The organism is Catellatospora paridis, assembly GCF_009720365.1.
In the GTDB taxonomy this organism is placed as follows: domain Bacteria; phylum Actinomycetota; class Actinomycetes; order Mycobacteriales; family Micromonosporaceae; genus Catellatospora; species Catellatospora paridis.
Genome location: NZ_ML769313.1, coordinates 877,653 through 932,667, shown reverse-complemented (window position 1 = coordinate 932,667; position 55,015 = coordinate 877,653). Strand labels below are relative to the sequence as shown.

Annotated in this window: 47 protein-coding genes and 2 pseudogenes (1 of these 49 running past the window's edge); 21 read left to right on the top strand and 28 right to left on the bottom strand. The window is 69.6% G+C overall.

Annotation, left to right across the window (positions count from 1 at the left end; genetic code table 11):
• Positions 1-2,625: FtsX-like permease family protein (locus F9C41_RS09105; protein WP_155386178.1), on the bottom strand; the 2,625-nt coding region annotated here is incomplete at its 3' end.
• Positions 2,625-5,849 (bottom strand): ABC transporter permease, encoded by a 3,225-nt coding sequence (locus F9C41_RS09100; RefSeq protein WP_155386177.1) that lies wholly within the window; start codon positions 5,847-5,849, stop codon positions 2,625-2,627. The genes F9C41_RS09100 and F9C41_RS09105, both read right to left, overlap by 1 nt.
• Before the next feature lie 399 nt (positions 5,850-6,248).
• Between F9C41_RS09100 and F9C41_RS09095 the strand changes: the two genes are divergently transcribed.
• On the top strand, positions 6,249-7,172 hold the full coding sequence (locus F9C41_RS09095; protein WP_155386176.1) for a 2-hydroxyacid dehydrogenase: 924 nt from the start codon (positions 6,249-6,251) through the stop codon (positions 7,170-7,172).
• Between the two features lie 33 nt (positions 7,173-7,205).
• Here F9C41_RS09095 and F9C41_RS09090 read toward each other — a convergent pair whose 3' ends face one another.
• Together F9C41_RS09090 and F9C41_RS09085 are read right to left on the bottom strand one after the other, a co-directional pair.
• Positions 7,206-7,634, bottom strand: a complete 429-nt coding sequence (locus F9C41_RS09090; RefSeq protein WP_155386175.1) for a cupin domain-containing protein — start codon at positions 7,632-7,634, stop codon at positions 7,206-7,208.
• A gap of 132 nt (positions 7,635-7,766) precedes the next feature.
• On the bottom strand, positions 7,767-8,504 hold the full coding sequence (locus F9C41_RS09085; RefSeq protein WP_155386174.1) for an SDR family oxidoreductase: 738 nt from the start codon (positions 8,502-8,504) through the stop codon (positions 7,767-7,769).
• Positions 8,505-8,527: 23 nt separating this feature from the next.
• Between F9C41_RS09085 and F9C41_RS09080 the strand changes: the two genes are divergently transcribed.
• Entirely contained in the window at positions 8,528-8,710 is a 183-nt protein-coding gene (locus tag F9C41_RS09080) for a hypothetical protein (RefSeq protein ID WP_155386173.1), read from the top strand.
• Between the two features lie 8 nt (positions 8,711-8,718).
• Positions 8,719-9,219, top strand: coding sequence for a hypothetical protein (locus F9C41_RS09075; protein ID WP_155386172.1), 501 nt, complete (start codon positions 8,719-8,721; stop codon positions 9,217-9,219).
• 78 nt (positions 9,220-9,297) lie between these two features.
• Here the strand turns inward: F9C41_RS09075 and F9C41_RS09070 are convergent, their stop codons facing one another.
• Positions 9,298-9,690 carry a RidA family protein gene (locus tag F9C41_RS09070; protein WP_230689446.1) on the bottom strand — a complete coding sequence of 131 codons (393 nt, stop codon included), beginning with the start codon at positions 9,688-9,690 and terminating at the stop codon, positions 9,298-9,300.
• A gap of 298 nt (positions 9,691-9,988) precedes the next feature.
• Between F9C41_RS09070 and F9C41_RS09065 the strand changes: the two genes are divergently transcribed.
• A complete protein-coding gene (locus F9C41_RS09065; protein WP_155386170.1) occupies positions 9,989-10,447 on the top strand; it encodes a cupin domain-containing protein in 459 nt (152 codons plus the stop codon).
• Between the two features lie 108 nt (positions 10,448-10,555).
• Positions 10,556-10,705, top strand: a pseudogene (locus F9C41_RS42155) (DUF6767 domain-containing protein); the annotation flags it as partial.
• Positions 10,706-10,775: 70 nt separating this feature from the next.
• Here F9C41_RS42155 and F9C41_RS09060 read toward each other — a convergent pair.
• On the bottom strand, positions 10,776-11,300 hold the full coding sequence (locus tag F9C41_RS09060; protein ID WP_155386169.1) for a hypothetical protein: 525 nt from the start codon (positions 11,298-11,300) through the stop codon (positions 10,776-10,778).
• A gap of 541 nt (positions 11,301-11,841) precedes the next feature.
• On the opposite strand from F9C41_RS09060, the gene F9C41_RS09055 reads away from it, so the two are divergent.
• Both F9C41_RS09055 and F9C41_RS09050 read left to right on the top strand, forming a co-directional pair.
• The gene (locus F9C41_RS09055) at positions 11,842-12,198 is read left to right on the top strand and encodes a hypothetical protein (protein ID WP_155386168.1); all 357 of its coding nucleotides are present in this window, start codon (positions 11,842-11,844) and stop codon (positions 12,196-12,198) included.
• Positions 12,199-12,298: 100 nt separating this feature from the next.
• Positions 12,299-13,093 (top strand): DUF6585 family protein, encoded by a 795-nt coding sequence (locus F9C41_RS09050; protein ID WP_155386167.1) that lies wholly within the window; start codon positions 12,299-12,301, stop codon positions 13,091-13,093.
• 379 nt (positions 13,094-13,472) lie between these two features.
• Here the strand turns inward: F9C41_RS09050 and F9C41_RS09045 are convergent, their stop codons facing one another.
• From F9C41_RS09045 to F9C41_RS09020, 6 genes and pseudogenes are all read right to left on the bottom strand, one after another.
• Positions 13,473-13,880, bottom strand: coding sequence for a tautomerase family protein (locus F9C41_RS09045; RefSeq protein WP_155386166.1), 408 nt, complete (start codon positions 13,878-13,880; stop codon positions 13,473-13,475).
• Positions 13,881-14,275: 395 nt separating this feature from the next.
• Positions 14,276-14,965: an HAD family hydrolase gene (locus tag F9C41_RS09040; protein ID WP_155386278.1), complete on the bottom strand. Its 690-nt coding sequence runs from the start codon at positions 14,963-14,965 to the stop codon at positions 14,276-14,278.
• A gap of 23 nt (positions 14,966-14,988) precedes the next feature.
• Positions 14,989-15,280, bottom strand: a pseudogene (locus tag F9C41_RS09035) (transposase); the annotation flags it as partial.
• A gap of 81 nt (positions 15,281-15,361) precedes the next feature.
• The gene (locus F9C41_RS09030; RefSeq protein WP_230689443.1) at positions 15,362-16,531 is read right to left on the bottom strand and encodes a low temperature requirement protein A; all 1,170 of its coding nucleotides are present in this window, start codon (positions 16,529-16,531) and stop codon (positions 15,362-15,364) included.
• A gap of 160 nt (positions 16,532-16,691) precedes the next feature.
• On the bottom strand, positions 16,692-16,898 hold the full coding sequence (locus tag F9C41_RS40620; protein WP_196279686.1) for an alpha/beta hydrolase: 207 nt from the start codon (positions 16,896-16,898) through the stop codon (positions 16,692-16,694).
• A 620-nt stretch (positions 16,899-17,518) separates the two neighbouring features.
• Entirely contained in the window at positions 17,519-18,424 is a 906-nt protein-coding gene (locus F9C41_RS09020) for an alpha/beta hydrolase (protein ID WP_155386164.1), read from the bottom strand.
• Between the two features lie 166 nt (positions 18,425-18,590).
• Here F9C41_RS09020 and F9C41_RS09015 point away from each other — a divergent pair, with 166 nt between their 5' ends.
• Together F9C41_RS09015 and F9C41_RS09010 are read left to right on the top strand one after the other, a co-directional pair.
• Positions 18,591-19,454: a helix-turn-helix domain-containing protein gene (locus tag F9C41_RS09015; protein ID WP_155386163.1), complete on the top strand. Its 864-nt coding sequence runs from the start codon at positions 18,591-18,593 to the stop codon at positions 19,452-19,454.
• Positions 19,455-20,046: 592 nt separating this feature from the next.
• Entirely contained in the window at positions 20,047-21,135 is a 1,089-nt protein-coding gene (locus F9C41_RS09010) for a hypothetical protein (RefSeq protein WP_155386162.1), read from the top strand.
• Between the two features lie 273 nt (positions 21,136-21,408).
• Here F9C41_RS09010 and F9C41_RS09005 read toward each other — a convergent pair whose 3' ends face one another.
• Positions 21,409-22,230 (bottom strand): class I SAM-dependent methyltransferase, encoded by an 822-nt coding sequence (locus tag F9C41_RS09005; RefSeq protein ID WP_155386161.1) that lies wholly within the window; start codon positions 22,228-22,230, stop codon positions 21,409-21,411.
• 171 nt (positions 22,231-22,401) lie between these two features.
• On the opposite strand from F9C41_RS09005, the gene F9C41_RS09000 reads away from it, so the two are divergent.
• Positions 22,402-22,899 (top strand): hypothetical protein, encoded by a 498-nt coding sequence (locus F9C41_RS09000; RefSeq protein ID WP_155386160.1) that lies wholly within the window; start codon positions 22,402-22,404, stop codon positions 22,897-22,899.
• A 173-nt stretch (positions 22,900-23,072) separates the two neighbouring features.
• Here F9C41_RS09000 and F9C41_RS08995 read toward each other — a convergent pair whose 3' ends face one another.
• The 5 genes from F9C41_RS08995 to F9C41_RS41755 all read right to left on the bottom strand — a co-directional run bounded on the left by F9C41_RS08995 (position 23,073) and on the right by F9C41_RS41755 (position 27,735).
• Positions 23,073-25,301: a xanthine dehydrogenase family protein molybdopterin-binding subunit gene (locus tag F9C41_RS08995; RefSeq protein ID WP_155386159.1), complete on the bottom strand. Its 2,229-nt coding sequence runs from the start codon at positions 25,299-25,301 to the stop codon at positions 23,073-23,075.
• 8 nt (positions 25,302-25,309) lie between these two features.
• Positions 25,310-26,293, bottom strand: a complete 984-nt coding sequence (locus F9C41_RS08990; protein ID WP_155386158.1) for an FAD binding domain-containing protein — start codon at positions 26,291-26,293, stop codon at positions 25,310-25,312.
• A complete protein-coding gene (locus F9C41_RS08985; RefSeq protein ID WP_407924679.1) occupies positions 26,290-26,796 on the bottom strand; it encodes a 2Fe-2S iron-sulfur cluster-binding protein in 507 nt (168 codons plus the stop codon). The genes F9C41_RS08990 and F9C41_RS08985 overlap by 4 nt, the downstream gene beginning before the upstream one ends.
• Positions 26,797-27,320: 524 nt before the next feature.
• A complete protein-coding gene (locus F9C41_RS08980) occupies positions 27,321-27,569 on the bottom strand; it encodes a hypothetical protein (protein ID WP_155386156.1) in 249 nt (82 codons plus the stop codon).
• Positions 27,570-27,600: 31 nt separating this feature from the next.
• Entirely contained in the window at positions 27,601-27,735 is a 135-nt protein-coding gene (locus F9C41_RS41755; RefSeq protein ID WP_269058904.1) for a hypothetical protein, read from the bottom strand.
• A 50-nt stretch (positions 27,736-27,785) separates the two neighbouring features.
• Here F9C41_RS41755 and F9C41_RS08975 point away from each other — a divergent pair, with 50 nt between their 5' ends.
• The 9 genes from F9C41_RS08975 to F9C41_RS08935 all read left to right on the top strand — a co-directional run bounded on the left by F9C41_RS08975 (position 27,786) and on the right by F9C41_RS08935 (position 39,341).
• Positions 27,786-28,196 carry an Hsp20/alpha crystallin family protein gene (locus tag F9C41_RS08975; protein ID WP_155386155.1) on the top strand — a complete coding sequence of 137 codons (411 nt, stop codon included), beginning with the start codon at positions 27,786-27,788 and terminating at the stop codon, positions 28,194-28,196.
• A 389-nt stretch (positions 28,197-28,585) separates the two neighbouring features.
• Positions 28,586-30,502, top strand: coding sequence for a molecular chaperone DnaK (gene dnaK, locus F9C41_RS08970; protein WP_155386154.1), 1,917 nt, complete (start codon positions 28,586-28,588; stop codon positions 30,500-30,502).
• 8 nt (positions 30,503-30,510) lie between these two features.
• Complete coding sequence (locus tag F9C41_RS08965) at positions 30,511-31,038, top strand: nucleotide exchange factor GrpE (protein ID WP_155386153.1); 528 nt, start codon at positions 30,511-30,513, stop codon at positions 31,036-31,038.
• A gap of 9 nt (positions 31,039-31,047) precedes the next feature.
• Entirely contained in the window at positions 31,048-32,067 is a 1,020-nt protein-coding gene (locus F9C41_RS08960; protein WP_155386152.1) for a DnaJ C-terminal domain-containing protein, read from the top strand.
• 36 nt (positions 32,068-32,103) lie between these two features.
• A complete protein-coding gene (locus F9C41_RS08955) occupies positions 32,104-32,367 on the top strand; it encodes a chaperone modulator CbpM (RefSeq protein ID WP_155386151.1) in 264 nt (87 codons plus the stop codon).
• On the top strand, positions 32,358-35,018 hold the full coding sequence (gene clpB / locus F9C41_RS08950; RefSeq protein ID WP_155386150.1) for an ATP-dependent chaperone ClpB: 2,661 nt from the start codon (positions 32,358-32,360) through the stop codon (positions 35,016-35,018). The genes F9C41_RS08955 and clpB overlap by 10 nt, the downstream gene beginning before the upstream one ends.
• A complete protein-coding gene (gene trxA / locus F9C41_RS08945; RefSeq protein ID WP_155386149.1) occupies positions 35,018-35,479 on the top strand; it encodes a thioredoxin in 462 nt (153 codons plus the stop codon). Before clpB ends, trxA begins: the two co-directional genes overlap by 1 nt.
• A gap of 49 nt (positions 35,480-35,528) precedes the next feature.
• Positions 35,529-37,202: an FAD-dependent oxidoreductase gene (locus F9C41_RS08940; protein WP_155386148.1), complete on the top strand. Its 1,674-nt coding sequence runs from the start codon at positions 35,529-35,531 to the stop codon at positions 37,200-37,202.
• A gap of 321 nt (positions 37,203-37,523) precedes the next feature.
• Complete coding sequence (locus tag F9C41_RS08935) at positions 37,524-39,341, top strand: sensor domain-containing diguanylate cyclase (protein WP_196279685.1); 1,818 nt, start codon at positions 37,524-37,526, stop codon at positions 39,339-39,341.
• A gap of 623 nt (positions 39,342-39,964) precedes the next feature.
• On the opposite strand, the gene F9C41_RS08925 is transcribed toward F9C41_RS08935, so the two are convergent.
• The gene (locus F9C41_RS08925) at positions 39,965-41,011 is read right to left on the bottom strand and encodes a zinc-binding dehydrogenase (RefSeq protein ID WP_155386146.1); all 1,047 of its coding nucleotides are present in this window, start codon (positions 41,009-41,011) and stop codon (positions 39,965-39,967) included.
• A gap of 76 nt (positions 41,012-41,087) precedes the next feature.
• Positions 41,088-44,309, bottom strand: a complete 3,222-nt coding sequence (locus F9C41_RS08920) for a bifunctional cytochrome P450/NADPH--P450 reductase (RefSeq protein WP_155386145.1) — start codon at positions 44,307-44,309, stop codon at positions 41,088-41,090.
• Between the two features lie 296 nt (positions 44,310-44,605).
• Between F9C41_RS08920 and F9C41_RS08915 the strand changes: the two genes are divergently transcribed.
• The gene (locus F9C41_RS08915; protein ID WP_155386144.1) at positions 44,606-45,274 is read left to right on the top strand and encodes a TetR/AcrR family transcriptional regulator; all 669 of its coding nucleotides are present in this window, start codon (positions 44,606-44,608) and stop codon (positions 45,272-45,274) included.
• 139 nt (positions 45,275-45,413) lie between these two features.
• Here F9C41_RS08915 and F9C41_RS08910 read toward each other — a convergent pair whose 3' ends face one another.
• The 8 genes from F9C41_RS08910 to F9C41_RS08875 form a co-directional block, all read right to left on the bottom strand.
• Positions 45,414-46,868 (bottom strand): sensor domain-containing diguanylate cyclase, encoded by a 1,455-nt coding sequence (locus F9C41_RS08910; RefSeq protein ID WP_196279684.1) that lies wholly within the window; start codon positions 46,866-46,868, stop codon positions 45,414-45,416.
• 1 nt (position 46,869) lies between these two features.
• Positions 46,870-47,583 carry an HD-GYP domain-containing protein gene (locus F9C41_RS08905; RefSeq protein WP_196279683.1) on the bottom strand — a complete coding sequence of 238 codons (714 nt, stop codon included), beginning with the start codon at positions 47,581-47,583 and terminating at the stop codon, positions 46,870-46,872.
• A 598-nt stretch (positions 47,584-48,181) separates the two neighbouring features.
• Positions 48,182-49,444, bottom strand: coding sequence for a cytochrome P450 (locus F9C41_RS08900; protein ID WP_230689441.1), 1,263 nt, complete (start codon positions 49,442-49,444; stop codon positions 48,182-48,184).
• Positions 49,445-49,462: 18 nt separating this feature from the next.
• Positions 49,463-50,866, bottom strand: coding sequence for an NAD(P)/FAD-dependent oxidoreductase (locus F9C41_RS08895; RefSeq protein WP_155386141.1), 1,404 nt, complete (start codon positions 50,864-50,866; stop codon positions 49,463-49,465).
• Positions 50,863-51,084 carry a ferredoxin gene (locus F9C41_RS08890; RefSeq protein ID WP_155386140.1) on the bottom strand — a complete coding sequence of 74 codons (222 nt, stop codon included), beginning with the start codon at positions 51,082-51,084 and terminating at the stop codon, positions 50,863-50,865. Before F9C41_RS08890 ends, F9C41_RS08895 begins: the two co-directional genes overlap by 4 nt.
• A gap of 260 nt (positions 51,085-51,344) precedes the next feature.
• Positions 51,345-52,823: a zinc ribbon domain-containing protein gene (locus tag F9C41_RS08885; RefSeq protein WP_155386139.1), complete on the bottom strand. Its 1,479-nt coding sequence runs from the start codon at positions 52,821-52,823 to the stop codon at positions 51,345-51,347.
• A 173-nt stretch (positions 52,824-52,996) separates the two neighbouring features.
• On the bottom strand, positions 52,997-53,320 hold the full coding sequence (locus F9C41_RS08880) for a hypothetical protein (protein WP_155386138.1): 324 nt from the start codon (positions 53,318-53,320) through the stop codon (positions 52,997-52,999).
• Positions 53,321-53,632: 312 nt separating this feature from the next.
• Positions 53,633-54,277: a TetR/AcrR family transcriptional regulator gene (locus F9C41_RS08875; RefSeq protein WP_155386137.1), complete on the bottom strand. Its 645-nt coding sequence runs from the start codon at positions 54,275-54,277 to the stop codon at positions 53,633-53,635.
• Positions 54,278-54,411: 134 nt separating this feature from the next.
• On the opposite strand from F9C41_RS08875, the gene F9C41_RS08870 reads away from it, so the two are divergent.
• Positions 54,412-55,015 carry the 5' portion of a VOC family protein gene (locus tag F9C41_RS08870; RefSeq protein ID WP_230689440.1) on the top strand. It continues 521 nt past the right edge of the window, so 604 of the gene's 1,125 nt are visible here — the first part of the coding sequence; it begins with the start codon at positions 54,412-54,414; the stop codon falls past the right edge of the window.

Sequence of the window (55,015 nt, the reverse complement as noted above, 5' to 3'; positions counted from 1 at the left end):
CTCACCGAGGCGCAACCGGCGGTTGAACAGGGTCTCCACCGCAAGCGCGGTCAACATACCCACCAGCACCAGCACCAGCGAGGCACCGATGACCAGCGGGTCGAACGTGACACCCACCGCCAGGCCGTCGGTGAACGTCGACAGCCCCAGCGCCGGGGCGATCAAATGAGGCACGGCCATCCCGACCACCGCACCGGTCAGCACCGCCACCGCCACCACCGGCATCAACTCCACCAGCAGCAGGCGGCGGCCCTGACCACGGGACAGGCCCATCGTCCGCAGCCGCGACAGCACCGTGCCCCGACCCCGAGCCCCGGCCACCACCGCGAAGGCGATCGCCAGCAGCGCCAGCAGCACACCGGCGCCGCCGCCGATGGCGTATGCGAAGGTGACCACGGCGTTCAGGCTGGACTCGTCCAGTTCCTTACGGGCCTGCTCCCAGGTCGTCACCGCGGTCACGGGTCGGTCGTAGGCTTCGGCTCGCACACCCGTTTCGATCCAGCGGCGTTGGCCGGCGTCGCCGACCTCCCACACCCGCTGCGGGTCGGGAGTTCCCGCGATCAGGAACCCGGTCGGGTCCAGTGCCTCCCGGTCTGCGGCAGCAGCCGCTTGCCAGGGCAGCACGACGAAGTTCGTCGCCCCGGCGATCGACGCGAAGGCGTCCACGGTCTGTGCGACCGCGAAGTCGAACCGGCGGCCGCGCACCGTCACCGTGCCGTGGTCGGCACCCAGCCGTTCCGCCAGGCCAGGCGAGACGACGGCCGGGAGCCTGCCGCCGGCCGGCGCGGCGGTGATCGCCTCGGGCGCGGTCGACTCGATCCCGGAGGCCGTGACGACCCGCTCGTACGCCGACCCGTCCAGCATCAGCGTGTAGACCCCGCCGAGCCGCTTGCCGTCGACGCTCAGGTCCGCGGACGACTCCACCGCGTATGGCGCGACCGCGACGACGCCGGGAACCGCGGCCAGTTCAGCCGTGGTCGCACGGTCGAAGGCGAGGCCGTCCACCTTCACGTCGGCGGCCATCCGCAGATCGGTCGCGCGGTCGCGGCCGGTGTCGATGGTGCCCGCGACGGCCGCGCTGAACACCGCCGTGCTCACGGCGACGACCAGCACCGCCACCGGGCCGACCACGGTGCCCGCGGTCCGGCCCGCCCGGGCCAGGCCCAGGAAGCCGACTGCGCCCCGGCCGCGCACGGACAGGCGGGCCAGGCCTGTCACGATCGGCGGCACCAGCCGCACCGTGGCCACGGCCGCCCCGGCGGCCAGCAGGGAAGGCACCGCGGCGAGGTAGAAGTCCACGCCGTCGGATCCGTTGAGGCCGCGCTGGCGTATCAGCCACACGCCCAGCCCGGCCAGCACCAGCAGGCTCAGCTCGGCGGTGCGCCGCCGCATGCTCACCCGGCCCCCGGCCAGGTCGGCACGACCGGTGGAGAACGACGGATCACGCGCTACGGCCATCGCCAGCACCGGCACCGCCAGTGCCGCGAGCACGGTGAACGCGGCCAGGATCGGCCAGGTCGCGGCGGGTCGGCCAGGTACGGCGAGGCCGAGCAGCGCCCCGGCGGCCGCCGCGAGCAGGACTGGCAGGGACTGCGGCAGCGTGTACGACCCGATGGTGCGCAACGCGCCGCCGCGTGCCCGCAGGAGCGCGAACTCCGAGCGTCGCCTGCCCACCGCGACGCGGGCGGCGAGCAGCGCGAGCCCGCCCAGGGTGACCAGCGCGCCGACCTGCACCACCGCCAGCAGTGCGGCGACGGACCCGGCTCGGTCGGCGAATCGGGCCAGCAGCGAGTCGAGGCCGGTCACCAGCACGAAGCCCGAGTTCTGCCGGTGCGCGACGCTGACCGCTTCGACGACCTGCGGCAGTACACCCATGTCCAGCCGGGTGATGTCGATGCGGTAGCGCCACTCGTACACGAGCGGGGTCCGCTTGGCGAGCCGGTCGAGCCCCGTCTCGTCGCTGAACACCACCGCGCGGAACACCTCGCCGTCGTCGTGGGGCAGATACGCCCGCAGTCCCAGCGGCGTCGGCTCCCAGAACGTGGCGTCCTCGTCGTGCGGCGCGACGATACCGACGATCTTGACCGGGATGTCCGCGTCGCCGTCCGCGCCCGGCCACTGGAACACCTGGCCGACCCGCTGCCGCAACTTGGTGGCGTTCCACTGGGTCAGCACCACCTCGATGGGCTCCGCCGCGGATCGCCCGGTCTTGGGCAAGCGGCCTTCGACCACGTCGACCTCGTCGGCCAGGCCGCTGCCGGCCCGGAAGCCGAAGAATGCCCTGGCGGGCAGACCGGTTCCGGTGACCTGGGAGTTCTCCAGCGGCGTGGCCATCGACCACCAGGACCGTTCGATCCGATCGCGCAGGACCGGCGCGAACTTCTCCTGGTGGTCGCCCAGCTGCGCCTGTGGTGTCCAGCCACCGGCCCCGGCGGGCTTGCCGCCCCGGAACGTGAGGTCGCGGGAGGCGTAACTCAGCTGCGACAGCTCGTGGTGCAGCGCGGCGTCGGTGAGCCGGTTGGCGGCGCGCGGCGCGCCGATCACCAGCGCCGCCGCCAGCATCGTCAGAACGGCCAGCAGGAGCGTCGGGCCTGCCGTGGCGCGTGCGCGGGAGATCCAGCCCATCACCGGTCAGCTCCGATCCGCAGCTGGGTGGCGGCCAGTCGCCGCCGTGAGGAAGTGGCTACCAGGCCGGCCATCACCAAGGTGATGGCGAGCAGGACCGCGGCCGTGGCGAGCACGGGCGGCCAGTCCGTCGTGGTGAGCGCGGGTGGCACCGGCCGGTCCGCGCTCGGGGTGAGGATCACCAGCGGACCGGTGGTGCGGGCGACGAGCAGGCCCACCAGCAGGCCGACAGTCACGCCGAGTCCGGCCAGGAACGCCTGCTCGATCATCAGGGCGCGGGACAGCAGGCCCGGGCTCGCCCCGAGGGTGTTGAGCACGGCAAGTTCCGAGGCTCGCCGGCGGGCGGTCGAGCGCAGGTCGACGGCGATGCCGACCAGCGCGAGGCAGATCGCGCCGAGGGCGGCTATGAACAGTGCCAACCGGCCGCCGACGCCGAACGGGTCGTTGCCGGCGCGTCTTGCCAACTCCTGGCGATCGACGACCGCCAGGGTCGGCAGCTGCGCGGCAGCGGCCGCGGCCTCGGCGTGCCGGGCGGGGTCCGTGGCGGCCCACCATTCGGTGACGTTCGGGGCCCGCAGTCCGTCGTGCTGGAGGTGTGCGCTGAGGGAGGGCATGTCGAGCAGCAGCGCGGCGGGTTCCCCGCCGCCCGGCAGTGCCCGCAACGTGCCGGTCACCTGGATCGGCACGGGCTGGGACCACAGCTGGAGGTTCAGGGTCTGGCCGGTCTCGGTGTGCAGTGCGGCGAGCGCCTCGGGGGTCGCCAGCGCCGGTACGGGTTTGACGGCGGCCTGGGGGCGTGTGGTGAAGGCGAAGTTGTCGTACTCCGCGGCGGGTTCGTCCAGCCAGGCGTCGACCCGGATACCGCTGCCCTGGGCCGCGGCCTTGTATCCGGGCCTGCCCGCGGCCAGGCTCCACGGCTCGGTCGAGGCGTCGAGGCTGATCGCGGTCGCCGCGCCGGTGCTGTTCACGGCGGACAGGCCGGACAGTGCCCAGCTGATCCGGGTGAGCAGTGGCAGCTCGGGTCCGTCGACGGTGATTCCGGTCAACCGGATGCCCGGTCCGCCCGACACCGGCGCGGTGAAGGCGTGCCGGCCCTTGGCGGGTGTCAGCGGCACGGTGCGGGTGTCGCCGTGCTCGTCGGTGAGCTGGATCGCCGTGGCTTTGCGCGGGTCGCCGTCCCAGTTGTGGCCGTCGACGGTGATGCGGACGGTACCGCGTACCGCGGTGGTGCCGGCCGGCAAGGTGACCCCCGCGACGCGGGAACCGGCCGCGGCCATGCCCGCCAGCAGGGTGGGTGCGTCGCCGACGTCGGCGCGCAGCCGCAGCACGTCGCCTGCCGCGGCGGCGTCCAGCGCCACCACTGACGCGGTGGTGTCGCGTTCGCCCGCCTGCAGGCTGGTGCGCCAGGCGGGAAGGGCCTCGGTGACCCCGGGCAGGCCGGCGACCTGGGCACTTCGCTGCGCAGGGATGACGGGACTCGTCTCGGTCAGGCGCAGATCGGCTCCTGTGGTGTGGTCTGCCTGATCGACCTGTGACTGCCGGGCGGTGGCGGCCAGGGTCCAGGCCAGCGTGCTGACCGCGACGCTGAGTGCCAGCAGCAGGACCGGTCCGGCGCTCGGGCGGCGTCCGGCCTGCCAGACGCCCAGGTGGGCGGCGAACCACCCGGTCCGGTCCACGGCCCGTTCGAGCAGGCGGGTCAGCAGCGGGAACGTCCGCAGCGCGACGACGGCGCCGGCCAGCACACCCAGCGGTGCGGCGGCGGCCAGCAGGGGGTCGACGCCGAGGCGCCCGCCGGCACCCGACAGGGGCGAGTCGTAGTGGCGCAACTGGTACCAGGCCAGCACGGCGAAGCCGACGAGTGCGAGGTCGAGGCCGGTGCGCTGGGCGACGGCGACCCGGCCGGGACGCGACCGGGTGGCGAGGTCGGCCACGTAGGTGCCGCCACCGCGCAGCGCGGGCAGCAGCATGGCCAGTACGCAGCCCAGCCCGGCGGCCGCCGCGACGGAGACCGTGGTGAGGGTGATCCCGGGGGTGAGGTTCAGGTGGACGGCGCTCAGCATCGGCAGCCGTCCGGCCGACTTCAGCAGCCCGGCGGTCAGCAACGGCGCGATCACGGCGGCGGGCGCGGCGACCAGCAGGGCTTCGCGGGTGGCCAGGCCGGCCAGCTGTGCACGGGAGGCGCCGCGGGCACGGAGCAGGGCGGTCTCCTGGCGGCGGCCCTCGGTCAGCATCGCGGCGAGCAGCAGCAGTGCGTAGCCGCCGAGGATCGCGATGAGCAGCAGCGGGGTGAGCAGGTCCGAGCGGCCGACGAGGCTGGCCTGCCGGATCCGGTCGACGAGCCGTTCCACATGGGTGGACACCTGGCCGCCGTTGCCGTAGCCGAGTTGGGTGGGGACATCGGCCAGGTGTCGGACCGTCTCGCGGGCGGCGGCGAGGGTGGCCGGCTCAGCCCCGGACAGGTTCGGGGTCACCACCCAGGCGTTGCTGCCCAGTTCCGCCCACCCGTCGAAGAAGTCCTCCCGGGTGAGCACCAGCGGCCCGTAGGTGTTGCGGCCGGCCTCGGCGCCCTGCGCGGTCTCGGGCGCGAGCAGCCAGTACGGGTCGGCGGCGGCGGTGGCGGCGAAGACGCCGGAGACGACGACCTGCTCGGTGTGCTTGGAGACGCCGTTGGCGAGGGGAACCACCGATCCGGTGCGCAGGCCGAGGGTCTGCGCGGCGGCCTCACCGACGACGACCTGCCGCGGGTGCGCACCGGGCACCGCCCAGCTGCCGGAGACGAGGCGAGCGTGGTCGGCCAGCTCGTCCAGGAACATCACCCGCGCGTAGACCGCGCCGTAGCCGTCGTGGACGGCTTTGCCGGTGTCGCCGGCGAACCGGGCGCCTGTCGCGTAGCCCGCGGCGGTCACCTCGGGTTCGGCGTCGCCGAACCGGGCGGCGAACGTCTGCCGCACCCTGGCGTCGGTGGCAGTCCACTGCTCGGCCAGGTCGCCTTTCCCGCTGGTGCCGGTGGACCAGCTGCCACTGCCGGCGGGACGGGACGGGAAGCGCACCTGCACGGCGCGTTCCTCCGCCGGCGCCGCCGCGACGGCTGCCCGACCGCCTGCCTCGATCACCGCACCGCTGTACGCGGCCAGCGCGGTCAGCAGCGTGGTCGAGATCAGTACAGCAGCCGCGACAGCGGTCAGCAGCCCTCGGGCGCTGTTGGCACGCCGACGTCCAAGCACGGCACCTCCCTTGTGGTTCGGATTTCAACCAGCTGAGAGATGTTCGCCGCTCCATCGGTTGCCATTAATGGTGTTCGCCACAAATGTCGCTGGCGTAACGGCTGAGCAGCACAGCCGTGATATCCGCGCGCGCCATGATCGAATAACGGCCTGACCATCCGATGTCGTCCAGGCGAACATCCCGTTACCGCGGCACACCGCTCGGGTGACCAAGGCGGGCGAAGAAGCCCCGGCGGCGGCTCTCGAAATCGGTTGCCGGCTGACAGAACGACGTCGCACCGCACCAGCCCCCAGCGGCCTTGCGACGTCGTTCTGTCGTACTGCGGGCAGCGGCCGTCCGCGCTCTGGATCTGGGCCGAATCCGCGCTCACGGGACGGTGCGGCACTTACCGTGGGTTGATGCGGTTATGGATCGCCAGCGATCAGGGACGGGAACTGATGGGCCCCGTTCCCGACGGCGTCGAGGTGCAGGTGCTACCGGCGTGGGACGCCCCGATGCCCGGGGATCCGGCCACGGTGGAGTTCTGGGTTCCGCCGCTGCTCGGCGGGGCGGACACGGTGGCGCTCACGCAACGGATGCCCGACCTGCGGGTGGTGCAGTTGTTGAGTGCCGGCGCGGATGCATGGGTGGGACAGCTGGACAGTGGCGTGACGCTGTGTGACGCGCGGGGCGTGCACGATGTCGACGTCGCGGAGTGGGTGGTGGCGGCGATCCTGTCCAGCCTCCGGCGCCTGGACTACCTCGCCCGCGCCCAGGCCGAGCACCGTTTCGCCCACGCCGACGTAGGCGCCGCCGACGAACTGTCCGGAAAGCACGTGATCATCGTGGGTGCGGGTTCGATCGGCCAGGCCACAGCGGTCCGGCTGGCGCCGTTCGGGGTGCGGCTGACGTATGTCGCGCACAGTTCACACGACGGCATGCACAGCGTGGACGATCTTCCTCAGCTCCTGCCCCAGGCCGACATCGTGGTGTTGCTGCTGCCGCTGACCGCGCAGACCCGGGGCATGGTGAACGCGGCCTTCCTGGCGGCGATGGCAGACGGGGCGCTGCTCGTCAACGCCGCACGGGGCCCGGTCGCGGACACCGACGCGCTGGTCGCGGAGTTGTCGACCGGCCGGATCCGGGCGGCGCTGGACGTCACCGATCCCGAACCCCTGCCGACCGACCACCCCCTGTGGGACATGCCCAACGTCCTGTTCACGCCGCACGTCGGCGGCGCCACGCGCGGCGTCCTGCCGCGGGCGTACCGACTGGTGGCCGACCAGGTGCGCCGCTACACCGCCGGACAGCCCCTGATCAACAAGGTCGAGGGCGGTTACTGAGCACGCCGACACGCTCCACGACCCGCCTGGGGCTCAAATCCGTCGTAGCCGGGGCTGGGACGGGTCCACCCACTGCTGCTCGACTGGGCCGAGGCCGCTGATCGCGATGACGGCCGGCTCGGGCGCGTCCGGGCGCGCGCCGTCGTAGTGCGGTGTGCCCGCCACCCTGCGGACGTAGGAGTTCGGGTAGGCAGCCACGGCTCGGTCCGGGTCGAAGTCCGGGCCGCTGTTGCACCACCAGACTCCGGACAGGACCACGCACAGGCGGTCGGTGCGGTAGAAGTGCGGTGCGCTCATGAAGCCGGGATACCACTTCATCAGCACCAGGTAGATCCCGTCTGAGTCCTCGCCGCCCGCCAGCGTGGCCATCTCGACCGATCGGGGTGGCGCATCGGGTGGCGCCTGCCAGGTGATCTGATCGGGAAGTCGAATCACGGTCTGGGCGGGATTCAGTTCACCCATCGTGGATCCCCTCTCGGGGCCGCAGTGTCCCGACACCCATTCTACGCAAACGTGAACATGTCCACCGTGGTCCGCGTACTTGGACCTCGCCGGATCGCCGGTCATCGGCCGGAAGGGCGGCGAACGTCCGGATCAGATCATGCGAAGCGCGCCCCCGTCGATGGGCAGCATCACTCCCGTCAGGTAGCCCGCGGCCGGGGAGAGCAGGAACGCGGCCGCCCTGGCGAACTCGTCCGGCTGCCCGTAGCGGCCCAGCGCGTTGTCCGGCGGTTTGCCGCCGGTGATGGAGGCGAGTTGCTTCTGGCGGTCGGTGGCGATGTAGGCGGGCAGGAGCCCGTTCACCCGGATCGCCTTGGCGCCCAGCTCGTCGGTGAGCGTCTTCGCGAGCATGGCGAGCCCCGGACGCAGGCCGTTGGAGACGGCCAGGCCGGGAATCGGCTCACGGACCGATGACGACAGGACGAAGGTGATCGAGCCCGCGGCGGTGAAGGCCCCTGCCGCCGCCCTCGCAATGCGCAGCGCGCCCAGGAACGTCGACTCGAAGGCGTCGCGCCACACCTGGTCGGCGACGTCCATGGCGGTGCCGACGGGTGGGCCGCCCACGCTGATCAGCGCGCCGTCCAACCGGCCGAAACGCTCCAGCGCCGCGCCGACGATCCGGCCGGGGGTGGCCGGGTCGGCGTTGTCGGCGACCACACCGACCGCGCGGGAATCGCCGCCCAGATCGCGAGCCGCCTTCGCCACGGACTCGCCGAGCCCGGTGATCACCACGTTGGCGCCTTCCGCAGTGAGCACCTGTGCGACGGCCAGCCCAAGCCCGCTGCTGCCGCCGGTCACCAGATACACGTGGTCGTTGAGCCCGAGGTCCACGACGCGTGCCCTCCATTCGGTCGGTGACGATCGCCGGCAAGCGGTGTTCACTGTTGCTGCCGCGCCTCGTCGCCCGGTCCGGTAACCCGGCCACCCCGGGCGCGGGGCGACCGGTCGGCGAACTCGCCCAGCCTTACCACGGAGCGTATTTCAATCACCACGATTGGCTGCGAGAACTCATCAACCGGCCTGCCGTTACCGCATGATGGGGATCATGACCGGTTCGGACGTGGCCGAGTGGGCGAATTTCGGCATCGTGGCCGGCACGGCCGCCGCGACCCTCACCGGACTGCTGTTCGTCGCCGTGACCCTGCGGATCGAGTCCATTGTCAGCACCAGCGACCTGCGCTACCGGGCCGCGCAGACGCTGACGCTGTTCATCACGGTCCTGATCCTGTCCATGCTGCTGGTGATTCCGCGGCAGGCACTGCCGGCACTCGGCGTGGAGATCATCGTCGTGGCGGCCGCGGCCGGTACGGCACTGGCGGTCTTCGATCACCGGGCGTCGAGAGCGACCCGGCCCAACTCCCTTGCCCGCACGATCGACATAGTCAGCCTCACGTTGACCGCCGTGACCCTGGTCGCCGTCAGCGGCGTCGCCTGCGCCGCAGGCCGCGAGTGGGGGCTGTACGTCCTCGTTCCCGGAGTCATCGCCGCCCTGGTCAGCGGAGTGGTCAACGCCTGGTTGGTCCTCGTCAGGCCGCCCAGCGGCTGACGGCGGGTGCGGCCGGACCCGGCGTGCGGCGCAGGTGTGCATGCAACTCCCCCACGGTGAACGCTGCCGGGACGGGATTCAGTGCGGCACGACGGCGATGACGTCGATCTCGACGAGCATGCCTTTGAGCGCCAGCGCGGGCACCGGGATCAACGTCCACGGCGGCTTCGTGTCGCCCCATACCCTCGTGAACTCTTCCCTGATGGCGGCGAACTTCTCCGTGCTGTGGTCGACGACGAACAGGTTGAACTTCGCCACATCGGACATCTTGGCGTCAGCCGCGGCCAGCACCGTTTCGGTGTTCTTCAACGCCTGCCTGAGTTGGGTGGCGAAGTCGTCGACCAGCGCACCGTCCGCGGTCTCGCCGCCCTGTCCGGCCGGGAGGATCACCCTCCAGCCTGCCGGGTAGACAGCCAGGTGCGAATACGCATTCGGACGGGGGTCGTAGAGGCCTTCCGGGTTGACGAACATGAGGCCTTTGATATCTTCTGCCCGAATCGGGATCATTGCCGTCCTCCCACTTCTCGCGGGGGTGAGCGTTGTTGATCATATCGTTCGACCTTGGCCGACGTGCTCTGTCGCCGCGATCCATGGCGAGTGGGCAACCGCCGGACCGCGGTCGAATGCCGGTTCCGTGAGGCGACCGCGGGCGAAGGTAGGACAATTCCAGTGGGCTGGCAGGCACGGCGACGGGTCTGCACCGCGCGCGCCCACCGGCCGAGCACTTTGAGTCGATCAATCGAGCACCGAGGGCTGAGGGGGATCAGTCATGATCGGGATGCGAGTGTCCGGGGCCGTCCTGGCCGCCGGTATGGCGGCGGGGGCGATCGGCTGGACGGCCACGGCGCCACGTCCGGCGGACCGGCCGGCGGTCGCCGCCGTGACCTGGCAGGAACCGCCTGAGGAGACGGTGACGGTGCTGCTCGAACAGGCGCTTCCGAACGTGCCGGGAAAGACGTTCACCTCGGCGATCGTGGACTTCCCGGCCGGTTCCCGCGCGGTCCCGCACCGGCACGGTCAGGCATTCGTGTACGCGTACGTCCTCGACGGCGCGGTGCGCAGCCAGCTCGAAGGCCAGCCGGTGCAGACGTACACGGCGGGCCAGAACTGGGTCGAGCCGCCGGGTGCCCACCATGTGCTGACCGAGAACACCAGCAGCACGCAACCGGCGAAGCTGTTGGTCGTGTTCGTCTCCAACACCGGCGATCCGATCCGGGTGGCCGACTGACCTGCGCTCGCCAAGCGCGCCGGGCCGGTGACCTCGGGCACTGCATCTCGGTCCCTTCGGCGCCTCCGACATGCACGGCAACCACTCCGGCATGGCACGGTTGACGGTATGCCCGAAAAGTCGGCAGTAACGGCGGAGCAGGCCCTGCGGGACCGGCGGCCAGGTCGACCCGATGCGCGCTGCCCGGTGCGGCCGGGCGAGCCGTGCACCCTCTGCCAGCTGGACGTGACCGGCCCGCAGGACTGCGCACTGGTCTATCTCGTCATGAACCGACGACGAGCTGCGCGAGGGCCTACGGCGCACCGAGCTGAGGGAACCAGTCCTCCGGTCAGTCGCCGCTATGTCCGAAGAAGACGATCGACTCCGGGTGCTCGCCGTCGTACGCCACGACGTAGGCGCCGTACCAGCGGCCGAAGTCTTCCAGGCTCCTTCGGGAAATGGCCGCGGCGATCGCGTCGGCCGCCGGCCGGCCCGTGCCGAACACCTCTTCCAGGACGTCGTGCGGCACGGGCGCGACCATGCCCATCTCGGGAGACGGTGCGACACCGGTCATGTCGATGACCGAGTGGGCGCCCGAGTAGATCTGCGCGTCCAGCAGACTGTCCGGGCCCGTCACCTCCACCTGGGCGGCCCGCCAGCTGTCCCGCGCCATCGAGTCATCCGGGTCGGGGAAATCATCGCCGAACGCCTCAGCCAAGCTGCGGCGCAACGCCGCCATCTCCCAGGCGACGTACTCCTCCTCGCCCATCGTCCGCGCCTGCATGTCCGGTGACACCCGGTAGTAGTCACCCCGGTCGTAGGCGTCCTGGCGGGCCTGCTCGAGGGCGGCTTCGACGTCGTGCTGATACGGCACCCTGGAAGTCCAGCTCGATGACCCCATGCTCTCCTCCGGCGCGGACGGTGGTGTGACCTGCCGATGATCACACGGCGGGGCGACAGTCAGGATTCGGGACGGGCGCACGGCACCGCCAGGCGGTTCGTGCGAGATCGTCTCCCCCCGGGGACGCGTCGAGTGTTTCGCACGGGTCACGGCAGCGCGATTTGCCGTAGACCTCGGGCGGGTGATCCGGCGAGTCGACGCGACATGCTACTCAATCGCCGATCATGAGGTGCGGGACGGCCGGCGCCGGGCACGGACGACGTCTGGAGCGTGGTCCCGGTCGGGCTCGGTCGGATACGGGCGACAGCGTTGCTGTACGCCGCTGCTGTACAGCAACCGCCTAACCATCGGCGACGACGACATCAGACCGCGTTCAGACTGATTAGACCTTCCTCAACGGGCGGCCCGGACATCGATACCCGGTCCGACCGAACGCCAAGGGAAACCGGATGCCGTGAGCCGCGTGATGACGCAGACTTCTGATCCGATGCCTGGCCGTTCGAGTGGGGACCGCATGCGGGAGTACCGGGTCAAGATCCGTGTTGCCGGCAACACCGGCGGTCCGGCGTTGTTCGCGTTGAAGGCGAAGGGCTACACGGTCGAGCTGAGCTACCTACGTCGCGATCCCGGCGAGTATGAGGCCGAGTACTCGGCACACAAGGACGGGTGCTGGTTCTATGCCGACACTCCTGAGGAGTTGCTGGGGCTCGTCGCGATGTGGGAGGAGCGTGGCGATGGTTGGAGCGCGAGCACCGGCGACGAGCGGGCATGGCGCGACGCACTCGAGGGGGCGGCACCGGTCTACGACCACCACGGCAACCTGGTCAACGGGAAGGATGGACGCCCGAGTCCGGCACGTCAGGCTCAGTGAGAGCATCCGATGATCGACAGGTTCGACGGTCCACCGCGGTGGACGACCTGGCACACCTTGACCCATTGATGCTTGCCCATGCGCACGGCATGATCTGCACATGGACAGTCGTGAGGGTGGACGCTCCATCGAGCAGGCCGTGACTGAAGCCGGCCTGGGTGAGCAGTACGGCCGCTACCGGTCTGCGGTCGCCGCCGACATCGCCATCGTCGTGTGCTGCGCCGCGCTGGGCTTCGTGCTGCTGGCCGCCGCGGGCGGGGCGGGCGCGGTCGTCGCGATGGGCCTGGGCGTGCTCGCACTGGCGGCGGTCGGCGGGCTGGTCACCTGGCGCAAGGCCAACACATGGCGTCACCTGTACACCGGCGGCACGCTGACCGTCGGCCCCCGGGGCACGGTGACCTCGTTGGTGACCTGGCACGACGTCGCGCACCTGCGGTACTGGACCAGGGTCGTCAATCTCGGCACCGCGTACACCGAGGTGCCGCAGTGCCGCCTCGACCTGAACAACGGCGAGGTCGTCGACCTGGCCAAGCCACGCTACAAAGAACTGCCGGAGATCGTGCCGTTCGTCGACGCGAAGATCTCCGCGATCAAACTCCCGCTCAAGACCGAAGAGCTCCGCAAGACCGGTGCCGCGGTCTTCGGGCCGATCACGCTGGCCGCCGAGGGGGCGCGCTGGCGCGACTCGCTGGTGCCATGGCATGCCATCACCAGGGTCGAGGTCGGTAAGACCCGCCTGAAGATCTGGACCGACAGCCGCCAACCGGTGGTCTCGCAGCTGCTCAGCGCGGTCCCCGAACTCACCGTCCTGATCCACATGTTCGGGAACTGGCAGGAGCTGCAGCAGCCGGACCAGCGTGACCCGTCCACGCAGGCGCAGGGCGACAAGATGTAAGGACGGACACGAACTCGAAGTCATCCACCTCGAGGACCGGCGGCCCGACGCCACGGCATAGCGTTCGGCCGCTAGCGCAGCACGAGCACGTCGAGTACGTGGACTGCCGAGACGCTGTCGGTCTCGGCGGCCCGCGTTGTTGGCTAACGGCACTGTGGGAGACTTGACCTCAGCCCTCGGCGATGACGATCGGGGAGTCCGGCTCCGCGAACTCGACGTACCGCTCGCCGAGGCCAAGTCCATACCTGCCAGCGATCCGCAGCGCCGTGCCCAGCTGTCGAGGTCGCACTCACTGCGGAGGGTGAAGCAATTCGGGAACGCATCCGTTGCGTGCAGACGACAATCGGTGACGCGTCAGGACTCACCCCCGAGGAGATTGCTATAACCCGGATGCTTTCTCGGCCTGCCGTTGTGCTTCACCGCCCGGCTCCGGCAGCGCCCGGCCGCCTTCGACGGCGGATTGTGCCGGGCTGTCCTCGGTGACGACCAGCACACTGCTCTCCTCCACGCCGGCGATGCGGGCGGCGGTGGCCGAGACTTCGAGGGCGGGCCGCGTGGTGTCCTGCTGCGGGTGACCACGCCGCGACCACCCGCTGATCAGAACAGGACGGCCGGGTTTGGCACCGACGTAGATGTTTTCCGGTGGCAGTTCGGTGAACACCACGTTGACGTACTCCGGTGGCACATGGTTGATGTCGGAGTGAATCCGGGTGATCTCGGCGGCGAGTGCGGCCTTGTCCTTGGCGCTCAGCATGCCCTGAGCGATGGTGCAGCTGTATAGCGGCATGTCGTCCCTTACCGGGTGGACGCCGAGTGCGGCCGTCGCGGAGGCGAATCGCCCTCCGCGACGGCCGCAGAACTCAAAGCGCGGTCTTCTGAGGCTTGGTCAGCACCACGATGACGGTGGGACCTGCAGTGCCTAACGCTGCGGTGCACTCGGCCTCCAGCTGTTCGGTCGTGGTGACCTCAACGCTGCGGCAGCCAAAGCCGCGAGCCACGGTCGCGACTCCAGTCCGGGCAGGTCGAGTCCGGGCACGCCCGGAGTGTGCTCAAGTTCGGCAAAGGACTTCAGGATGGAGTACCCGCCGTTGCGCATGGCCACGAAGACGATGGGCAGGTTGTGCTGGGCAGCGGACCACAGTGCCTGGATGGAGTACTTCAAAGATCGCCGATGAGCAATTGTCAAATCTTGTGGGTGGGCAGTGCCTGATGGGGGGTTGGCTGCCGTTCGGTGATGAGGTTCGGCAGCTGGCGCATGTCGTGGAAGACGACGGTGTTGTGGCCTTCGAGGCGTTCGGCCGGGGTGAGTCCGCCGGCGTAGCCGAAGGTTCGCATGCCGGCGGCGCGGGCGGCGTGGACGCCGGGTTGGCTGTCCTCGACGACAACGCAGGCTTCGGGATCGACGCCCATCTGCTGGGCGGCGTGCAGGAACAGGTCGGGTGCGGGCTTGCCGCGGGAGACTTCGGTGGCACTGTAGATGCGGCCTGCGAAGCGTTCGTAGAGCCCGGTGCGGCCCAGGGTGTGCCGCATCTTGTCGTGGGAGCCGTTGGAGGCGACGCATGTCGGCAGAGTGAGCGCGTCGAGTGCTTCCGGCAAGCCGTCGACCGGGGCAAGCTCGGCGTCCACGGCCTCCCGGTGGAGCTGCTCGAACCTCTCCGACCAGATCGCGGCCGTGTCCGGGCCGAGCTGGGCGGCGATCTGCTCGTGGATGGCGGCGGGTGAGCGCCCCATGAACCGGTCCACGACCTCCTCCTCTGTCAGCGGCCACCCAAGCTCGGCTCCGAGGGCGACCTGGACACGAGCGGCGATGCGCTCGATGTCGACCAGTACGCCGTCGCAGTCGAATATGACGAGTTCAATGGGCTTGATCATTCCCGCAGCATAGGCCCTGCTGCTCACGCTGCGGTGGCCTCCTCACGCTCGACCAGGACGCCGTTCTTGAACTGGGCGCCGGAGCGGACCAGAGCGATGAGGGAGGCTCCGGTGATGGCCCGCCAGCGGGCCCGGGCGGACTCGACGAGCTTGAACACCATCGCCCGCGCGGCGGCCGGGCTGCCGGCCCCGCGGGTGACCTTGGTCCCGCAGCTTGACGGTGGAGAAGGTGGACTCGATGGGGTTCGTGGTCCGCAGGTGGATCCAGTGCTCGGCCGGGAAGTCGTAGAACGCCAGCAGCTCCTGCCGATCCTCGGGCGCAGGCCCTGGACGCGACGCAGGCCTTCAACCGCGGCTGCCCACCGGGCACTGACCGATCCGAAAGCCCCGCCGCAGTCAGGTCAGCGGGGTCGCGTGATCCGGCGCGCGGTCACCCCGCGCCGCCCAGGCGGCGACGGTCAGCACCACGGCAGTCGCCGCCGCGGCCACCGTCAGCGGCGTGGCGACCGGCACCAGGGCCGCAAGCACAGCCAGCGCGGCGATTCCCGCGAGGTGCGGCCACGGCAGGCGGCCGGTCATCGCGCGCTGGAACAGACCGACCCCGAGCAGGAACAGCGCAGGCCCGCCGAGCACCGCCGCCGCGGTAGCGGCCCCGGTGTGGCCGGTGGGGTGGGAGATGGTCAGCTCGTCGCCGACCGCGGTCACGATGACGCCCGCCACCATGATCACGTGGAAGTAGTCGTACGCCGTCAACGCGAACGTGCTCGGCGTCGCCAGCCGGGAGATGTGCTCCTTGCCCGCCTCGGCCGTGCGGTGGAAGTACACCCACCACAGCCCGGCGCTGCCCAGGAAGGCCACCACGAACGCGATCGTGTTGGCCGGGGTCGCCGTCAGGCCCGTGGCGGTCGCGCCGGTGACCAGGATCGACTCGCCCAGCGCGATGATGATGAACAGCTGGCAGCGCTCGGCTAGATGACTGCCGGAGATCGTCCACGTCTGCGGCGCGGACCGGCCCAGCCCGGGGGCCCGGAATCCGGTCAGTGGCGCGATGTAGTCGACCAGCACGGCCAGCGCCCACAAGGCGGTCCGAGCCCCGCCGCCCAGCGCGGCGCCGGCGAGCCAGAGCACGCCACTGGCCAGGAACCAGACGAGCACCCGGACGAAGTTCGCGCGAAGCTCCGGGCGCTCGCGCGAGGCGACGATCAGGAACGCGGTGCGTCCCACTTGGATGGCCAGATAGGCGATAGTGAACGTCCAGGCCGCTCGGCCGAACGCGTCCGGGATGGCTGCCGACATCACCAAGCTGACGAGCATGACGGCGATCAGCAGTAGCCGGATCGGGGTCCGGTCGGGGTCGAACCAGCTGGTGACCCAGGAGGTGTAGAGCCAGGCCCACCAGACGGCCAACAGCAGGATCGCGGTCTGCACCGCACCGCCGAGGCTCAGGTGGTGCAGCAACGCGTGCGACAGCTGGGTCACCGCGAACACGAAGACCAGGTCGAAGAAGAGCTCGATCGGCGTGGCACCGCGCTCGCCGTCGCCCAGCAGGTCCGTTCCTGATCTCATACCGCGCATTATGGACGGCTCGCCCAGCCGGCCGAGAAGAAGCCCCCGAACTCGATCGAGCAGGTTCGCATCAGTTCGGCCACCTCATCGCTCGCATCAAGAGCGACGTCGTCGGGGCGGCCGCCTGTTGGACGATGGCCGCGGGGTCAGCCGGCTGCGGCTAGGTATTTGTCGAAGAAGGCGTCGAGACGCTCGACGCCGGGGTGACGTACTCGGGCTTGTCGTAGAGGTCGATGTGCGTCGCCCCGTCGATCAGGTACAGCTCCTTGGGCTCCTTGGCCTGGGCGTACGCCTGCTCGCTGAAGTACTTCGTGTCCGCCTTGGTGCCGGCGATCATCAGCAGCGGCCGGGGCGAGATCAGGTCCACGTGGTCGAGTGTCCTCGGTGACCTCAGCCGGGGCGTCCGGGACGATGTGCTCCAGCCGGGCCGGCTTACCGTGGGCCTGGTCGGTGCGGTCCTGCGCGGCGGCGTCGAGCAGCCCGTTGACCCGGCCCCGATCGGCACTGCCGCCGAGGCCGTCCCGGAACGGCGAACCCATGTCCGCGGCGCTGACCGTGGCCACCGCATTGATCCGTGGTCGGTCGCGGCGGTGTGGGGCACGTACCCGCCGGATGCGCAGATGCCCGACGCGCCGATGCGGGCGGGGTCGACCTCCTCGACGGTGGTCAGGTAGCTCACCGCGTTCCTGATGTCCTCGGCACGTGCGAACGGGTCCTCCGGGAAACGCGGCTCGCCCGCGCTCTCCCCCTGGTACGACGCGTCGAAAGCGAGCGTGATCATGCCCTTCATGGACAGCTTCTGCGCGTAGATGCCGGCGGTCTGCTCCTTGACCCCGCCGAACGGGTGGCCGACCCCGCGGGCAGCCTCTGCCCCGCCTAGTCGTCGGGGACGTAGAGGTAGGGGTGAACGAGCCGTTCTTACCTGTTCGGGAACGAGACCGGGGCTCCGTCCATGCCGCGGAGGGCGGCATGGACGGAATACCAGACTTACAGCGCAGAGCGGAAGAAATCTGTCATCTTCGCCACTGCGGGGGTGACGTACTGGTCGCGGTCATACAGGTCGATGTGGCTGGCGCCCTCGATCCAGTACAGCTCCTTCGGCTCGCCGGCCGCCGCATACGCTGCCTGGCTGTGGTGCGCGGTGTCGGCGTGGGTGCCCGCGATGAACAGCACCGGGTGCGGAGCGATGAGGCTGATCATCTCCAGCGCCGAGAACGACGCCACCTTCTCCAACGACCACAGCACGGTCTTGTTCGCCCAGTTCGGGTGCCCGCCGCGCGCCGGGTTCAGGTAGTAGTCCGGCGCCTCGAGCAGTAGCGGCGCCGAACCGGCGGGCGCGTCCTCGGGGAAGACCGGCATGTACGCCGGCTCCTCGCCGTGCTCATACGCCTCACGGGCCTTGCCGCACGCGTCCAGCGAGGCGATCAGGGTCTCCCGGTCCATCCGGGCGTCCTCGGCCAGGAAGCCGCGCAGGCTGTGCACGCCGCTGACGGTGGCCACCGCCTTGATCCGGCGGTCGGTCGCGGCGGTGTAGGGCACGTAGCCGCCGCCGGCGCAGATGCCGATCGCGCCGATGCGGTCGGCGTCGACGGCGTCGTGGCCGGCCAGGAAGGTGACCGCGTTCTTGATGTCCTCGGACTTGGCGAACGGGTCCTCGTCGAAGCGGGGCAGGCCCTCACTGTCGCCGTAGTTGCGGTGGTCGAAGGCCAGCGCGACGAAGCCCTGCTCGGCCATCCGGCGGGCGTACAGGCCGGCAGTCTGCTCCTTGAGGCCGCTCCACGGGGTGACCGTGACGATCGCCGGACGGCGCTCGCCCGGCTGCAGATCCTCGGGGAGGTAGAGATGGCCGGCGATAGCCATGCCACCGCTGCGGAAGGTGACGTCGGATTTCACAAGGTGCTCCAGATGTCTGTCGGCGGGGCCGAACCGTTTCGGCCCCGCCATCCACACTGAGTCACCGCGAACGCCCCTACCAGCGTAGACTTCCACCCCGGCAGGGCTGTGCCGGGGAAGGATCGTTCCCTCCCACACCCGCGCGACCGGTGGAACAATCATGATCATGGACAACGAGGAGGCGGGCAACGAGTTCGGCCGGTTCCTGCGCGCCCGCCGTGCCGAACTGACCCCCGACGACGTCGGCCTCACCACCTACGGCGGCCCACGTCGGGTAACCGGGCTGCGCCGCGAGGAGGTCGCCCAACTCGCCGCGATCAGCACCGACTACTACACCCGGCTCGAACAGGGCCGGGTCGGCCCGTCCGAGGCCGTGCTCACCACCCTGGCCCGCGCATTGCGCCTCGACGAGGACCAGCAGGCCTACCTGCGCCAGGTCGCCCGCCCCGGCGGCGCCCGGCCCGCGCGGCGCACGGCGCAGCGCGTACGCCCGCAGACCCGGCTGCTGCTCGACAACCTGGTCGACACCCCGGCTCTCGTCCTCGGCCGGCACCTCGACGTGCTGGCCTGGAATCCGCTCGCCGCAGCGCTGATCACCGACTTTGGCGCGCTGCCGCCCGAACACCGCAACTACATCCGGCTGGCCTTCCTCGACCCGCAGGTCCGGTCCGGCTTCGCCGACTGGGAGAGCGTCGCCCACAACTGCGTCGCGTTCCTGCGCATGAACGCCGCCCGCCACCCCGACGACCCGAGGCTGGCCACCCTCGTCGGCGAGCTGTCCCTGCGCGACCCCGACTTTCGGCGCTGGTGGAGCTCGCACCAGGTGGCAGGACGCATGTTCGGCACCAAGACGTTCCAACACCCGATCGCCGGGCGGATCACCCTGGACTGGCAGATGTTCGCCAGCGCCGAGGACCCCGACCAGATGCTCATGATCCTGACCGCACCCCGCGACACCCCCGCCCACCAGGCACTGCGCTTCCTGGCCTCCTGGGCCCAGCAGACCCGCCCCACCCCCATCACCTCCTGATCGGAACCAGGGCCCTTCCCTACCGATGCCGGCTGTCGGTCAGCTACGGCGGTACTGCGATGTCGATGGCGATGACGGGGTCTGATGCGTTGAGCCTTGGCATGATCGAGGCACACTCGAGCAGTGAAGTCGTCGCCCCGCTCACGACCGTCGAACGCTACGCCAACAACCCGATCGAGGCCGACCATAGCCAGCTCAAACACCGAAGCACCTGGCCGCGCCGGCCATAGACAGGCCGCCCAGGCCGGCCGCGGCGGCGTTACGGGCGGGCTCGAAAGCCTCGGCCGCGGCCCGGCCAGCAAGTGAACTCCACATCCCGACAACCGACCCCGCTTCAGCCATCGTAGGTCCGCCGGGGTGATGAGACCCTCACGTTGCTGGGATGATCTGAGCCGTCCCTCGCCGGACGGGGTTGCCTGTAGCATCATTGACCACCACCGAGTGACGGTCGCTCACCGGATCGGGGCAGGTGCATCAGGTGCGTGACCGCGCACGGTACCGGTGGCGACGCCTCTGTCGGGGGATGCACGATGACGACGGCAACCGTTAACGACTCGGTTGGGGCGACGAGCGCTTCGGCCGGTGACTTGAGATGGCCGTGATCGGACTGGTCGCGTCACCGGGGCCGGCTGCCGACCTGGCACAGAATCTTCTGGCGGACCTCACCGGCCTGATCACTGTTCGGCTGCCGGACGGCGACTGGCAGATACGGCTGGCCGTGGACCGGCTGGTCGACGCCCCAGCAGACCTGAACCGGCTGGTCGACGCCGCCCGGCGCAGGCTGCTGGACGAAGGCTGGCAGATGGCCATCTGCATCACCGATCTACCGTTGGCGACCCAGCGCCGGCCCGTGGTCGCCCACGCGAGTGCGACGCACGCTGTCGCTGTGCTGTCCCTGCCTGCGCTGGGCGCGGTGGGTGTGACCCGCCGGGCCGCGGCCGCGATCGTGCGCCTGGTCGAGGCGCTGCTGGGCGAGGTCGACACAGACAACGCGGACCTCGATGATCGCGCCACCCGGCGGCGTCGGGTGGCTCTGTACCGCCGGACGCGCGAGCTGAACGAGTTGCCGGTACCTGAAAGCGGAGCCGTCGGTCTGATCACCGGCGTACTGACAGGAAATCTGAGGCTCCTGCTGGGCATGCTGCGAGCCAACCGGCCGTGGCGACTGGTTTCGCGGCTCTCCCGAGCTCTGGCCGCGGCCCTGGCCGTCGACATCCTCGCGCTGGTGACGAGCGACATCTGGCGGCTGGCGAACGCGTTGGGGGCGCCGCGACTGAGCATCCTTACCGTCGGTTCGCTACTCGCGGTGGTACTGAGCCTGGTGTTGGGCGCCGGCCTGTGGGAGCGGGTGCCGCCCCGGGCTGCTGGTCCCGGGATTCGCCAACAGGTGGCTCTGTTCAACATCGTCACGATTCTTACCGTGGTTATCGGCGCGGTAGCGCTGTACGGCGAGCTGGTGGTGCTGACTGCGGTGGGGGTGTTCATCATGGTTCCGGCCGATCTGATCGCCGCTGCCCTCGGTCATCCGGTCGGTATCAGTGACCAGGTGCAGCTGGCGTGGTTGGCCAGCTCTCTCGGCACACTCGGCGGGGCGCTGGGAGCCGGGTTGGAAAGCGACCAAGCGGTGCGTGAGGCTGCGTACCGTTATCAACCAGACAATGAGCTGTCCGCCGATCGTTGATCTCTTCGGCCGCTACAGCAGCTGCAGGCTACGTGCTCGCCGTACCGCATCGCGCCAGGTGTCTGGGCAGCACGCAGTCATGTCCAGTCCGCGACGAGCACATTGACAGCAGCGATGAGCTGAAGTCCGCGGACACCATCAGATCGCGGTCGACCTCCGGCGAGCCCAGCGGGTCCCTGCGGCGTTCGCCCTACCGCTAAGGCACTCTGAACCGGCGCCGCCCGGACCTGCACCGTGCCCAGCGATCCGCGGACGCAGCAGCGCCCTTCGCCTTCACCCCTGGGCTTCTTCGGCGCGCCGTCCGATACGAAGGACGCTCAGGTAGCGGCGTGACGCCCGGTCGCCCAGCCGCGTGCGGATACGCTCGGCGACGGCGTCGAGCAGGGGCTCACGAACGTCGCGAGCGAGCCTCCTGTACGGCGACATCGAGCGAAGCAGATCGGCGAAGCCATCACCGTTGAACCATTGAACGGTCGGGTACCAGCGCACGACCGGCAGGCCGAACAAGCCCCCGGGATCTTCGACCGGTCCCCAACCCTCGTCAGTGCGCACATCGTCCTCGAGCGGCGGATGGCCCCAGCCGGGGTTGCCAGGGGAGAACCGCTCATGCAGGTCGGCGGTCTCGGCGTACACCTCCGGCTCGCCCGGCCGTCGGACGACGACGTTGCCGAGCAGCGCCATCCATCCTCCGGGGCAGAGCACGTCGTGCGCCCGCCGCCACCCGATCGACGGGTCGACCCAGTGCCACGACGTCGCAGCGGCGAGGACATCGAAGCGTCTACCGCGGTCGTCCCACTGCTCGAACGTCGACGTCTCGACTTCCACGTTGCCGGACGCGGCGGTGTGCCGGCGAGCGAGCGCGGCCATTTCCACGCCTGGCTCGACGGCTGTCACCGAGCAGCCGAGCGCTGCCAGCGAGCGCGTCGCCTGACCGGTGCCGCAGCCCACCTCGAGCACCGACGACCTCTCGTCCATCCCGGTGATGGCGACGAGGTCGGCGAACAGTTCGTCGGGGTACTTCGGCCGGACCCGGTCGTAGAGGTCCGCGACCTCGTTGAACACCCGAGCAAGATCGCGTCGATCCAGCTCTGCCACCACACCATCCTGAGAGATTCGTGCCGTCTGAGGCAAGCGTATGGGCGCGAGGGGTCTGCCGCATTAGGTCGCGTGGAAGTAGACGCCGCTGGGCAGCAGCGAGGCAGTGCGAGGTCGACATGTCCCACTCCGAGCAGGCTCCCAAGTGTTGACGCAGACCATTGACGGTGTGTGGGCGGCACCTTCCAGGTCGGTCTGTCGCAGGCGAGGTTCGCTCCGCAGCCGTCCTTCCTGGCCCGGGTGTTCGAGCCCGCCGAGTTGGTGCACGGCGCGATCGCGGCCATGGCCATGAGCGGCCTGCGCAGATTCACCGTGGAGATGGGCTGGGCGTGCCAGCCGCCACCGGACGCGATCGTCGAGCACAAGACACCCGGCCTGGTACAGGGCAAGACGACTGGCGAGCGCAGAGCGATGATCGAACTCCGCCACTGGGGTTTCGTCGCCGTCGGCGGCCGGTTTTCGCGCTGCTTCCCCGGCGTATCCGCCGCCGCGCCTGGTCCGGCCCGGTCTACGGGCTGCTGCTGTGGCCGCGTACGAGACGGTCGTCGCCCCTGTCCTCGGTATCGCGCGCCGCCTGGTGCCAAACTGTCCCAGCGCTTGTTGCCGGCCGGGGACCACCTGCTCTACGGGTTCGTGCTGTCGCACACCCGCCGACGCCCGCGACGCTGAGCTTCCCGGGCGGGCTGCGGGCACGCTCGACATGGCCGCCTGCCCCGTGCGGTCGGACAGCTGCGTGCCCTGGTGCCGCCTACGCCTGGGAGCGCTGCGAGGACCAGCGGGTCCGGGCGTACAGTCGGGTCGCGGCGCTCCTCACATACCTTCCGGCACCCGGGTGGCGGGCTTCAGGTATCCATCAGTGGCAGGCCCGGCAGCACTTTCTCGAGCGTGATGGGAAAGTCGCGTACGCGCACGCCGGTGGCGTTGAACACCGCGTTCGCGATCGCCGGGCCAGCGCCGCAGATGCCCAGTTCGCCGACGCCCTTCATGCCGAGGACGTTGGCCTTGTCGTCGTAACCGTCGAGAACGACGGCGTCGACGTCGGGGATGTCGGCGTGAACCGGCATCAGATATTGCGCGAGATCCCGGTTGACGAACGCGCCGGACCGCAGGTCGACGACGGCCTCCTCCTGCAGCGCCGCGCCTACCCCCCAGATCATGCCGCCTATCAGCTGAGAACGGGTCGTCTTCGGGTTGAGCACGCGGCCCACCGAGAACACGCCGAGCATGCGGCGCAGGCGGATCTCGGCGGTGTCCGCGTCGACCCCCACTTCCGCGAAATGGGCGCCGTAGGTGTGGATCGAGTAGGCCGCGTAGTTCGGGTCATCACCCATGAACCGGGTTTCGCCCTCGGCCTGCACACCGTCGGGATGGTTGCGTGCGAGGATCTCGCTCAGCGCCTCGTCCGCGCCGCCGATGCGTACGCTGCCCTCAGCGAACACGGCCTCGGCCGGGTCCAGGCCGTGCAGCGGAGAGCCCGTGTCGCCGCAGGCCGTGACCAGTAGTTTCTCCCGTACGGCCACGCATGCCCGGTGCGTCGCGGTGCTCGAGTTCGCGGCACCCCACGAGCCGCCGGACCCCCAGCTGGTGGGGAGCTCGGAGCGCCCGAGTTCGATCCGCACTCGTTCGGGCGGCAGTCCGAGTCCGTCGGCCGCGACCTGGGTCAGGATGGTGTACGTGCCGGTGCCGATGTCGGTCATGTCGGTCTGGACGACGGCGGTGCCGTCGGCCTCCAGGCGCACCCGCACCGTTGCCTGCCCTTGGAAGTGTTTGCGGATGGCGGCGGCCATGCCGTAGCCGACCAGCCAGCGTCCTTCGCGCATGCTCGCCGGGGTGGTGGGCCGGTGCTCCCAGCCGAACCGGCGGGCGCCTTCGCGCAGGCACTCGACCAGGTGCCGGTCGCTGAACGGCACGCCTGACTCGGGATCGACGGCGGGCTCGTTGCGGATCCGCAGCTCGACCGGGTCGATCCCGAGCGCATCGGCCAGCTCGTCCATCGCCGACTCCACAGCCAGCAGGCCCGGCGCCTCGCCCGGCGCGCGCACGTCAGCGCCGCGCGGCAGATCGAGCGGTGTCAGCCGGTGGGTCGTCAGCCGGTGTGGCGCGGCGTAAAGGCTGCGGGTCGTGGCGGCGGTCTGCTCGGCGAACTCGATGTCGGGGTTGGTGGCCATGGTGACGTCATGGGCGACCGCGACCAGCCGTCCGTCGCGCCCCGCGCCGAGCCGGACCCGCTGGCTTGAGGTGGGGCGCATGCCGACGAGCTGGAAGATCTGCTGCCGCGTCAGCGCGACCTTGACCGGTTCGCGCAACGCACGAGCGGCGATGGCCGCCAGGATCGTCTCGGCGTGGATGCCCAGCTTGGAGCCGAATCCCCCGCCGACGAAGGGAGTGATGATGTATATCCGCGCCGGGTCGATCCGCAGTGTGCTGGCGATCGAGGCCAGTGCGGCGTCGACGATCTGGCAGCTGACGTAGACGATCAGGTCCTCGCCGCGCGGTTGCACCAGGCATGCGTGCAGTTCCATCGGCATCGACAGCTCGTACGGCGTCGTGTAGCGCTGATCGATTCTCACGTCGGCGGTGCTGAATCCGGTGTCGAAGTCGCCTACCTCGGTGTCGGTGGGGAATCCGCCGTTGGCCTCTTTCGGGGCGTAGGCCTCATCTTCGTACGCCGCGAAGTCGAACCGTCCCCGCCCGGCGGCGTACTCCACGTGGACGAGAGCGGCCGCCGCGCGGGCCTGTTCGAGGGTCTCGGCGACGACCAGTGCCACCGGTTCGCCGTGGTAGTGGATGTCGGGGCTGGTCAGCACCGGCTGGGCGCGCCAGTACTCCATCGGGACGGACTCGTCGCGCGCGCCCTGCTCCGGGGCGTTGCGGTGGGTCATCACCATGCGCACGCCGGGCGCGTGTTCGGCGCTGTCGGTGTCGATCCGGGTGATGCGGCCTTTGCCGACGGTCGCGCCGACGATGACCCCGTAGAGCGGCTGGCCGGGCTCCCAATGCTCGTAGGCGTAGATGGCCTGGCCGGTGACCTTGAGTGGGCCGTCGATGCGGTCCAGAGGTTGCCCGATCATCTCGCTCCTCAGCTCGACTGGGCCGCTTGTGCCAGTGTTCGGCACAGAGTGCGTCTGGCCAGCTCGATCTTGAAGTCGTTGTGTCCCTGCCCGACCGCGTCACGCATCGCCGCATCCGCAGCGGCGCGGTAGGTGGCCATCGTGGCGGGACGGCCGGTCAGCGCGGCCTCCGCCTCGACGGACCGCCACGGCTTGTGCGCGACGCCGCCGAACGCCACCCGCGCCTGAGCGATCGTCGCCTGGTCGGCCGAGACGACAGCCGCCACGGACACCAGCGCGAACTCGTAGGACGCCCGGTCGCGCACCTTGCGGTAGAGCTGCCGGCCCGGCGGGGGCGGCGGCAGGACCACGCTCGTAATCATCTCGGCGGGCCGTAGCACGGTTTCGAGGTGCGGCGTATCGCCGGGCAGGCGGTAGAAATCGGTGATGGCGACACGGCGTACCGACTCGTCGGCGTCGAGCAGCTCGATCTGCGCATCCAGCACGGTCATCGCGACGGCCATGTCGGAGGGGTGGGTCGCGATGCAGGCGTCGCTGGCACCGAGAATCGCGTGTATCCGGTTGGACCCGTCGATCGCCGAACATCCCGATCCGGGATCGCGCTTGTTACAGCCCGCGGCCGTGTCGTAGAAGTAGGGGCAGCGAGTCCGTTGCAGCAGGTTTCCGCCCGTGGACGCCTTGTTGCGCAACTGGCCAGAGGCACCCGACACCAGCGCCTGGGACAGCACCGGATAGCGGGTGCGCACGCGCGCATCAGCCGCCACGTCGGAGTTTGCCGCCTGGGCGCCGATGCGCAGACCACCGTCCGGAAGCTCGTCGATGTCGCGCAACGCAAGCCGGCTGATATCCACCAGATGGCTGGGATGCTCGATGTCGAGTTTCATCAGATCGAGCAGATTGGTGCCGCCGCTGATGAACTTCGCCCCGGATCTGGACGCCGCGGCGACGGCAGCCCGTGCGTCTGCCGGTCGCTCGTAGGTGAAAGACCTCATTGCGTGCCCGCCTTCGCGACAGCGCGGATGGCCGCGACGATGTTCGGATAGGCGGCGCACCGGCAGATGTTGCCGCTCATCCGCTCGCGGATCTCCTCGTCGGTCAATGCGATCCGCGGCGAGGCCACATCGGCGGTGGCGTGGCTGGGCCAACCGGCCCCCACCTCGGCGAGCATGCCGACAGCCGAACAGATCTGGCCGGGAGTGCAGTAGCCGCACTGGAAGCCGTCACGCTCCACGAAGGAACGCTGCATAGCGTGCAAACTGTCGAGGTCGCCCAGGCCTTCGATCGTGACGATCTCGTCGTCCTCGTGCATGACAGCGAGCGTCAGACAGGAGTTGACGCGCCGGCCGTTGATCAGCACGGTGCAGGCCCCGCACTGCCCGTGGTCACAACCCTTCTTGGTTCCGCTCAGGTGCAGATGTTCGCGCAACGCGTCGAGTAACGAGGTCCGCGGATCCACCTCAAGCCGCCGCACCTCATCGTTGACACGTAGCGCCACCGCCGAGAGCGGGGCCGTCTCGGCCCAGCTCCTGCCTGCGCCGCCCGCATCTGGATCGTTCATCAGAGCCCGCCTTCCCCGGCCTGGTGCCGGGTGTCAGCCTGGACATGCGCTCGCCAGCCAGGTGGCCTCGCCGAGCACCTTCGGGTGTGGCAGCAACCATGGCACCCCGAGGTGTCCTCGCGCGGGAACCAGTTCGTCGCCACATTTAGGCAAAGCCACCACGGACCAGGGAAAACAGCCAAGCGCAACTGAATCAAACGCTAGCACCGGAATCAGGGCGCGCCGCCCTTGATCGCGGAACCGACCAAGGAAGGCGGCAACTGCTCATCGCGTCCTGCACGACGACCTGGGCTGGGACATGTCGCGCTACCTCGCCGACCGGATCCTTGCGCTGCCAACGTCATCGTGGACACCGGCACTGAGCTCTGGCGAGCTGGAGGGTACGAGCGCTCGAGGCGGTGGTGCCGCTCGCCCGGCACACCGAGCACGTCGCGCGTATCCCGTCTCGGCCCGGTTCGTGTTCATCGGTGCCGAGCCCTGGTATCTCGTGGCTCGGCGACAAGGTCGCCATCGACGATCACGGGTTCGTGCTGACCGGCTCGGACGTGGCCGGCGACGACATCGTCGGCATCGGTTCTGGCGCGCCTCGCCGGCCGTAACCTGCTGGAGACGAGCCGATCGGGCGCGTTCGCCGCAGGCGACGTGCGCAGCGGCTCCATCAAGCCGGTGACGTCCGCGGTGGGTGAGGACGCCGTGGTGATCAGGTTCATCCACGAGCGCCTCACCCCGGCTCACCCCGGCTCAGTCCTGAACGCGCCGCACCGGGCTGCCCACGGATGTCCACAGGGTGGACAGGGTCAGTCCCCGACCGCCCGCCGCAGCGACCAGCGATTGAGCCAGCGCTCCGACCAGCGCCAGCACCACGAACGCGTCCATGCCGAGCTCGACCAGCCTGGTCCACCGGCGTCGACCGCCTGGTCGAACGGATGTTCGCCGCCGCCGGTTCACCCGCGGCCACGGCCATGGACCTGTACCGGTCCGGTGACCACTACGTGCTGCACCTCGACCTGCCCGGCATCGACCCGGGCACGCTGGACGCCAGCGTCGACGGCAGCACGCTGACTATCACGGCCCAGCGCAGCCTGCGTACCGACGAAGACGTCGAGTGGCTGCTGCGCGAGCGCCCCACCGGCACGTTCACCCGCCGGCTGGCGCTCGGCGACGATGTCGACACATCGAACATCGCCGCGACATACCAGGAAGGGGTCCTGACCGTGACCCTGCCGGTCACCGAGGTCACCAAGCCTCGCAAGATCGCCATCGCCGGCGAGGGCAGCCCGGCCCTGAACGGGCCTGCGGCCGAGGCGAAGGCGATCAGCCACGCGGCTACCAGCTGACCGTCCCCGATACCGATGGCCCTGCGGGCATCGACGGCCCGCGGGGCCATCGGCCCCAACCCTGACCCTCTGAGCCGCCGCGTCTGCTGTTTCAGACCGGCCATAAGGAGCGGTTGTACCGACTGGGCGCGGTTTTCCGGAACATCCGGATCATGTTTTATCCCGTCCGTGACGAGTAGTATGAGAATTTGGTTCGCATTTGGTTTGGTCGCGCCGTCGGCACGACAGTGAGGGCTTAACAGGCAGTTGGTGCTGCCGGCCCTTTGCGCGTTGAGGCCTCCCCGACCTCGATTCCAGAAGAACTTGTAGAAGCTTGCCCGTACTGCCGGGTGACGGTAGTTGGCACCCGGCATTGTCTGGCACGCGTCCACGGCTGGCTGGTGATCAGCATGGCTAAAGCAGTCGGTATAGATCTCGGTACGACCAACTCGGTGATCGCGGTGTTCGAGGGCGGTCAGGCCAGTGTCGTGCCCAACGCCGAGGGCTCACGCACCACACCCTCGGTCGTGGCGTTCACCGACGCCGGTGAACGCCTGGTCGGGCAGCTCGCCCGCCGGCAGGCGATCCTCAACCCGAAGGGCACGATCTACTCCGCGAAACGGTTCATCGGCCGGCACTTCGACGAGATCAGCTCCGAAGCCAAGGCCGTCGCGTTCGACGTCGTGCCCGGCCCGGACGGCCTCGTACGCTTCGACGTCAAGGGCAAGATGTACTCCCCGGAGGAGATCAGCGCCCAGATCCTTCGAAAGCTCGTCGACGACGCGTCGAAGTTCCTCGGTGAGAAGGTCACCCAGGCCGTCATCACGGTGCCGGCGTACTTCAACGACGCCCAGCGCACCGCGACCAAGGACGCCGGCCGCATCGCCGGGCTCGACGTGCTGCGCATCATCAACGAGCCCACCGCCGCGGCCCTGGCCTACGGGCTGGACAAGAAGGGCCACGAGACCGTCCTGGTGTTCGACCTGGGCGGGGGCACCTTCGACGTGTCCGTGCTCGACGTCGGTGACGGTGTCGTCGAGGTACGCGCCACGGCCGGCGACTCGCACCTGGGTGGCGACGACTTCGACAAGCGGCTGGTCGACCACCTCGCCGAGGAGTTCAAGAACGACAACGGCATCGACCTGCGCAGCGACCCGCAGGCCCTGCAGCGGCTGTTCGAAGCCGCGGAGAAGGCCAAGGTCGAGCTGTCGTCGGTCACCCAGACGCAGGTCAGCCTCCCGTTCGTCACCGCCGACGCGTCCGGGCCCAAGCACCTGACCACCACCATCACCCGGTCGAAGTTCGAGGATCTCACCAAGGACCTCGTCCAGCGCTGCCTCGGGCCGGTCGAGCAGGCCATGGCCGATGCGAAGACCACCGCCAACGACCTCGACGAGGTCATCCTCGTCGGCGGGTCCACCCGCATCCCGGCCGTGCAGGCCCTGGTGCGGCGGCTGACCGGTGGCAAGGACCCGAACATGAGCGTCAACCCCGACGAGGTCGTGGCGATGGGCGCCGCGATTCAGGCCGGGGTCCTGACCGGTGAAGGCCCCGACGTGCTGCTGCTCGACGTCATCCCGCTGTCGCTGGGTCTGGAGACCCTGGGCGGGCGGATGACCAAGGTCATCGAACGCAACACCACGATCCCGGTGCGGCGCAGCGAGACGTTCACGACCGCCGACGACAACCAGCCCGCGGTGGACATCGTCGTCCTGCAGGGCGAGCGGGAACTGGCCGCCGACAACCGTGTCCTCGGGCGCTTCCGGCTGGAGAACATCCGGCCCGCGCCACGCGGGGTTCCGCAGGTCGAGGTCACGTTCGACGTCGATGCCAACGGCATCCTCAACGTGTCCGCCAAGGACAAGGACACCGGCGTCGAGCAGGCCATCACCATCACCGACAGCGGCAACCTGGACCGCTCCGAGGTCGAGCGCATGGTCGCCGACGCTGAGGCGCACCGCGACGAGGACGTCCGCGTCCGGCAGCTCATCGACACCCGCAACGAACTCGAATCCCTGACCTACCAGGTCGAGCAGCGGCTCGCTGAGCTGGGCGAATCGGCGCCCGCGCACGACAAGGCGCGCGCGGAACTGCTGATCGGCGACGCCCGCCAGGCCCTCAAAGAAGAAGCGCCGATGGACCGGCTGCGCTCGCTCATCGGCGACCTGCAGCAAGTCGCCCAGGGCCTGATGGCCCGGCCGTCGGCTCCGCCGCCCGGAGCGGACCAGGGCGGGCCGACCGGACCCGCCGCAGGGGCGCGGACCGGCGCAGGCCAGCCGGGTGCCAGCGACGACGACGTCATCGACGCCGAGTTCTCACCGAGCTGAGGCACACGATGACGCACCATTCGCACGCGCAGTCTGCGCCGCAAACCGACTCGGCGCCTGAGGCCTCGGCTCACCCCGAGGCCCAGGCGCCGGCCGAGACCGGCCCGTCGGCTGCCGAACTCGAGCTGCAGGACCGCCTGCGCCGGGCGCTGGCGGACCTGGACAACGTACGCAAACGCTGCGAGCGGCAGCTCGCCCAGGAGCGGGCTGCCGAACGCGCGCGTGTCGCGGCGGTGTTCCTGCCCGTCGTGGACAATCTCGACCTCGCTCTCGAGCATGCCGACAGCGATCCGGGCGCGGTGGTCGAGGGCGTGCGCGCGGTGCGTGACCAGGCCGTCGCGGTGCTGTCGGCGATGGGCTTCGCGCGCCGTGAGGAGACCGGCGTGCCCTTCGACCCGATGCGGCACGAGGCGGTGAGCGTCGTGCCCGGCGGCGATCAGGACCCCGGCACGGTGCTGCACGTGGTCCGCCCCGGCTATGGGGACAGTGATCGGCAACTGCGGCCGGCTTCGGTCGTGGTCGCCGGAAACGACTGAGGACGAGCCATGGCGCGCGACTTCTACGAGGTGCTCGGCGTCTCCCGTGATGCTTCCGCGGACGAGATCCAGCAGGCGTTTCGCAAGCTCGCCCGCAAGTACCACCCCGACGTGAACAAGAGTCCGGACGCCGAGGAGAAGTTCAAGGAGATCAACGAGGCGTATCAGGTGCTGCACGACCCGAAGCAGCGGACCCGCTACGACCGCTTCGGCGAGGACTTCCGCAAGGTCCCGGAGGGGTACGAGAACATGGCCGGCGCCGGCGCGGGCCCGGGTGGTTTCCGGGGCCGTGGCGGCGGCGGCGGTTTCCCCGGCGGGGGTGGGTTCCGCGGCGGCGAGCAGGGCGAACCGTTCACCTGGACCTATGAGGGCGGCGGCGAGGGCGTCGACATGGAGGACCTGCTCGGCGGGCTTTTCGGTGGTCGCGGTCGTGGCGCCGGACGAGGTGCGGCCGGGCGTGGTGCGGGCCCGATTCCGGGCGCGGACCAGGAGGCCGAGCTGACGCTGACCGTCGAGGAGGCGTACCACGGCGGACCCCGCAAGATCACGCTGTCGGGGCCGGACGGGCCACGCAGCTACGACGTCAACATCCCTCCGGGCGTCAGCGACGGCCAGCGCATCCGCCTGGCCGGACAGGGCGGACAGGGACGCGGCAACGCAGGCGCCGGTGATCTGTATCTGGTGGTGCGGCTGGCGCCGCACCCGCGTTACCGGGTCGAGGGCCGCGACATCCACGTGCGGCTGCCGGTCGCCCCGTGGGAGGCGGCGCTCGGCGCAAGCGTGCCGCTGCAGACGCCGGGCGGGCAGGCGAAGGTGACCGTGCCGCCGGGCACCTCCAGCGGCCGCCGGCTGCGGCTGCGCGGGCAGGGCATGCCGCGCCGGCAGGGCGAGCCCGGCGACCTGTACGCCGAAGTCCAGATCATGGTGCCCAAGCACCTGACCCCCCGCGAGCGTGACCTGTTCGAGGAGCTGTCGCGGGCCTCCGCCTTCGATCCCCGCCAGCCTGAGCGAGAGGGGGCACGGGCATGAGGACGTACGCGGTGGCGGTCCCGGGCCAGGCTCAGCCTGGACCGCTTCGCCAGGCGGGCAGGGCTGCATCCGGCACTTGTGCAGCGCTACGTGGCGCTGGGCCTCATCGACGCCTCCCGCGACGCCGAAGGCCGGCTGTGGTTCTCCCCGGCCGCGCTGAGCCGCGTCGGGCGGGTGCAACGACTGCACGCCGACCTGTCCCTGAACTACTCCGCGATCGGCCTGGTCATGGACCTGCTGGATCGCATCGACCAGCTGCAAACGGCCCTACGCACGAGAAAGGGACCGTCATGGACATGAACAAGCTGACCCAGAAGTCTCAAGAAGCGCTGCATGACGCGCAGACCGTCGCACTGCGCCTCGGACACACCGAGGTCGACGGCGAGCACCTGCTGCTGGCGCTGCTCGACCAGCCCGAAGGGCTCGTGCCCCGGCTGCTGACACAGACCGGGGCCGACCCGCAGCAGTTGCGTGCCGAGGTCGAGCAGGACCTGGCCAAACGGCCGAAGGTCAGCGGACCGGGCGCGCAGCCCGGCCAGGTGTTCGTCACCCAGCGCCTGTCGCGGCTGCTGGACACCGCCGAGCGGGAGGCCACGCGGCTCAAGGACGAGTACGTCTCGACCGAGCACCTGCTGCTGGCCCTGGCCGAGGAGGGCTCGGCGACAGCGGCAGGACGGAGGCTCAAGGAACACGGCGTCACCCGTGAATCCTTCCTGAGCGCCCTGACCCAGATCCGCGGCAACCAGCGGGTCACCTCGGCGATGCCCGAGGTCACCTACGAGGCCCTGGAGAAGTACGGCCGCGACCTGGTCGCCGACGCCCGCAACGACCGCCTCGACCCGGTCATCGGCCGCGACGCCGAGATCCGCCGCGTCATCCAGATCCTGTCCCGCAAGTCCAAGAACAACCCCGTCCTGATCGGCGACCCCGGTGTCGGCAAGACCGCCATCGTCGAGGGCCTGGCGCAGCGCATCGTGCGCGGGGACGTGCCCGAGGGGCTGCGCGACAAGACCGTCTTCGCCCTGGACATGGGTTCGCTGATCGCCGGGGCGAAGTACCGCGGCGAGTTCGAGGAGCGGCTCAAGGCCGTGCTCAACGAGGTCCGCGCGGCCGAGGGCCGCATCCTGCTGTTCGTCGACGAGCTGCACACCGTCGTCGGCGCCGGTGGGGGCAGCGAGGGCGCAATGGACGCGGGCAACATGCTCAAACCCATGCTGGCCCGCGGCGAACTGCACATGATCGGCGCGACCACCGTCGACGAGTACCGCAAGCAGATCGAGAAGGACGCCGCGCTGGCCCGCCGCTTTCAGCAGGTGTTCGTCGACGAGCCTTCGGTCGAGGACACCATCTCCATCCTGCGCGGCCTGCGCGAACGACTGGAGGTGTTCCACGGCGTGAAGATCCAGGACGCTTCCCTGGTCGCCGCCGCGACACTGTCCCATCGCTACATCACCGACCGGTTCCTGCCCGACAAGGCGATCGACCTCGTCGACGAGGCCTGCGCCCGGCTGCGTACCGAGATCGACTCGATGCCCGCGGAACTCGACGAGATCACCCGCCGGGTCATGCGCCTGGAGATCGAGGACGCCGCGCTGGCCAAGGAGACCGACCCGGCGAGCCTGGCCCGCCTCGACCAGCTCCGCCGCGAGCTGGCCGACCTGCGCGCCGAAGCCGACGCCAAGCACGCCCAGTGGGAGCATGAGCGCCAGGCCATCCGCCGGGTCCAGGACATGCGCCAGGAACTCGAACAGCTGCGCCGCGAGGCCGAGCAGGCCGAGCGGACCTACGACCTCAACCGGGCCGCCGAGCTGCGCTACGGCCGCATCGCCGACCTCGAACGGCGCCTGGCCGCCGAGGAGCAGAAGCTCGCCGACCGGCAGCAGGGCCAGCCCGGCCTGCTCCGGGAGATGGTCACCGAGGACGAGATCGCCGAGATCGTGTCCGCGTGGACCGGCATTCCGGTGTCCCGGCTGCAGGAGGGCGAGCGCCAGAAGCTGCTGCGCCTCGACGAGATCCTGCACGAGCGGGTCATCGGCCAGGACGAGGCCGTCCAGGTCGTCGCCGACGCCATCATCCGCGCCCGCTCGGGCATCAAGGACCCGACTCGGCCGATCGGGTCGTTCATCTTCCTGGGCCCCACCGGCGTCGGGAAGACCGAACTCGCCAAGACCCTCGCCGCGGCCCTGTTCGACTCCGAGGACAACATCGTTCGCCTGGACATGAGCGAGTACCAGGAACGTCACACCGTCAGCCGCCTGGTCGGCGCGCCGCCCGGCTACGTCGGCTACGAGGAGGGCGGGCAGCTCACCGAGGCCGTACGCCGCAAGCCGTACTCCGTGGTGCTGTTCGACGAGATCGAGAAGGCGCACACCGACGTGTTCAACACGCTGCTGCAGGTGCTCGACGACGGCCGGATCACCGACTCGCAGGGGCGCACCGTCGACTTCCGCAACACCGTCATCATCATGACCTCCAACATCGGCGCCGAACACCTGCTCGAAGGTGCCACCGCCGACGGCGAGATCGACCCAGCGTCGCGCGCCAAGGTCATGGCCGAGCTGCAGGGGCATTTCCGGCCCGAGTTCCTCAACCGCGTCGACGACATCGTGCTGTTCCACCGCCTCACCCTGGCCCAGATCGAGAAGATCGTGGACCTGCAGTTCGACGAACTGCGCAACCGGCTGGCCGAACGGCGCATAACCCTGCAGGTCAGCGAGGACGCCCGCAAACTCATCGCCGAGCACGGCTACGACCCCGTCTACGGCGCGCGGCCGCTGCGCCGCTACATCGCCCACGAGGTCGAGACCCGGATCGCCCGCGCCATCATCGCCGGCGACCTGGGCGAGGAAGCCGTCATCGGGGTCGACGCGCAGAACGGCGAGCTGACGGTCACGTTCCAGAGCACGCCGGCCCCCGAGGTGGCGCACGCCGGCACCGGATCGGGGGCGTGATGACACAGGCACCGCCGGCCACCAGGGCCGAGGTCATCGCCTGCCCGCACTGCGGCAAGCGCAACCGGGTACAGGCTGCCGCAGCGGGGGTGCCGCGCTGCGGCAACTGCCACCAGGCTCTGCCCTGGGTCACACAGGCGACCGACGCCGACTTCCAGGCCGTCGTGGCGCAGTCGTCGCTGCCCGTGCTGGCCGACCTGTGGGCGCCTTGGTGCGGCCCGTGCCGGGTGGTGGCCCCCGGCGTGGAGCGGGCCGCGCAGACCTTCGCGGGACGACTGAAAGCCGTCAAGATCAACGTGGACGAGTCGCCGCAGACGGCGGCCCGCTACCAGGCCCAGTCGATCCCGCTCCTGCTCCTGCTCGACCACGGGCAGGTGCGGTCCCGCCAGGTAGGCGCCGCCCCGCCCGACGCGCTGCAACGCTGGGTCGAACAGGTGCTGGCCCAGCCTCCCGCAGGCTGAACCCGGGTGCGCCACCCGACCGCATGACCGTCAGAGAAGGTGACCAAAGATGTCCGAGCCTGTACAGGAGACACCGGACCGCTACGGAGCCTATCCGCGGCTGAGCGCCGAACAGATCGACGCGCTGGCCTCCTGCGGGCAACGCCGCACAACCGGCACCGGCGACATTCTGTTCCACGAGGGTGATCCGAGCTACGACTTCCACGTCATCCTGTCCGGTGCCGCCGCGCTGATCGAGGGATACGGATCCAAGGCCGAACGGGAGATCAGCGTGCACGGGCCGGGCCGCTTCCTCGGCGAGCTCAGCCTGCTGGCAGGCCAGCCGGCGTTGCTGAGCGCCGTGGTCCGCGAGGCCGGCGAGGTGCTCAGCATCCCGGTCGACGACGTACGCGCCCTGGTCGCCCACGATCCGACTCTCGGCGACCTCATCCTGCGGGCCTTCATGATCCGCCGTTCCCTGCTGATCGAGATGGGCGCCGGCATCCGGATCATCGGCTCGCGCTACTCCACCGACGCGCGCCGGCTGCGCGACTTCGCCGCCCGCAACCGGCTGCCGTACCGCTGGATCGACGTGGAGCAGGACCCCACCGCCGAGACCCTGCTGCGCCAGCTCGGCGTCACCCCGCAGGAGACGCCGGTGGTCATCTGGCGCAGCCAGGAGGTGCTGCGCAACCCGTCCAACGACGAGCTCGCACGGGTCGTCGGGCTCGCTGAGCCGAGCATCGCCGGCTCCGACTACGACGTGGTCGTCGTAGGCGCGGGCCCCGCCGGTCTGGCCGCAGGCGTGTACGCGGCGTCGGAGGGTCTGTCGGTCGTGGTCCTTGACGCGGTCGCCGCCGGCGGGCAGGCCGCCACCTCGTCGCGGATCGAGAACTACCTCGGCTTCCCGGGCGGGATCTCCGGCGCAGAGCTGGCCGAAAGGGCCACGCTGCAGGCGCGCAAGTTCGGCGCCCGAATCAACGTGCCGGCCTCGGTTACGGCGCTGGACGCACACGACGGATTCCACCTGATACGGCTGGCCGACGGCACCGAGATCGCGACCCGGACCGTGCTGATCGCGACCGGCGCCCGGTACCGCAAGCTGCGGGTGCCCAGGCTGGCCGAGTTCGAGGGCACCAGCGTCTACTACGCGGCCACCGCCGCCGAGGCCCAGCTGTGCCGCGGCGACCAGGTGGCCGTGGTCGGCGGCGGCAACTCCGCCGGACAGGCGACCGTGTTCCTGGCCGGCCACGTGGCCCACGTCCACCTGATGATCATGCACGAGGACCTGAGCCGGGACATGTCGCGCTATCTCGCCGACCGCATCACCGCACTGCCGAACGTGACCGTCCACACCAGCACCGAAGTGTGCGAGCTGGCCGGACGCGACCGACTGGAGGAGGTGGTCGTGGTCGACATGAAGACCGAGCACTGCCGGCGCATCCCGGCCACGGCCCTGTTCGTGTTCATCGGGGCCGAGCCGTGCACCACCTGGCTGGACAAGCAGATCGCAGTCGACCGGCACGGCTTCGTGCTCACCGGCCCGGATGTGCCCGCCGACGACGTCACCGGCCTGCGCCAGGGCACACCTCGCCGGCCGTACCTGCTGGAGACGAGCCGGCTCGGCGTCTTCGCCGCAGGCGACGTGCGCAGCGGCTCCATCAAACGGGTCGCCTCCGCCGTCGGTGAGGGCGCCATGGCGATCCGGTTCGTCCATGAACATCTGCGCCTGCGCCAGGGCTGAACAGAGGCCGATGTCGGGTCCGCACGGCCGCATACCGTGGATACCGACAAAGCACTTCCATCACGCCGGATTCGGGTGGGTGAGAACATGCTGCTGACCTGACCTGACCTGACCTGACCTGACCTGAGCTGAGCTGCAGCAGCGATGGCAACTGGCGCCGGTGGCCGGCTGACTCGTGTGGAGGTAGGCGGAGGTTGAGGGCTACGGATGAGTGGACCCATACCGGCACGGCATGAGCGCCGATCTGCTGACCCGGTTCTTGCCGCGCTGGCCGTCGGGGCTGTCGTGTCCATCGGGGCGGTGTTGCTGACACCCGCGGCAATGAGCGCCACCGATATCGTCATGGTGGCCATTCGGCTGATCTTCGCGTGGCTGTGCTGGCAGGTCGCGACAAGGCCTCAGATAGCCTCGACGGCGCGCCGGTTCTGGCGCACTCTCGCCGTGACCGGCGTGTTGTTTGCGCTGGGCAGCGCATTGGGGGTGGCGGCCGGGTTCGGTCGTGCATCCCCATCCGAACGCATCCTGTTCGGGTCGTCGGCGCTCGTCGTCGTCGGCGTAGCGTTGGCGGGCTGGGCCATGCTCGTCTACCCGCTGAATGTGGTCGGCCGCGCCCGGATGCGGCTGCGCCTGGACGTGGCCACCGTCATGTGCGCCTTTGCCATGCTGGCGTGGCATGTCGTGTGCGAACCAGACGGCGTCCCCCCGGACAACACCGGCCAGCTCGCTGTCACGGTGCTCGGCTGCGCCGTGGCGCTGATCGCGGTTTTCGGGGCGGTGAAGCTGCTGATCAGCGGCTTGGCGCCGTTCACCCCTGGGGCAGCAGTCGCCCTGGGGGCAGGTGTGCTGATCGGCGCCTTGACCTATTTCAACGTGCTCAACATGCGTGCCGACGACGCCCAGACCCTCCAAGCAACCCAGCTGGCGTCGGCGTTCCTGCTGGCCGTCGCCGCCCGCGTGCAGTATCTGCAGATGCGCACCTGGCCCAGTGGCTTGACCATCCGCCCGCGCCCCGCGTACAGCCGCCCGCCTTACGTCGCGGTGGCCGCGACGCAGCTACTGCTCCTCCTCGAGCTGCGGCAGGAGGGATTGACCGTCCGCGGCTGGGGGATGTTGCTCCTCCCGGTCGCCGTCGTCGTGCTGGTGATGATCCGCCAGAACATGGCTTACGCCGACAACGTACGGCTGCTACGCGACCTCGACGAGAGCATGCGGCAGCTACGCCACCACGAGCAACGTTTCCGGTCCCTGGTCCAGCACGCCTCCGACCTCACGCTGCTGGTCGACGCCCAGGGCACGGTCCTTTACGCCAGCCCGGCGCTGCAGGACCTGCTCGGGGTGCAACCCGCACAGGCCGTGGGCCGGCCGGTAGCCGAGGTCCTGCGCCCCGACGATGCGTCAGTCGTCGAGCACCTGCTGGCGGACGTGAGAGCTGACGCTGACACCGGCGTGCGGCGCCAGTTGCTGGCGCACCACGTGGACGGCTCCCGCCGCTGGCTGGAGGCGTTGGCCACCAACCGGCTCGACGACGCGGGCGTGTCAGGCGTCATTCTCAACATCCGTGACGTGACCGAGGCCCGAGTGCTCCAGGACCAACTGCATCACGAAGCCACCCACGACCATCTCACCGGCCTGCCCAACCGGGCATTGCTCAACGAACGCGCGCGACGGCTCCTGCGCGACGCCGACCAGGCCACGCGTCACGTAGCAGTCCTCCTGCTCGACCTCGACGGCTTCAAGGCCGTCAACGACGAGCTGGGCCACCAGGTCGGCGACCATCTGCTCGTCGTCGTAGCCGACCGCCTGCGCCAGTGTGTCCGCCCGACCGACACTGTCGCCCGGCTGGGCGGGGACGAGTTCGTGGTCCTGCTGATCGGCACCACTACAGCCGGTGCCGTCGCCATCGCCGGGCGCATCCTCGAAGCGCTTTCGGCACCGGTGATGATCGAGGGGCGCCAGGTTTCTGCCCGCGCGAGCATCGGTGTCGCGGTCGGCTCCGGCGAGCAGTTCGACGCACTACTGCACGACGCGGATCTCGCCATGTACCAGGCCAAGCGCGACCCCACCGGCGCGGGCCTGCACGTCATCGACCACACCGCCGACCGGACGCCACCGGCGGCCCGGGCCGCCGAGCCCTCCTGACCGACGCCGCCACCGTCGCCGCGGCGCGGTCAACCGTCCACACCGGCACCGCGGTCCGGGACCTTGATGCGAGGCCCGGGCCAGGGCGGCCGGGTTCTCCAGCGCGATGTTGTGACCGGACGCGGGGATCACGACGCCGCGGACGTCGCGGGCCACTTGCGCGAGCTGTTCAGATACTGCGTCCCCGAGATAGGCCTGCGCGCCGATGGCCAGGACCGGGCAGGTGATCGGGTCGGCGTAGTGCGGGCGGTTCTGTTCGGCGTCGGTCTGGCGGGCGCGGAACATCTCCAAGATGGCCCTGGTGCCCGTCCGGCTGCTCGGCCGAGTGCACCATTTCGTCGATGTCCTCCTCGGTCAACGCGCTGGGGTCCCACATCTGGCGTCTGGCGTAATAGGTCCAGAATGGCCGTTCCCGCCCGGCCAACGTGTAGGCCCATCGGCGGGTAGGAGCCGCCCGCCGCCTGTACGTCGGCCAGAACTCCAAGGTCGTCCAACACTTCTAGGGTGCGCGGCTGCAGCCCCATGGCACGTGAACCGGGAGCGTGCCCTCAGCACTATCGACGAGTGACTGCGGAATGAGCGGGTTGTCATAGCCTGCGGTCATGAATGACGGCACGCTCTTGTTATGGAACGAGGATGAGGCGGATCGGGTCGCCGGTCTTGTTCTCCAGTCGGTGGATTGCGTCGGCGGCGTCGGCCAGTGGGATGTGGTCGGTGATGGAGGGAGCCAGGTCGAGGCGGCCGTTGGAGGCCAGCTGCACCAGTTCGGAGACCGACTCGGGAAAGCCGCCGTAGTGCCCCCGCACCTGCTTGGACAGGTAGTTGAAGGTCAGGCCTTCGCTGATGGTTAGCGGCTGGGGCGTGATGCCGACCAGGATGAGTGCGCCGTGCTGGCCGAGTGCTGCGGCGGCCTGCTCGCGGACCGCCGGGAAGCCGGCACAGTCGAAGGCGAAGTCCAGGCCGCGTCCGCCGGTGGCCGCGAGTATCTGGTCGGTGAAGTCGTCGGCGGTCGGGTCGAGTGCGAGGTCCGCGCCGAAGGCCAGGGCACGCTGCCGGGCGCCGGGCAGCGGGTCGATGGCGATGATCGGCGCGGCGCCGACCAGGCGGGCGATGCGGACGTTGTGCGCGCCCACTCCGCCCACGCCCCAGACGCCCACGGATTGGGCGGGACGGACGCCTGCGGTGGCCACGACGGCGGCGTAGGGCGTGGAGACCGCATCGGGGATGATCGCGGCCTGGTCGAAGGGAAGCTCGTCGGGGATGGGGATGAGGGTGTCCTCGCGGGCGAGGGCGTACTGTGCCCAGCCGCCGTCGTAGTCGATGCCGCGGGTGCGGATCTGGGTGCAGGGGCGGCGCCGTGCGCAGTCGGTGCACTGGTCACAGCTCTGGCCGGCCTCCAGGGTGACGCGGGTGCCCGCGGTCAGTCCGCGCTGGAGGCCGGGCCCGAGGGTGTGGATCACGCCGGAGACCTCGTGGCCGACGGTGACCACGTCGGAGGTGGCGAACAGCGGGACCAGGGAGCCGTCGATCAGGTGGATGTCGGAGAGGCAGACGCCGGCGGCTTTCACCTCGACGAGCACTTCACCCGGGCCGGGTACGGGGACGGGCACCTCCTCCACGACGAACTTCCTCGGGTCCATATGGAAGCGTCCGGCGAGCATCGTGTCCATGGTGATCCTTTTCTGTGCGTTTCCTCGATGGCTCGAGGTGCATGGTGCGGTGGGCTTCAGGCGTGGCGTGCGTGGATCAGGCGAAGACGTCCTGCTGGTAGCGGCCGTCTGCGTCGAGCTGGGCGAGCCACTGGTGGGCGGCCTCGTCGTCGCCGCCGGTGCGGTCGCGGTAGAGGGCGGCGAGTGATTCGCGGACAGCCGGGGCCATGCGGCGGCCGTCGCCGCAGACGTAGACGTACGCGCCGTCGTCGAGCGCCTGCCACACCGTGTCTGAGGCGGTGGTGACGGCGTCCTGGACGTAACGGGCCGGGTGGTCGACGACCGCGGAGAAGGCGGTGTGGATCTGGGCGATGCCGGTCTTCTCCCAGGCCTGCAGCTCCTGCTGGTAGAAGTAGTCGTGCCCCGGGTGGCGGCAGCCGACGAACACCTGCGACAGGCCGACCTGGGTGCCGTTGGCGTGCTGGCAGGCGCGCTCTTGCAGGAATCCACGCAGCGGTGCGACGCCGGTGCCGGGGCCGATGAGGATGAGCGGCGTGGCGGGGTCGGCCGGCGGGGCGAAGGTCGGCGAGGGCACGCGCACGTAGCCGTAGAAGACGTCTCCGGGTTGCAGGCGTGCGATGTAGGACGAGCACAGCCCCCGGTACTGGCCGTCGCCGGACAGGGCGGGTCCTTCCACCAGGCCGGCCGTGAGCCGAACGTGGCGCGGGTCGGCCAGCGGGGAGGAGGAGATGGAGTAGAAGCGCGGACGGATCGGTCCCATCATCGCCAGGAACGCGGCCAGCGGCAGGTCGATGGCGGTGAAACGCTCCAGCAGGCCCAGCACCGAGGTGCGCTTGCCGAGGATCTCCTCCTGGTAGCGCTGCTCGGCCACCTCGGTGTCGGCCGTGTAGGCCTCCAGCTGCGGCCGGGTCCAGGGGCATGCGGTGTGCTGGGCCAGGGTCTGGATCTGGGAGCGGGTGGCCACGTCCTGCAGCTCCAGGAACTCGGTGACCAGCAGGCCGGCGGTCACGGGCGTGCCCACCGGCAGGTGTGTCCGGCCGGTGCCGGGCTGGTCGAGCCGCAGCACCTGGTCGTGCTCGACACCAAGGCGCGCCAGCGCCCGCTTGACCAGGGCCGGTTCGTTCTTGGCGAAGACGGCCAGGTGGTTGCCGGTGGCGTAGGTGACCCCGTCCGGCAGTTCGACGGTCAGGGACTTGGCCGACGGGCGCGGCGGCTCGATCTGGAAGTCCCACAGCCCGGTCGCGTCGCTGACGAGTTCCTCATTGGCGACCACGGTCAGCGGGTACGCCTGGGCGGAGACGATCGCCGGGCGCACGTCCGCCTCGGTGAGCAGCTGGACCTGGTAGCGCGGCGCACCGTCGTCGGAGGTGTCGGCGGCGTACTCCTCGGCCAGGGTGGTCCACAACGTGTTCATCCAGCGGGTGGCCATGCCGTCGAAGTCGCCGGCGGCGTCGGCCACGCCCCGGTCGACGACCGAGGTGGCGCCGGCGGCCAGCAGGGCTTGCTCGATCCGCTTGGGGAATGCCTGGTAGGTCGCCACCCACTGGGTGTTACCGGCGCCCAGCAGCGCGAACCGCACGTCGGACAGCGAGCCCTCGGGCAAGCCGGCGGCGATCAGCTCGTCGAACCGCTGGGCGTTGTCGGGCGCCTTGCCGTTGTAGCTGGACGCGACGACGACGAGCAGGCCCTCGGTGGGCAGGTTGTCGCCCAGCTCGTCCAGGCCCGTCAGCGTGGTCCCGAAGCCGGATCGCTCACCGCGGTCGGCGATCGTGCGCGCCAGGTCCTCGCTGCTGCCCAGGCTGGAGCCGTAGGCGACGGTCAGGTTCACCCCGACACCGCTGACCGTGGCCTGCGCCCGTGTCTCGTCCGTCTGCAGCTCCACAGCACCGAACACGGTCCGCTCGTGCTCCTGACGGGTGCGCACCTTCAGCTCGAAGCCGCCAGGTTTGCGGGTCAGCGCCTCCTTGACGTCCATCTTGTAGTCGGTGGTGTCCGAGAACTGGAACTTCTGCAGCACCAGCGCGAGGGCCAGACGGGCCTCGGTGAGCGCGAACTGCCGGCCGATGCAGGCACGCACGCCGTTGCCGAACGGCTTGTAGGCATGCGGGTGATGCTTGGCGCGGTTCTCCGGTAGCCACCGGTTGATGTCGAACTCGTCGGGCCGGTCCCACGCCTTGGGGTGCGTGTGCAGCGGGCCCTCGAGGATGTTGACCCGCATTCCCTTCTTCAGTTCGTACCGGCCGCCGATGACGGTGTCCTGCAGCGGGGACTTGCCGATCAAGGGGATGGGAGCCCACAGGCGCAGGGTCTCCTCCAGGATCCGCGGGATCACGTCCATCTTCATGATCGTGTCGTAGTCCGGTACGGTGTCGCCCGGCATCAGCCGGTCCACCTCGGCGTAGGCCTGCGCCAGCACGTGCGGGTTGCGCATCAGCGAGTAGGCGGCGAACGACAGCAGACCGCTGGTGGTCTCGTGACCGGCGATGAGGAACGTCAGCACCTGGTCGCGGACGTTGTCGTCGGCCAGCAGCTTGCCGGTCTCCGGGTCGGTGGCCTCCAGCATCAGGCCCAGCAGGTCATCCTCACCGGTGCCCTTCCCCTCGCGGCGCTCGTTGATCACGCTCTCTACCAGGTCCTGCATCAGCTGGATGTTCTCGCGGTACTTCTTGTCGTCCGCCCTGCGCATCTTGGTCATCATCGGCAGCTCCTGTGAGCGCCGCAGCGACTCCACCAGCGCCTCCAGCAGCGCGTTGAGGAAGGGGTGCAGTTCCTCCTTGTCGAAGGACTGGAACCGATAGCCGAATCCCGACAGGGCGATGGTGTCCAGGGTCAGCCGCGTGTAGTCGTCGGTGATGTTGACCGGCTGGCCCTCCTTACGCTCCCACTTGCCCACCAGGTTCTGGGCGATGTCCAGCATCTGGCCGTAGTAGTTCTTCATGGCCCGCTGGCTGAAGGCCGGCATGAGGACACGGTGCGCCATGCCCCACTCCTCCTCGTGCTGATGGGCCGTGAACAGAGCCGCCCCCGCGAAGTCCCGGACGTGTTGCAGCGGCGTCTTCTCGATCTGCTTGAAGAACCGCGTCTCGTCGCAGACCTCGGCCACCAGGTCCGGGTCGTAGACGAACACCTGCTCGATACCGGCGATGTCCATGCTGTAAATGCCCTCGGGGAACCGCTTGGCCAGCTCGCCGAAGTACGCGACCGGGTTGGTGCTGGGGATCTGAGGCGTGTGGCCAAGGATCGGGATTGCGCGCGGTGAGCGGATGGGACGGTGCTTGGTCACGGGTTGCGCGGTCATGGGCTTTGCCCCCTTGCGAGAAGTGCGGGTAGCTGTCGATGGCCGTCTCGGCGCTGGCCACCCGCGGCAGGGATCGTCACCAACGACATCGCGCCGCCGGTGGTGGTCAGCACGGGTGAGGAAGCGTCTACGCATGCTCACCGACCTGCTGATTAAACTATCATCGCTGACAAACATATCAGCCACTCGCCCGCGGCCCAAGGTCAGCGCACCTAACTGGCTCAGGAGTGATGCAGATATCAGTTCTGAGGCCGGTGTGACGAACACATCAGGGCTGCGATAGGTTTGCGTTTGTGATGAAGCGTGGTTCGCAAGCGTCCGACAGCACGCTCGCGCCCAGCCGCCTCGAGCGGCGCAAGGCGCAGACGCGCCAGAAGCTGATCGCCGCCGCTCGCGTGATGCTCGCCGCCGACACGGCCGCGCAAGCGAGCATCCAGGAGATCACCGACGCCGCCGACGTCGGCTTTGGATCGTTCTACAACCATTTCTCCAGCAAGAGCGAGCTGTTCGCCGCTGCGGTCGACGAGGTCCTGGAGGAACTCGGGGAGCTGCTGGACCAGCTCAGCATCGACGTCGACGATCCTGCGCTGGCGTTCGCGCAGTCGGTCCGGCTGACCCTTCGCCTGTGCCGCGCCCGCCCGCAGACCTCGGCGGTGCTGGTCCGGCACGGGATGAGCTACGTGGACTCGACGCGAGGCCTGTCCCCCCGAGCGCTGCGCGACATTCAGGCCGGGATGGCCTCGGGCCGCTTCACCGTCACCGAACCGCTACTGGCCCGCGCCGCCGTCTCCGGTGCGGTGCTCGCCACACTGCACCTTTCCCTGACCGACCCCAGCCTCGTCGATGACCCCGCATGCGACCAGCTCGCCGAGCAGTTGCTGCGCCTGCTGGGCGTACCTGCCGCACAGGCACATACCCTGGCCAGCACGCCACTGCCGGTCGCTGAAATGCCCGCACAGGGCTGACCGGCGTCGGTTGCCGCACCAGCAGCGCCGGAACGGCGAACCAGGTGCAACCGGCACATGCAGCATCATGATGCTCGCAAGGCCAAGCGACCGCCCAGCCCGTGAGGTCCGCCGGCGTCCGCAGGCGGCGCGTACGCGCTCAGGAGGCCACCGTCACCGAGATGCTCTTGTCCCGCTTCGCGGCGTACATAGCATCATCGGCACGACGAAGGGTTGTCTCCGCCGGCTCGTCCGGGCTCCGCAGGGCGACACCGACGCTGATCGTGTGCCCGCGATCGGCCACCGCGGCGGCCATCCGCCCAGCAACCCGAACCGCCTCATCGTGGTCCGGCACGTCCAGTACTGCGATGAACTCGTCGCCGCCGACGCGGAAGACCTCGTCACTGCCGCGCAGCGCCTGGCGAATGGCGTCGGCGACCTCGGTGAGGGCACGATCTCCGGCGTCGTGCCCCCACATGTCGTTGATGACCTTGAGGTTGTCGATGTCCGCGGCGACAACGGCGGTGCGCGAGGGGATACTCGAAGCCAGTCGGCCGGCCAGCGGGCGACGGTGGCGCAGGCCGGTGAGCGGATCCGACTCAGCCATGGTCTGCAGTTTCTGCTGTCTTGACATGCGCTCGTAAAACACGGCGGCGTTCGTCATCAGCAACTCGAGCACGAACGCGGTGTCCGGGGGCGGCTGGAAGGCGATCTCGTCCATTACCAGCATCGCCGCCTCGAAATCGAGGCGTTCGGTACCCATGTGCACGGAGGCCGCGATCACGGTACCCACCCCGGCATCGACAAGCGGTTCGAATCCCCGGGCGTCAAGAACGCTCAGGTCTCCCCGCGAGTGCGCCGCCTGATGTCGACACGCAGCGTCCACCAGCCTGGACAGGCTCGGCGGCGGCAATGCACTGACCGCGTCGATGAGGTGCCGAGAACCGGTTGCGCAGTAGTCCGCCATGACGATGAGCGGCGGACCGCTCCACTCCGCGGACACGTTCACCCTGCGGACGAGAAGAGCCGCGCACCGCAGCCCGGACAGCTCGACCGCCGCACGGCAGGTGCGTGTTGCCAGCTCGCCGGGATCGTCAGCGGCGGCGATGTTCAACGTGTGACGCAGCAGCCATTGCGGCGCGCTCTCCTTGGACGGTCCGCCCAACTGATGGATCCGCCGGCCGAGCAGGGCACCGATCTCAGTCAGCGCCGCCTCCCAGTCGTCATGATCGGCCCGCACGCCGTCGAACTCGACGGTGACCACACCGATCGTGGGCTTGTGGTCGTGGTGCACCGGAGCGGAGATTGCCGAGCCGACCGACCGCTCGGCATACAGGTCGGGGTACTCGATCGAGGCATCGCGAAGCGAAACCGTACGTCCCTCGGCCAGGACACGTCCGGCGATGCCATAGTTCACTCGCGCCGCTCGGGGCGCATGCCAGACGCCGCTGCAGGCGACCAGATACAGATGGTTGGCGTTGGCGAGCAGCACATCCACCGATGCGGCCGAATGGGCGCTCACCGCGGCCGCCACAGCATTGCACGCTCGATGCACGGAGTCGCAGGCGCGCAGCGCCTCGTCCGTTTCATCGACAAGTTCCGTCACCGCAGTCATGTCAGCGGCCCCCCTCGCTCCGAGGGGCGACACAATGCTGGCACGGGCAGTGGCTGGCCGACTGCCGGGTACGGCGCAGCAGCGCGGGTTCGTCGATGGCGCCTTCGTCGGCAAGGCCGAGGAACGCGTCGACCACCGCCGGATCGAACTGGGTGCCCCGCCCCGACTCCAGCTCATTACGGGCCTGGGTCACCCCGAGTGCCCGGGCGTAGGGGCGGTCAACGCGCATGGTGGCCCACGCGTCGCACACCGAGATGATCCGCGCCTCGATCGGGATGTCCGTGCCGGCGAGGCCGCGCGGGTAGCCGTCCCCGTCGTACCGCTCGTGGTGCGCGGCGATCGGCGGTGCCAGATCCCGCCGGTTCGCCAGCTCGACGACCAGGCGCGCTCCTTCCTCCGGGTGGCGGCGCATCTGCTCCCATTCCTGCGCGGTGAGCCGACCGGGCTTCGCCAGCAGCGACTGGTCGATGACGATCTTCCCGACGTCGTGCAGCCGCGCCGCAGCCGCCGTGCGCACCTGTGCCGGACGATCGAGGCCCAACCGCGCGGCTGTCTGCCCCGCCCACCGGGCGACCGCAGCGGCGTGCTCCCACTCCCCCAGAACCGCATCGACCTTGTCGGCCAGCCACACGAGCTCGCGCGGCAGCTCGCTGTCCAGGTCGACGTTCGGCGTCAGCAGACCGACCGACCCGGTCGGCGTAAAAAATTCCCCCATGTTTGCTGCTCCTGTGCAAGTCGTAATGAAGAGGCAGGACATCGTTCACCGGCAGGCACGAGAAGCCGCGACCTCACTGAAGCGGGACAGCCGCTGAGCCTTGGCTTCCGCGACATGTTCGCGTGCGGAACGGCTACCGCAGCTCTCCAAGGTTCCAGTGCACTGCTGATGATTTGATCCGTACTGATGAAACTATCAGTTATTCACCGAGGCGCCAACGATCTGCCCAGAATGTCGGAAGTGAGGTAAATATCAGCACTGAAGGTTGGGGTGACCGGTGTTTGCCGGGTAGACGGTGAGGACAGGTTCGGCTAGCGGGAGGATCACGGCGTCTGCGGGCGCGAACCCGGTGAGCCCGGACCCAGCCTCTCCACCCATCCCGCATTCTCATGGCCGAGCGTGAAGGGCAGTTTCGCGGCGAATCCGGTGAGGGTCCGGGTGCCTGCATGATGTGCAGGCCGGAGTGGCACGCACCGGCACCGCCGACCCTGGCCAGGACCCGTCCCGGCCCGGGCTCGGGCACCTCGAGCAGCTCAGGCGGTTGTTGCCATTCGACGACTTGAAAAGCTCGCATGGCGAGCCTTTACGCGCGGCTGTGTCAGTCGCGGATCCCGTCGATGTCGACCAGGACATGGCGCGGGCCACGGAAGATCTGGTTGTGGCGGTACGGCGGCGGATCCTCGACGAGCCGCGGATTCTGCACCCGGCGGAAGAACTCGCTGACCGCGATCTGGACCTCAAGGCGCGCGAGCGGCGCGCCGAAGCAGTAGTGGATGCCCTGGCTGAAGCCGACGTGCTGGTTGTCGGGTCGTTCGAGGTCGAGCTTGTCGGGGTGGGCGAACCGTAGCGGATCGCGGTTCGCCGAGCCGTAGCACACGAAGATCGTCGAGCCCGCCGGGATGGTGGTGCCGGCGATCTCGATGTCCTCGAGGGCAGAGCGCGTGTGCCAGAACTGAACCGACGACTCGAAGCGCAGCAGCTCCTCGATGCCAGGCACGATGAGCTCGGGCCTGCGGCGCAGTTTCTCGAGCTGGTCGGGGTGCCGCAGCAGGGACAGCACACTGTGGGCGATCAGGTTGACCGTCGTCTCATGCCCCGCGAAGAGCATGAGCATCGCATTGCTGACCAGCGACCCCCCGGGCAGGCGCCCCTCCGGGCCGTCGTCGTTGCCCATCCCCGACAACATGCCCGGGCCGGGCTGCTTGCGGTACTGGTCGAACAGATCGGCCAGGAACTGCCTCATCTCGGCCACCCGAGCGGAAACCGCCGCCAGGCGGCGCTGCTGCTCCGGGTCGCTCGCCTCCGGGCCGAGGTCCAGGCCGTCGAGGGCCGTCTCGATCCAGTCGTGGAAGAGCGGGATCGACTCCAGCGGCACGCCCAGGACCTTGCAGATTACGGTCACCGGCCCGGGAAAGGCGAACTCGTCGACCACGTCGACACGGGTCTTACTCTTCATGCCGTCCAGCAGTTCGGTGAAGATGAGGCGGATCTCGGGCTCCATGTCGGTGATCATGTCGGGACGCTCGGGCGGCCCGAAGTGCCGCATAATCCGACGGCGATCCACATCGTGCTCCGACGGGTCCTCGGTGATGATCGTCGCCTCGAAGGGGTCCACCCCCGGGATCGCCCCGGGGCGCTTCCTCGTATCCGAGCTGACCCGGGGGTCGTGGAGCAGCTCGACGAGCTCTCGATAGGTGCTGACGACGTAGGTGCCGTCCGGTTGCCGCGACACCGGGGTCTTGCGCATCTCCTCGTAGAACGGGTACGGATTTGCGCGGTTGGCATTGCGGAGGGCCTGCTGCCAGGGCGTTTCCTGGACCATGGGGCTCCCCTCCTCCCTGTTGCTGCTGCCCGGTCGCACGCTCGATCGCCAGGCAGGTCAGCGACCGCGAGGCCGGAACTCGGCCGTCCGCTGGTTCGGGTCGTGGCCGGTCAGGACCACGTCGGATGTCGCCGTCGGGACGCCCGGTTCCGGGAAGTCGGCCGCGATCGGTTTCATGTCGTCGGGCCGGTCCCAGCCCGGTAGCGGGGGCGGGAACGCCGCCGACTGCTCGATCATCCGCCCGTAGTACTCCAGCCACTTGCCATTGTTGAAGGTGACGGCGGCGACGATGCGGCCACGGCGGCCGTAGGCGGCGGCGAAGCGGCGCTGTTTGGCCGAACCCTGGGTGAAGACGATCTCGTCGCCGAAAGGTGGCACGCCGACGGACTTGATGTTGACTCCGAACTGGCCGGACCAGAAGCCGGGCAGCAGCAGATGCGGGCGGTAGTCGGGCTCGAGGCTCACCATGTTGTGGGCCGCGACCTGGGCGCCGAGGACGGCATTGTCCCAGTGCTCCATCGCCAGAAACTGGTACTCGTACAGCACGTGGGGGGCGCGCGCCACGTCGCCTGCCACGTAGACGGAGTCGGTCACCACGCCGTTGATGTCGAAGGCGCGACCGCCGGCGTCGCAGCCGACACCCCAGAACCCGGCCGCCAGCCCGGAGCCCTCCAGCCATTCCACGTTGCGGATCGAGCCAAGCGAGGCCAGTACGACGTCGGCCTCGACGGTGGTTCCGTCCGAGAGCCGGGCACGCCGCACGTGTCCGCTCGCGTCGCCCTCCAGCGACAACACGCCCACCTCGCAGCGCAGGTCGACGCCGTGATCTCGCTGCATCTGTGCGGCGATCTCGCCGATCACCCCGCCGAGCGCGCCGACCAGCGGCGCCGAGCCCCGCTCGACGAGGGTCACCGGGATGTCGAGTTCCCGGCATACCGAGGCCACTTCGCAGCCGATGAACCCGCCGCCGATGACCAGGACCCGCGACGGCCCTGCCGCCAGCGCCTGTCGCAGCCGCGCGGCGTCGTCACGCGAGCGCAGCGTGTACACCCCCGCCAGGGCGGCCTCGGTCGGGTTGGGCCACTGCCGCGCGCGGGTGCCCGTGGCGATCAGCAACCGGTCATACGGCACTCGTTCGCCGTCGGCCAGGAGCACCTGCTTGGCGGTCCGGTCCAACCCGGTGGCGGCCACCCCGAGGCGCCACTGCGCATCCAGTTCCCGCAAGCGAGGCAACTCGGTGTGGTCGGCCGGCACCCAACCCTTGAGCACCTGCTTGGACAGCGGGGGGCGGTCGTAGGGCTCATGGGGCTCGTCGCCGATGATCGTCAGCGGTCCGCTGAAGCCCTCCTCGCGCAAGGCTTCGGCGGCCCGCAGTCCCGCCAGGGAGGCGCCGACGATGACGATCCGGCCGTTGGCCTTGAAGTCGCGCACCAGCTCTGCGACCCTGGCCGGCACGGTCATGACGTCACGCTCCGCGGCTGCGCACCTTCCAAGCGGTCGATCAGGATCGCTTGCACCGGGCAGGCCGCAGCGGCTCGCTCGACTTGCAGGCGCCGCGCGTCATCGGGATTCGGGTCGTAGGTGAGCGTCTCCTCACCACTGAGCCTAAAGACCTCGTGCGCCAGAAACACGCACTGCGCGTATCCCTGACACCTATTCAGGTCCACGACGATCCGCATCGGAAGTCTCCTTCCATCCTGGCCGTCCGACCGGTCCTGGCGGTATCTCGGCTACGCGCAGCTGTCGGGTGCCGCCAATCGGCCCAGCCGGGGCAACCAAGCCTCGTCCAGCCGACAGCGGTCCGTTGTGCCAGCGTCTTCGATGTCCATGGCCATCCGTTGGGGCCGCTTTACCGCCGGTAAGCCATAGCCGGGGTCCGCGGCGCACATCGCGACTCATCGCAAGGCATTCGCAGTCGTCGCTCGGCACAAGGAGGTCTTCACCCCCACACCTCAGCAACATTTACGCTACCAGGGAAGCGTCTCTGATCTCCTGAGTTTGTCTGAGTGTGTTTCAGACATTCCGGTCTAGGCGTGGCCGTGTGCCGGGGTCCGAAGTCTCCGCTGAGGGCGGTGACGGCGGTGGCGCGGACGTGGTGGAAGCCCGTCGGATGGTGCTGGGGGTTCAGGAGTTCGTGTGCAGGACCTGAAGCCGCCGCCGGATGGTGGTGGTTCTTGGGTTCCTGCCCCGCCGGACGCTGGCCACCCGAGGGTGGGGCGGGGGCCGTGCGCCGGTCGGGCACACGGTGGGAAAGCTTAGATGCTGATGCTGGTGGTCGCTTCGGGGTCGGCCTGTTCTTCGGACCGCGTCCAGCGTCAGGCTGCTTGGCCGGACGCGGGGTCGTGCGTCGCACGGTGGCGACGTTGCCGTCGACGATCGTGGTGGTGGTGTGTCGGCCGGTTTTGCGGTCGGTGCGGACATGGGCCTGGGCGAGCAGTCCGCGGGCGGTGATGCGCATGGCTGCGGCGTGATCGCGGTCAGCGGACAGGCCGCATCGGGAGCAGGCAGCCCATTTCCAGCCCCGTTCGTCTGGCCGGTCCGGGGCTGGGGTGTGGGCGAGTACGCTGCTGCCTGCACCGCAGCGTGGGCAGTATCTGCTGGTCCCGCGGGCGGGCACGGTCACCACCGCGATGCCGGTTTTGGCGGCGAGGTGGCTGATCGCTTCGAAGACCACGCCGCGGACCTGGCCGGACAGTCGAGCGTTGCCTTTGCGAGTGCCGCGGGCTTGCAAGGTGGCCAGGTCTTCGACGTAGATCACGGTGGCGTGCAGGGCGGTGGCGTGGTCGACGGCCCACCGTGCGGCGGACCAGGCCAAAGTTTTGTTGAGGTGGCGGATGCGGGCGCAGACCCGCTCGTGCTCGACCCGGGCCCGTTGGGCCATCGCGTGCAGCCGCAGGGTGCGGGGGTCGGTGGCGGGCAGCCCGGCTGCCAGGACGCTGTGGTGGTCGCGTCGGGCGGCCAGGTGTTCGCGGTGTCCGCGTAGGCGATGGAGTTTGGCGGAGATGGCGGTGGCGTCGTAGCGCAGCATCCGCCCGTCGGTCACCACCCTAACGCCGTCGGCCAGGCGGCCGACCACGCCGGTGAGCAGCGTGTTGACGCCCCAGTCCAGACCAAGCGCGAGGCGGTGTCCGGAAGGGTCGGCGGGCGTGACGGTAACCCGGTGGGGTAGGTCGACCCGCATCCGGTGCCCTGATATCCGCAGCGTCGGCGCGCAGATCGTGGCATCGGTGGCAACAGTCGGTGGCAGGGCGACCTGCAGGACGTGCCAGGCCCACTCGGCCCTACTACGGGGCTGGGCGGTCAGCGGCAGTTGCACCCGCAGCACCGCCCGGCCGTCGTCGCAGCGGGTGATGGTGGTCAGCTGCCGGTCCGCGGCGGCCAGCAGCACCTGCGCGGCGACCGCCGGGGCCGCCTCCATATCGGGCAGGTCAAACGGTAGTTCGCCGTGGAGGGCGTGCCGGTATGCGCGGACCTGCCGGGTGCGGTTGGCGATCTGGGCTGCCGGTGTACCGGGTGGGAGCAGGGCGCGTAGGGCACGCCAGTCAGCGTCGTCGCGCCTGGCACCCTGCGGCCATGTCTTGACGATCGCGGTCAGGTCTGGCGGCGCTGCACGGCCAGACGCAACGTCCTGGCGGCTTCCTCCTGCGCGCACCGGCGCACCCGGTCGTAAACGTAGACGCCTTCGGGTGGGGTCGCGGCCCAGCCCAGCCGGCGCAGCGTCATCCAGCCCTTGGCCGGCAGCCCACGCCCGTCGGCCCCCACACCCGCCGCGAGGGCGTCCAGATCCGGGCTGTTCCAGCGCTCGGCCACGATCCGCCCCGCCATGCCCGAGACCAGCCCGCACAGCCAACCCACCCGCTGGGCCAGCAGGCGTTCACCGACACGAAGGCCGCTGGACTCCACGACCGCTGACATCGCGGCACAGGACGCAGTCGCGGTCAGCTCAGCCACCGCCACCGCCACCGCCACCGCTGACTGCAGCGCACGACAACTGCGCCACCACGCTCCTCACCGACACGACCAGAACACGACGCCGACAAGGCTAAACAACACCACCGACAACAAGCAGTCGGACGAGCCGACGCCCACACTGCTTGTACGCAAGACTGAGGATCGCTTAGCCAAACTGGACAACTGTTCAGACCCTTTCGCCTAACGCCGACAACTGCTCGCAGGCCCGGAGGCTGCTGGTTAGCCAGGTGTCGTGGCTCAACGGCTCCGCGTCGTCTACGGGGGATCATCCAGACTAGGTAGCGGACGTTGGCATATCTCGCTGGCCTCCTCGCCCGGCATGCCCAGCATGCGCAGCACGGTCTGTGCGACGTGGTCGGTTGATGTGGCGTGGTCGCGTTCGGGTTGGTCGTGCAGCAGGCGACCGAGGCACAGAACGGCGCCGGCGACCACGACCATGGCCAGGTCGGTGTCAGGCACGACGAAGCGGCCGGCAAGCACCGCGCGGTCGATGTCGCGGCTGGCGCGCCGCGCGAGGCCATTGTCCACCGCGGCCATGGCCAGCCCGAACGTGAACAGGACCTGGCTGAGCGCGGGTTCTCGGCGATGGATCCGCCCGGTCAGCCGGAAGCTCTGCGCGAAGGCGTGGGCTGGGTCGTCCAGGCAGGCGCTCCACTCGTCGAACCGGTTCCCGTGGCGCTCCAAGGCATCGTCCACCGCAGCTCGGAACAGCTGTTCTCTGCTGTCGAAGTGGTTGTAGAAGGAGCCCATACCCACATCGGCAGCCTGGGTGATCTCGAGGATGGGCGCGTTCAAACGGCCCGCCGCGACAACGGACTGCGCGGCCTTTATGAGCGCCGCCCTAGTGCGAGCTTTGCGCCTTTCTTGTCGACTCGGGCTGTCTGTCCTGTTCTGCGCCATACCCGGTCACCTCACAGTCGTAAGTCATCAATCTTAGCGGCACAGGTCAGCGATGATGAAAACCTCAAAACATTTGACTGACAGTCTGCTCGTTGGTGATGATTTCATCAAGACTTTCGAGGAGGGTGTCGACGATGCACGACCCGCATACCGGTCTGCACAGCGAGCACGGCTCGCAGCCCGACGAGCACCCCGGCCGGGCACGCCAGCCGATCATCAAGGTGGACGACCTGGCCTGGCTCGAGTTCCACAAGCCGGACCTGCAACGGGCTGAGATGTTCGCCCACGCGTTCGGCTTCACGACGTCCCTGCGCACGCCGCAGGAGCTGCATCTGCGCGGCATGGACCCGGGTGCCCCCTGCGTTCTGATCCGCCGCGGCACCCGCTCGCGTTTCATCGGCCCGGCCTTCAGGGCCGCCGACGCCCGCGACCTGCTGCGCCTTGCCGACGCCACCGGCACGACCGTCACACCGCTGCTGGAAAGCCTCGGCGGGGTGAGCGTGGACCTGACCGACCCGAACGGGATCCGAGTACGCGTCGTCGCCGACACGCACGAACTGCCGGCGCTGCCCGCTCAGCGGCCGCTGCCGTGGAACGTCGGGCACGACCCGGTGCGGCTCAACGCCGCCCAGCGGCCGCCGCGCGAGCCGGCCAAGGTGCAGCGGCTCGGCCACGTCGTGCTGCAGTCGACCAGATATGTGCAGACGCTCAACTGGTACCTGCAGCACCTTGGTCTGA

Excerpts from the sequence above, each read along its gene's own strand:
- F9C41_RS08880 (WP_155386138.1), bottom strand. The coding sequence starts at position 53,320 with ATGTCAGCGGTCGTGGAGTCCAGCGGCCTTCGTGTCGGTGAACGCCTG.
- F9C41_RS08905 (WP_196279683.1), bottom strand. The coding sequence starts at position 47,583 with ATGGGGGAATTTTTTACGCCGACCGGGTCGGTCGGTCTGCTGACGCCG.
- F9C41_RS08965 (WP_155386153.1), top strand. The coding sequence starts at position 30,511 with ATGACGCACCATTCGCACGCGCAGTCTGCGCCGCAAACCGACTCGGCG.
- dnaK (WP_155386154.1), top strand. The coding sequence starts at position 28,586 with ATGGCTAAAGCAGTCGGTATAGATCTCGGTACGACCAACTCGGTGATC.
- F9C41_RS08935 (WP_196279685.1), top strand. The coding sequence starts at position 37,524 with ATGAGCGCCACCGATATCGTCATGGTGGCCATTCGGCTGATCTTCGCG.
- F9C41_RS09050 (WP_155386167.1), top strand. The coding sequence starts at position 12,299 with ATGGACAGTCGTGAGGGTGGACGCTCCATCGAGCAGGCCGTGACTGAA.
- F9C41_RS09015 (WP_155386163.1), top strand. The coding sequence starts at position 18,591 with ATGGACAACGAGGAGGCGGGCAACGAGTTCGGCCGGTTCCTGCGCGCC.
- F9C41_RS08910 (WP_196279684.1), bottom strand. The coding sequence starts at position 46,868 with ATGACTGCGGTGACGGAACTTGTCGATGAAACGGACGAGGCGCTGCGC.
- F9C41_RS09065 (WP_155386170.1), top strand. The coding sequence starts at position 9,989 with ATGATCGGGATGCGAGTGTCCGGGGCCGTCCTGGCCGCCGGTATGGCG.
- F9C41_RS08920 (WP_155386145.1), bottom strand. The coding sequence starts at position 44,309 with ATGACCGCGCAACCCGTGACCAAGCACCGTCCCATCCGCTCACCGCGC.
- F9C41_RS08960 (WP_155386152.1), top strand. The coding sequence starts at position 31,048 with ATGGCGCGCGACTTCTACGAGGTGCTCGGCGTCTCCCGTGATGCTTCC.
- F9C41_RS08925 (WP_155386146.1), bottom strand. The coding sequence starts at position 41,011 with ATGGACACGATGCTCGCCGGACGCTTCCATATGGACCCGAGGAAGTTC.
- F9C41_RS08990 (WP_155386158.1), bottom strand. The coding sequence starts at position 26,293 with ATGAGGTCTTTCACCTACGAGCGACCGGCAGACGCACGGGCTGCCGTC.
- F9C41_RS08995 (WP_155386159.1), bottom strand. The coding sequence starts at position 25,301 with ATGATCGGGCAACCTCTGGACCGCATCGACGGCCCACTCAAGGTCACC.
- F9C41_RS09095 (WP_155386176.1), top strand. The coding sequence starts at position 6,249 with ATGCGGTTATGGATCGCCAGCGATCAGGGACGGGAACTGATGGGCCCC.
- F9C41_RS09040 (WP_155386278.1), bottom strand. The coding sequence starts at position 14,965 with ATGATCAAGCCCATTGAACTCGTCATATTCGACTGCGACGGCGTACTG.
- F9C41_RS09055 (WP_155386168.1), top strand. The coding sequence starts at position 11,842 with ATGCGGGAGTACCGGGTCAAGATCCGTGTTGCCGGCAACACCGGCGGT.
- F9C41_RS09010 (WP_155386162.1), top strand. The coding sequence starts at position 20,047 with ATGGCCGTGATCGGACTGGTCGCGTCACCGGGGCCGGCTGCCGACCTG.
- F9C41_RS08875 (WP_155386137.1), bottom strand. The coding sequence starts at position 54,277 with ATGGCGCAGAACAGGACAGACAGCCCGAGTCGACAAGAAAGGCGCAAA.
- F9C41_RS08975 (WP_155386155.1), top strand. The coding sequence starts at position 27,786 with ATGTTCGCCGCCGCCGGTTCACCCGCGGCCACGGCCATGGACCTGTAC.
- trxA (WP_155386149.1), top strand. The coding sequence starts at position 35,018 with ATGACACAGGCACCGCCGGCCACCAGGGCCGAGGTCATCGCCTGCCCG.
- F9C41_RS09075 (WP_155386172.1), top strand. The coding sequence starts at position 8,719 with ATGACCGGTTCGGACGTGGCCGAGTGGGCGAATTTCGGCATCGTGGCC.
- F9C41_RS09030 (WP_230689443.1), bottom strand. The coding sequence starts at position 16,531 with ATGAGATCAGGAACGGACCTGCTGGGCGACGGCGAGCGCGGTGCCACG.
- F9C41_RS08915 (WP_155386144.1), top strand. The coding sequence starts at position 44,606 with ATGAAGCGTGGTTCGCAAGCGTCCGACAGCACGCTCGCGCCCAGCCGC.
- F9C41_RS08980 (WP_155386156.1), bottom strand. The coding sequence starts at position 27,569 with ATGAACCTGATCACCACGGCGTCCTCACCCACCGCGGACGTCACCGGC.
- F9C41_RS41755 (WP_269058904.1), bottom strand. The coding sequence starts at position 27,735 with ATGGACGCGTTCGTGGTGCTGGCGCTGGTCGGAGCGCTGGCTCAATCG.
- F9C41_RS09045 (WP_155386166.1), bottom strand. The coding sequence starts at position 13,880 with ATGCCGCTATACAGCTGCACCATCGCTCAGGGCATGCTGAGCGCCAAG.
- F9C41_RS08885 (WP_155386139.1), bottom strand. The coding sequence starts at position 52,823 with ATGGAGGCGGCCCCGGCGGTCGCCGCGCAGGTGCTGCTGGCCGCCGCG.
- F9C41_RS08890 (WP_155386140.1), bottom strand. The coding sequence starts at position 51,084 with ATGCGGATCGTCGTGGACCTGAATAGGTGTCAGGGATACGCGCAGTGC.
- F9C41_RS09090 (WP_155386175.1), bottom strand. The coding sequence starts at position 7,634 with ATGGGTGAACTGAATCCCGCCCAGACCGTGATTCGACTTCCCGATCAG.
- F9C41_RS09070 (WP_230689446.1), bottom strand. The coding sequence starts at position 9,690 with ATGTTCGTCAACCCGGAAGGCCTCTACGACCCCCGTCCGAATGCGTAT.
- clpB (WP_155386150.1), top strand. The coding sequence starts at position 32,358 with ATGGACATGAACAAGCTGACCCAGAAGTCTCAAGAAGCGCTGCATGAC.
- F9C41_RS08940 (WP_155386148.1), top strand. The coding sequence starts at position 35,529 with ATGTCCGAGCCTGTACAGGAGACACCGGACCGCTACGGAGCCTATCCG.
- F9C41_RS08895 (WP_155386141.1), bottom strand. The coding sequence starts at position 50,866 with ATGACCGTGCCGGCCAGGGTCGCAGAGCTGGTGCGCGACTTCAAGGCC.